Origin of the sequence: Pseudomonas sp. YJ42, assembly GCF_047225135.1 — a bacterium.
GTDB lineage: Bacteria > Pseudomonadota > Gammaproteobacteria > Pseudomonadales > Pseudomonadaceae > Stutzerimonas > Stutzerimonas stutzeri_E.
Map to the genome: position 1 here is coordinate 169,047 of NZ_CP178378.1, position 56,401 is coordinate 225,447.

The window sequence follows — 56,401 nt, forward strand, 5'->3', positions numbered from 1 at the left end:
GAGCACGCAAGCCGGCATTGGCAAGACGCTGGTGTCCTCCTCAATGATCGACCGGGTTGCCCAGGGTATCGAGCGCAAAGTGGTGGAAGTGCCAGTGGGCTTCAAATGGTTCGTCGATGGCTTGATGGACGGAAGCCTCGGCTTCGGTGGCGAAGAGTCTGCGGGCGCGTCGTTCCTGCGCAAGACCGGTAGCGCATGGTCGACAGACAAGGACGGTCTGATCCTCGGCCTGTTGGCCGCCGAGATCACCGCGGTGACCGGCAAGGATCCGGGCGAGCGCTACCAGACACTCACCGAGCGTTTCGGTGCGCCGGTCTACCAGCGTATCGATGCTCCGGCTGATCGCGAACAGAAGGCCAAGCTGGGTAAGCTCAGCGCCTCACAGGTCACGGCAGCTGAGCTGGCTGGCCAACCGATCAAACAGATTCTCACCAAGGCGCCGGGCAATGGCGCGGCGATCGGCGGGCTCAAGGTAGTCACCGACAATGGCTGGTTCGCTGCACGCCCGTCCGGCACTGAAGACGTCTACAAGATTTATGCGGAAAGCTTCGAAGGCGAGGCGCACCTCAAGCGCATCCAGGAAGAAGCCAAAGCCTTGGTCGATGGCGTGTTGGCCGGCTGAACCGACCTGGCCTCTCACTACGGTCGGCTTCCGCGCTTCGTGGAGCTGACCCTTTCTGGCGATGGCGTAGCCGCTTCATCGCCAGCTCCGCTTGCTCAATGACCGATGACTATTACCACGATGATGTCGGGGTAGTCTTCGCCGAGTGCCTTAGCTTCAGCTGCCATCGCCGCCTTCAAGCGCTCGAATCGCACCCCTGACACATTCCATAGCGACTACCACGGCGTGTCTCAGCGTCCAAAATTGCTTTTGGCTTTTAAGTAAGCGAAACATATGCTATTCATATACGAAACATATATGGAGAAGCCAATGGGTATTGTGAACATCGACGACGACCTACACGATCAATTGCGCCGGGCAACGAAGGTTTCCTGCCGTTCGATCAACGCGCAGGCGGCCTTCTGGATCAAGGTGGGGATGCTGTGTGAGACCAACCCTACGCTCAGTTTCAACGAGATCATCCAACGCGAGCTCAGCGGCGCCGGGGTCTCGGCTCAGCCATTGACCATGAACTACCTATGATCAAGCAACCGCGGGAACTGGCGCTGCTAGCTGAATCCGGCCGGCTGCTCGCGTCCGTATTCGAGCTGTTGGATCGAACCCCACTGATTGGCATGTCAACGCTTCAGATTGATGAAATGGTCGAGAACTTCATTGTCCGGGAACTGCAAGCCCGGCCGGCCAGCAAAGGTCAATATGGCTACGGCTTCGTGCTGAATTGCTCGATCAACGACGTGGTTTGTCACGGCGTTCCATCGCAATCGGAAGTGCTTCGAGATGGCGATATCGTCAACCTCGATATCACCCTGGAGAAAAATGGCTATATCGCCGATTCGAGCAAGACCTATCTTGTCGGAGAAGTCAGCCCAGCCGCCAAACGCTTGGTCCAGGTTACCTACGAAGCCATGTGGAAGGGTATTCGGGCGGTTCGTCCAGGTGCCCGGCTTGGTGATATAGGGGCGGCAATCGAGCATCATGCCAAGCGCAACGGTTATTCGGTGGTGCGCGAATATTGCGGCCACGGCATCGGCCGCGAGATGCATGAGGAACCTCAGGTGCTGCACTTCGGTAGGCCAGGCACCGGACTCGTCCTGCGAGAGGGCATGGTTTTTACCATCGAGCCGATGCTCAATCGAGGCGCGCGGAATGTCAGAACCAAGGCAGACGGATGGACCGTTGTCACCAAGGACGGATCGCTTTCTGCGCAGTTCGAGCACACCGTTGCCGTGACCGCTTCTGGCGTTTCGGTGCTGACTTTGCGACCTGATGAACTAGGTATAATCAGCCAGGCCAAAAGCGCCGGGTAGCGCACCTGTTTCTAGCCGGAACAAGCGAGCAGGAGCGCAACGATGTCGCGCGTCCTGACTTCACCGTGCCCAACGCACCGATGCCAGCCCCTCTGGGGCCTTGCCTAATCCTTTCAATCGACTCTTGTGGCGAGTTGGAGCCTGCTCCAGGCGGCACGCGGTAGGGCGCGAGTTGGCATATGGGCATTGAGAGCCGTAGCAAGCTTGACGTGTAAAGTGATCGTTTTACACTGAGCCCATGGACAAACGTGAAGAAATGATCGCGGGCGCGGCCCGCATGTTCGACTCAGAGGGGTTCCGAGGAATCGGGATCGATCGTGCGCTCGCGCCTTCCGGTGCCTCCACCCGCACGCTCTACAAGCACTTCGGCTCACGAGACGGACTGGTTATCGCGGTGCTCGAAGCGAGGCATCATGCATTCATGACGCAACTCGAAGCGCAGTCAGCGGACGTCAATCCGGTTGAGTCGCTTTTCGATACGCTGCGGCAGTGGATAGAAGAGCACGGCGCGCGAGGATGCATGCTGCTGCGCGCGCGCAGCGAATACGCCGAAGCCAGCGGCGCAATCGTGTCACTGGTTCTTCAGCAGAAGGGTGAGTTCCGTAACGAAGTTGAAAAACGCGTTCAAAGCGCCCTTGGGTATGAGAGCCCGGCGCTTTCCACCCAAGTCTGGTTACTGTTCGAAGGCGCCACTGCTGCGGCCAGTGTGACAAGTGTTTCGGTCATTGACGACGCCAAGGCTGCCGCGTTGTCGCTTCTCGAACATGCCCGAGTAGAGCACTCATGAGCCGCGGCCTGAATCTCATCGCCGCAGCCTTCGCCCTGACAGCGCTTTCCTATGGTCTCGCACGTTTTGCCTATGGGCTCCTTCTGCCGCAAATCCGCGAGGAACTGACGCTCGATGTAGCCGTAGCCGGGTGGATTGGTGGCAGTGCTTTTGCCGCTTACTGCGTCGGTATCGTCTTCGCATTTCTAAGCGCTGCCAAACTCGGTCCGCGCACTATCGCTTGCTTGGCCGGACTGGCTGCTACCGTTGGCATGGGGCTCGTATTTTTTGCATGGTCGGGTTGGGCGCTGGGCCTAGGCATTACGCTTGGAGGCGTGAGTACTGGCCTGACATCGCCTCCGCTCGCGTCCGCGGTTGCAGCCCGGTTCGGTGACCAAGACCGCCCTAAAGCCAATGGAGCGATCAACGCCGGAACGGCCGCAGGCATCGTATTTTCAGGCACGGCAGCCTTGACGGCCGCTGGTGCGTGGCGCGAGCTTTACGCCATGTTCGCGCTGTGTGGTGCAGGCGTAACGGTGTGGCTCTGGTTCGCCGTCCCGCCGCGCGCCAATGGCGACGCCCCACAGCGTTTTTCCCTCGCGATCTTCGGTCGGCCAGGTCTTTGCGCGCTGAGCGTGAGCGCCTTTTTGATGGGCTTGGCCAGCACTGCCATCTGGACGTTCGGGGCGGATATCTTGCGCAATGAATTCGGCTTTACCGACGCCCGTATTGCATGGGCCTGGATAGCGCTGGGCGTGGCAGGCATCAGCGGATCGCTGACTGGTGTTCTGGTCAACCGCTTCGGTACGGGACGAGTCCATGGATTTGCGCTGCTGGGAATGGCGCTTGGCACCGTAGGACTGGCAACAGCTTCCATGTCGGCCATCTCCGGCGTTGTAGCTATGGGCGTATTTGGCGCTGCCTATATCGTCTCGACGGGAGCCTATCTGATCCAAGGCATCAACCTGCTTCCGGACCGTCCCGACCTGGGTTTAGGCATTCCCTTTCTTGTCCTTGCGATTGGCCAGGCTATCGGCACGCCGCTATTTGGCGCCACGCTGACCGCTACAAGTTCCCTTAATGCACTGATTGCGTCGGCGGTGGTGGCTTGTCTTGCGATAGCCATTCGGCCGCGGGGGAGCGGCGCGGGCATATCACTCCAGCAGATTGGAAGTTCCTGAGCGAGACATAGCAACGCCTCGGCGGTGCATCCCGGTTCGCTATGGCATATCTCTACACGCTCCGATGGCGCAGAGTTGGTCCATATCGCGGCGTTGTTCGAAGGAAGAAGGTGAGCTGATAAGAAGCGGGCGCTTAGAGGCGCCCATTGCAGATCAGGGCTCGCCGAAAGCCCCAATGGCATCGAATACTCGAGCGCTGTAGGTCAGGGCAGCGCCCGCGTTCAGTGCGATGGCCACGCCCAAGGCTTCGCCGATTTCCTCTCGGGTCGCACCATGCTTGAGCGCATCCTGAACATGAACCGCGATGCAGCCGTCGCAGCGGGTGGTAACGGCCACCGAAAGCGCGATCAGCTCGTGGGTTTTCGGATCAAGATGTTTGGCCGGTGCGCTACCCATGGTGTTCAGTCCGCGCATGGTTTGTGGCGCGAATTGGGCGAACTCACCGGCCCGGTTCATCAACCCGCCAAAATATTCATTCCAATCCTGCATCGAGCAAACTCCTTCAGTGACGGCCGGCGGTTACGCCGCCATCGACCGGCAGCACGATGCCAGTAATCCAGGCAGCCTCGCTTGAGGCGAGGAACAGGATGGCTGACGCAATGTCGCCCGGCTGGCCGTTACGCCCCAAAGGATGGAAGGCATTGAACGTCGGCAGTACTTCCTTGACCTGTTCAGCATTCATGAATGTACCGTATACCGGCGTCTCGACCACAGCCGGGGCCACGGTGTTGATGCGGATGTTCGAGCTGGCAAGCTCAATGGCCAGGTTGCGAGTCAGCGCATGCACACCGGCATTGGCTGCGGAGTAGGCTGCCGAAGGCGTCGCACCGATGGCCTGGATGGCCCACAACGAACCCGTTTGCACGATAGCGCCGCCGCCGCGTTGAAGCATGGCTTTGGCTGCCGCCTGTGCCATGAAGAATTTGCCCTTGAGGATGGTATCGAGGAACCAGTCATACTCGTCAGGATTCACCTCGAGGAACGGCTTGGGTTTGAACACGCCCGCATTGTTGACCAGGATGTCGACGCCGCCGAATTCGCGTACCGCCACGTCGACCAATGCTTGGGCAGTGCTGGGGTGGGCGATATCGCCGGTCAGGGTGTGTATCTGGCGACCGCTGGCATCGATTTCCCGGGCTGCCTGGGTCAGCTTGGCCGCATCGCGTCCGCCGATAACCACCGAAGCGCCGGATGTGACCAGACGCTTGGCGACTTCCTTACCGATACCCGAACCGCCGCCGGTGACGATGGCAACCTTGTTAGAAAAACTATTCATACTCTGATCTCCTCAGTGTTACTGAGCGCAAGGAATGGTGGCCGACAAAGGCTCTTCGCGTAACGTTAGTTTGCCGACCTGCTGCGAATTGTTGATTTGCCAGACACTGCCGACAACGCATAAGATTTCGCTTTCCGAGAAAGAAAAACTTTCAATGGCTACGCCTGCGTACCTAAATGCCTTGCGCGCCTTCGAAGCGGCTGCGCGACATCAGAGCTTTTCTGCCGCAGCAGCCGAGTTGAACGTCACCCCTGCAGCCGTAGGGCAGCAGGTGCGCAACCTCGAGTCATGGCTGGGGATCGCTCTGTTCACTCGCGCTGCAAGTGGGGGGGCACGCCTGGTGTTAACCGATGCAGCGCGTGCGGCACTGCCTGATATACGCGAGGGCTTCGAACGACTGGGGCTGGGTTTTGCTCGGTTGAAGGACGCCGGTGTGCACGCGGAACTCACCATCACGGTCAGTCCCGCCTTCGCTTCAAAATGGTTGTTGCCCCGTATCGAGCGGTTTCAGCAGGCCTATCCAGACCTGAATGTGTTGCTCGATACCAATTCGCGTTCAGTGGATTTTCAGGCTGAGCGTATCGATGTCGGCGTACGCTACGGTTCCGGCAGTTGGCCAGGTTTAAGCGCCGTTCGTTTGATGGACGAAGTCATATTTCCGGTTTGCTCGCCGAACTATCCATTGCTGAAGAGCGGACGATTGCCCGCCGACGCCTTGTCGCGTTGCACGCTGATCCACGACCTGTCGATGGCAAATTATGGCGACTACCCAACTTGGCGAATGTGGCTGGATGCATCGGGCTTCAACCATGTGAAGAGCGATCATGGCCTGCGCATCAACAACTCGGCGGCCGTCCTGCAGGCAGCGATGGAGGGGCAAGGGCTGGCACTGGCGCGCAGTGTGATGGTCAAGGAGGACTTGAATACCGGCCACCTCATCCGCCCCTTCGCTGACAAAGGCCTGGATTGCCCCCTGACGCAGGCGTACTACGTCGTCTATCGTCCAGAGAATGGCGAGCTGCCGAAGGTGCAGGCCTTCCGTGACTGGTTGCTTACCGAGGCCGGCTAGATGATTGGGGATTAGTGCGATCAATTTTCCGTACGCTGAACCATGTTTTTTCTTCGAGTCGAACTGTCGCCAAGCATGAAAACCAGGATGGCTGCTGCCTGAAGAACGGCTGCGAAACCGAACAGCAGCATCGCCGAGCCCGGCCCGTCGGTGAGCGATGTCAGGATTCCGAACAGGCCCGGGGCAAATGCATAGCAGCCTTGTGATGTCGCGACGATCAGTGCGATCACGCGTTGCGTTTGATGTTTGGGAAATTCGGCCTGTGCGATGAGCGGAGGCACGGACGTGGCGTTGCCTATACCTGCGCCGAACATGGCGATGCCTATCCACAACAAGATGGGATGGGTATGCAGTGCTGCCATGATCAGGCAACCCGCCAGCTGGCTCGCGTAGCTGATGCAAGCGACTGTTCGTCGGTTGGCATTCGCGGGCATGCACCAACCCACCAGGAATCTGCCTGCAATGGCGCTCGCGGTTGCCAATCCCATCGCAAGGCCGGACTGTTGCTCGGTGAGATAGGGAGCCAGCAGCAGAAACATATGGGCGATCAGCCCGATCTGCGCGAACAGGCCCAGAGACATTCCGGCCGCCAGGGTGACGAACTGGGGGTTGCTCCAGAGAGATATCGCCGATGCGATTGGCGGGGCATTCAGCTCGGCAAGTCTGACCTCGGCTCCGTCTGCATGTTGCCCGAGGTGCTCTGGGAGAACACCGAAGACCTTTAGCGAGAGGCATCCGATGGTGCTGATGGTCAGCACACCTATCAGCAATGCGGTCTGCGAAAAGCCCAGCTGGTTGATCAGATAGACCCAGGCAGACGAGAAAACCACGCCACCGATGCTGGCGCCGTTATAGGCCATTGCCAGAGCTGCGGGACGCTTGGTGACGAACCATGGCGCGATGATCGCGTTGATTGCCGCGGCGCCCAAGGTTACCCATCCCAGGCCGCTGAGGGTTGCCGCGATGAACAGTTCGTTGGGTTCGCGTGCAATTGACCAGCCGTACACGCCCAAGGAAAGCAGCAGGGAGCCCAAGGCAGTGATCCGAGGGATGCCAAAGCGTTTGTACAATCTAGGAAGGTTCACGACCACCAGGGTGCCAGCCAGAAAATGCACGGTGACGGCCGCGGAGCACAGTTGCACGGACCAGCCAGTTCTCTGGATGACGGAGTACAAAAATATCGGCGGGCCGTAGAAGCCTATTCCCCACCCGAGCAAGGCCGTTACAAAGGCTGCCGCTACGACTTTCCTGCCGAAAAAGGATTGGTTCATTCCTGCCGCCGCTCAAGTGGTTTGAACCTGAGTATGATGACGGCGACACGGAATACTTCGGGGGTAGCCGAACTATGGATGTAGATACCGCTGACGCATATCTCGCCGCGGTGGCAGGCGCCATTGCCGACCCAGCCCGGTCGCGAATGCTATGCAGCCTGCTCGATGGACACGCTCGCACTGCGACCGAACTGGCGGCCGTCGCCGACATAGGCGCTTCCACCGCCAGCAGCCATTTCGCGCGCCTTCGTGAACAGGGCCTGGTCGAGCTGCATGTGCAGGGCAGGCATCGGTATTACAGATTGGCCAGTACCCAGGTGGCTCGGGTTCTGGAGGCGCTGTTGTCTCTGGCCAATGGCTCCGCGGCGGCGTTCCGGCCCTCGACCCCCTCCGCTTTGAGGCACGCGCGAACCTGTTACGACCACTGCGCGGGTGAGGTCGCGGTCAAGCTGCACGACGCCTTGCTTGAAGCGAATTGGATACAGGTGCAAGGCAGGGACTACAAACTCACCGAGGTGGGAACCGAAGCGTTGGCGAGGCGGGGGATCGATATCGACGCAGTGCTCCGTCAGCGCAGACGCCTGGCGTATCCGTGCATGGACTGGAGCGAGAGATCGCCGCATGTCGGCGGTGCGTTGGGCGCGGCGTTGTTGGAGCTAATGCTTAAACGTGGCTGGGTCACTCGTCATCTGGACTCCAGGGCGCTGAGCGTGACGTCCAAAGGAGGTACCGAGTTGTCGAGAAGTTTTGGCTTTGGTGGTAAGGGGCCAGTCTGATCCCTCGTTGCTTCGAAGCCTGTCGAGCGACGTTTCATCCGGCATCCATGCTCCTGTCGCAATGGCTTTAGGGCTCGGCAGGCGGGGAGACTAATATCCATGACGATGATTTTTCGCACTGAGATGGCCGCAATACCTGCAGCTGCATGTCCGGCGATGCCTGGCCAATTCCTCATTTTCTAACGATGTCCCGTCAACCCACGGGTGGTGATATGTACGTTCCAGAGCACTTCGATCCCCCTTCGACTGACGCCATGTTCCAGCTCGTCAGACGGCATCCTTTAGGTGTCCTTTTTACACATGGCGAAAGCGGTTTGGACGCCAATCACATTCCCTTCGAATTGGTCGCGGAGGCAGGTGCGTTTGGGACGCTGCATGCCCATGTCGCGCGCAATAACCCGGTTTGGACAGGCGTCCGGAACGGTGATGAGGTGCTCGTCGTATTTCGGGGAGAGGAAGCCTATATCTCGCCTAACTGGTATCTGAGCAAGCAAGAACACCACAAGCAGGTACCCACCTGGAACTACAAGGTGGTACATGCGCACGGCCGTATCAGGATTCGGGATGACGAGCGTTATGTGCGAGGGCTCGTCGCCAAACTGACTCGTACGCATGAGGCCTCTGAACCCAAGCCATGGAAAATGACCGACGCACCGAAGGAATACATTGCCTCGATGATGCTGGCTATCGTCGGTCTGGAGATCGAGATCACTCGGCTCACTGGCAAGTTCAAGCTGAGCCAGAACAAGGAGCTAGGGGATATCCAAAGCGCTGCAACTATTCTGATAGAGCGGGGACGTGAGGCTCTAGGCGAATCAATGCTCGATTTAGCTCTCGATAGGAAAGACTCGTAGTGTGCATTCAGCCTATCCATACAGCGCAATGAGCCGAAATTCGCTTTCGGGACCTAACCCCTAAAGGCAGCAAGATGTGCACCATTGTCTGTTTGACGGATGCGGGCATCGCTTCACACGAGCGATGTTTGGCAAGTCCGCTTCGGCATAGAAGTGGCCATGCTCGTATAGGTTCGTAAGACGCAGTTTCCATCGCCTAAGCCGTGGCGCTCTCAGTCGTGAGGCGCGGGTCAGCCCGTCACCGCCACGTACACCGAACTCCTGGCGTATCTGTGAGGCTTCAGCATTTGGCCTTACGGAAGCGGCAATGTGGACATTGGTAGCGCGATATTCATTCAGAAATAGCTACCCCAACGGACATACCCCAAGAGCCAGCGACCGCTCAATCGTTGTTGAGTTGTAAGTGCTCTCGTTGCCAGCGTTTGGGCGTGGTGCCGACAAGCTTGCTGAACATCCGGCTAAAGTGAGATTGGTCAGCGAAGCCACACTCCAGGCTTATCCGGCTGAGCGGAAGTGAGCCATCGGCCAGCAGCTCCTGAGCGCGGCGAACCCGCCATTGCAAAGACCAATCTTGCGGCGACATTCCGGTGGCTTTCTTGAACGCACGGGAAAAATGACTTCGGGACATCGCGCACTGCTCAGCAACGTCAGAGATGAACAGCTTGGCATGCACACTACCCGCGAGGATTTCCTTGGCCTTGCGCTCTTGCCAAGGCGCGAGAGCGACGCGCGCTTGGCTAATCGAAGCTTGGGTTTGGTAGCGCTCCAGCAGGTGCTGGCATAGACGTCGGCCAACCTGACAGAGCGTGTCGGGGTCGGAGCGTTCGTCCGACTCGAGTACAGCGTGCAGGCTAAGCGCGAGGTGGTAGGTCTCGGTATCCAGCGTGGCGGTATTCATGACGTGTCTCCGTGAGAAGTGGAGACAGCTTGCGGCTGGCGCGATCGGCGAGTCCTTTGCTTTTCCTTAAACGACCTTAAGCGTTCAGGCAGGTCGGTAGAGGGGCAGGGTGAAGTAGAACAGGCTCCTGTCGTTGCGGCTTTGTGTAAAACCGAGCCTGCCGCCGTGAGCAGCGATGATCGACGAGCAGATCGAAAGGCCCATCCCCATCCCAGTCGCCTTGGTGCTAAAGAACGCCTCGAAGATCCGACCCTGTTTGTCGAGCGGTACTCCGGGGCCGGAGTCCTCGATCATCACCAGCATGTCCCCGGCTGCAACCTGCATCTGGATGCCCAGGTAACGGGTGCGCGGAGGCAGCGCCTGCATGGCTTCGACGGCATTGGTTATCAGATTGCGAATGACTTGCTGCAACTGAACCGTGTCGCCTTCAACGAGGCCTCTCGAGCTCCCAGAACCGATGTGCAACATGACGCTGATGTGGCGGTCATCCAGATCGGGGCGGGTTATCGCCACCACCTGGCGGATGACCCGGTCCAGGGCGATTGGCTTGCGCACCATCGGTGCCTGCCGGGCCAGCGCCCTCATGGCGCGCACGATGTCGGCCGCCCGCTGGCCTTCGGTGTGGATGTCGTGCAACCCCTCCAGCGCTTCGCCGAGCTCGGGCTGCGGTCGTTCCAGCCAGCGGATGCTGGCGCCGGCATTGGAGAGAATCGAGGCCAGGGGCTGGTTGATCTCGTGAGCGATCGAAGCGGCCATCTCGCCAAGCATAGTGGCCTGAGATGTGCGGTCCATTTCCGCCCGTGCGGTCCTCAATGCGGTTTCGGTCTGGCGCCGTTCGGTGATATCCAGCACCACGCCGATGAACGCATCGGTGCCGTCCGGCTCGGCGGCCAGCTCGAGGTGCCGCGGTGAGCCGTCGAGCGAGACCGTACGGAACTCCAGTCGAAAGGCTTCGAAGCGCACCGTCGCACCTTCCAGGACCTGGATGAACAGGGGGCGATCCTCGGCATGCACGAGCACCCCTGGATCGTGCCGGTAGAAATCGTCTTTCGGCACGACGAGCCCAAGTTCGTTGAGTAGTCGTTGAGTCCAGAACGAGCGATCACTTTGGTATTTCCAGACGAAAGTGCCGTAGCGACTGACTTGCTGACCAATAGCCAGCAGCGCTTGGGTACGTCGGAGGGTACCCTCGCTTTCGCGGCGTCGCTGGTTTTCCGCAAGCAGGTCGGTATACAGCCGTGCGGTGCTCAGCGATATCGCCGCCTGTGCCGCGAGCAGCTGCAGCACATCGACGCGTGTCGGATCGAAGGCTCCCGGTGTCAGGCGATTTTCGAGATAGAGCACGCCGATTACGGCGCTGCGTTGGAGCAACGGCAGACACAGCAACGAACCATTCTCGACATCGGCCAGGTAGCGATCCTCGCCGAACCGGCGCAGGGCCTCGGCACCATCGAAGACCATCGGCTCGCCACAACCCATGACCCTTAATACGAGGCTCAGCGGAACCGCTTCGACCGGAAGAATACTTGGGCGAAGGGCGATGCCGACACCATTGTCCCTGGCCTGGCCCACCGCTTCGACTCGCAGGATGTCGCCTTCCTGCAGCAGCAGCGCAGTGTAGGTGGCGCCGGCATGCACGGCGGCATTTTCAAGCAGGGTGCAAACCAGCGTGTCGGGCTCTATTTCCCGCGAAAGCGCCTGACACGCGCGCGTGATGGACAGCATGTCCAGTTGGGCTCCGCCCGGCAACGTGCGGCCTGCAATCGGCCCGAGGGAGGGCTGACAAAGAAATGGGTGTTCGGTTTCGAGCTGTTTGGCCAGCGCATGGGCGCCCCAGCGACGCCAGGCATCATGAGCCTGAAGCAGATGGCTGCGGGCGCTGGTCGTCAGGCCGAGGTCGGCATTGCAGCGCGCCGCGAATTCGTGACAGAGGCCCTGAAGATGAACCGCAGCGCACTGCTCGGCCATGCCAATAGCCTCGTCGAAACGCCGCAGAGCTTCCAGAGGGCGGCCTTGCAGGCGCAGGAGCTCGGCCTCCGCCAGCGCCAGGCGGTCGCCAAAATAGCGTGGGTTGAGTTCGGCCCACAGACGCAGCAAATGCATCGGTTGGTCGAACGACTGCGGCTGACCGGTCGAGGTCTGCAGCGCGGCACGGTTGAGGACGGTGAACATCGCCAGGTCGACAAGGTGAACATGCGCCGGTGCCGACCAGGCCAGTGTCCAGGCCTCGTCCAACTGCACCGCGGCCGCCTCGGCGTCGCCTTCCAGCAGCCGGATCAGCCCCTCGAACAGTAACCACCAGAAGCGCAGCGGCCCCATCTGGCTGGCAGCGACCCGCTGTGCCAGTTCCAGATCGGGCGGTATCGGCACGCCACCTGTTCCGTCGCCGGCCAGCCGGCGGATATAGCGTGCCTGGGTATGCAGGATGGTTTGCGCATCCTGAAATTCCAGGTCGCCAGCCAGCACCAGCCCCGTGTCGATGTGCCGGAGCATGCGCTCGATGGGCGCACCCATCACCAGCAGGTCGGAGACGATGTGGTTGTTCGCGTAGCAGGCGAAGGTTGGCGAGCCTTGGTCTAGGCTGGTGCGATAGGCTGCTTCGGCACATTCGAGGGCGAACGGCAGTGGCTGGGTCCAGACACTGACCTGGTCTAGCGCTACCAGAACCGCCGTCCGGTTGCAGGAATAGCCGGGCTTGCTCGCGATGGCATGCGCAGCGGTGGTGTATTCCAGGCCTTCACGATACCGCTCGAACCGATCGGCACTGATGACCCCCAGCCAGGCGAGGCCAAGCACACCTGCTGAGCTCATACCGTGATGCAGTGTGAGCAGGGCGATACGGCTGCTAGCCAGTAGCATCAGGTTCGGCTGCACGAACGAGCCGGGAATCATCAGTGCTGCGAGCAATTCGAGCACAGCCTGGGCGTGGGCGTCGGTAATAGGGGGCAATTCCGTGAACAGGGCGGCAGGGCGCCCGTCCAACGCTGCCTGCAAGGCCTGCCATGCTTCTTTTGCCTGTTGTGCGGTGGGTTCGTGCGGCACGGCGGCGTCGAACAGAGCCAGGCCTTCGATAACCGTGCCGATGGCGCTGCGATAATCGCCCCGCAGAGAGTGGATTTCACAGCGCAGACGATAGAACTCGGCACGCTCCAGCGGATCGTCGGTACTGACCAGAAGGCGTGCGATCTGCTGGTCGGCAGCGGCCAAGTCCGCACCCAGGATCAGGCCCTGTGCGAGCAGCAAGGCCACTTGGCGGCCCGCTGCGCTATCCGGTTCCACCATCCGTTCGGCCGTGGTCAGGTATTCGAGCGCTGTCTGGGCAGCCGCGGATGCCATGGCCAGACGTGCCGCGCGGATCAACAGTTCGAGAAACGCGACCTTCTGCGTTTCGCCCATCGGCAGGTTCGCAGCGCGCAGAACATGTGCGGCGACCCAGAACACTGTCTCCGAGTCGGAGTCAGCAGAAATTCGGTTCAGCAGCGCTTGTGCGAAGTCCACGCGCATTTGCGTCTCGCTGACGCAGGGGATACGAGCCAGTACCGACTCCCAGACAACATCATGGGTGAATGAAAGTCCCTCGCGCTGCTCGTTGACCAGACCGGCTTTAAGGGCGGGGCGCAGCAGAGCTAGCAGCTGCGGTACTCCGACTTGGCAGACGGTTGCGAGACTCTCCAGCGGGGTGGGATTGCCGAGGATCGCTAGGGCGCCAAGGGCCTCGCGCGTAGTTGAAGGAAGCTGCTCCAGTCGTGACTCCATCAGCGCTGCCACGTCGCTTAGCATCGGGACCTGGTTAGCGGCGACGCATGACGTCGCGGAATCGCGCAACATGGCTACGAACTGGGTCACATAGAGCGGGTTGCCATTGCCGCGCCGGCACAAGCGGCCGGCCAGCAGCTGATGCTCCTGCGGCTGCAGTTCCAGCGTGCGTTGCAGCAGTTCGTTAACGTGGCGTGGCGTCAGCGGCCGCAGCGCAATATTCAGCGTTCTCGGCCCCAGCGTGTACCAACGGGCATCGGATGCGATCGAATCGACGCCGCTCGTTTCGCAACGGTCGCGGTAGGCCAGGATCAGCAGCAGATGACTGAAATTAGGCGATGACAGTTCGCTGAGAAAACCCTGAGATTCACCGTCTATCCATTGAACGTCATCGAGAAACAGCACCATCGGCCGGCTATCAGTCGCGAGCACGGCGAGCACTCGCTGGATCATGCCGTGCAGGTGTCGGCGAGCTTCACTGACCGGGGGACAGTTACTACCGGGCGGCAGTCGACCGGTCAACCACTCGAGCTCGGGTATGACCCGCGCAAGCATGTCGCCGTGCTCGCCGACGGCTGCTCGTAGCTGCTCGCCCCATTGGCGTACGGCTTCCGACGTTCCGCCAGCCAAATGCGCAAACAAAGAGCCGAGCGCGGTAGAGAGGACCGCGTAGGGCAGGCGATGGCGTGACTGCTCGCATTTGCCACCAGCGAACGCAATAGCTTCCCTGTCCAGGCTGGCGCGCCATTGGCGCACCAGCGAGGTCTTGCCGATGCCTGCCTCGCCATGGATCAACACCACGCCGCCTTGCCCCCGGCTCAAGCGGGCCTGTGCCGCCTGTAGGCTGGTCAGCTCGACGCTGCGTCCGACCAGCGCGGCTCCACTTTCGGGCGTTCGGGGCAATGCCCGGCGCACGCTACCGGTTGCCTGCCATTCGCCCAGGCAACGCTGAAGCTCCGCCGCGACACTGTCCGCGCTAGCCGGCCGGCGGCTGGGCTGCTTGTCCAGCAGGGCCAGTAGCAGGTCGTCGATCGCTGCGGGCACGCCAGGACGCGACACCAAAATGGAGGGTGCCTGGACCGCACGGTGCTGGTGCAGCCATTGCACCGGATTCTGCGCACTGAACGGCTTTTGCCCAGCCAGCAATTCGAAAAGGCTGATGCCTAGGGCATACAAGTCGCCAAGCGGCGAGACGGCGTGCGATGAGTGGCCGGCCTGTTCCGGTGCGAGGTAGGGAAGGCTGTTCTCGGAGCGTGGCAGGCCTTCGTCCAGCGACTCGTCGCGCAGTGCGGCGAACGCGAAACCGGTCAACCTCACTGTGCCGTCATTTCTCAGTATCAGGTTATGCGGGCGGATATCCCGGTGAACCAGTCCATGCCGATGTGCCTGGGCTAGTGCGACGCACGCCTCGATGGCGAGCTGAAGAAAGCGATCGATCGGAAGCGTCGTGCTCGAGAGGGCCGACAGCGGAACGCCACCGTCGTCGTCGAAAACCAATACAGGCCCGTCCGGCATGCTCAGACGCGCCAGCGGTATCACGGCCCAGCTGGGCTGGAGACGTGGGCCGATTGCGTACTCTCGATCGAGCCGGGCCAGGCCCCAAAGGGATGACTGCTGGTTGGCACGCAGTACCAGCCAGCCTCGGCCGAGCGGCGCATCGTGCGCGCGCCAACGGGTCAGCTCGCAGCAACCGTCGATAGGGTGCCATTGCAGGCGGGCTAGCCAAGCGTCGTTGAAGCTTGGCATCGCCGTCGGCACTACCAGCGGTACGGCAGACGCAAGTTGTGTCGGCACGTTCATGGGCGCCCCTTCAAAACTGCGCCTAGCGCCTCGATCAGGGCGTCGGCGGTGAATGGCTTTTTCAGCAATTGCACGGCGCCGCCGGCCAAGGCCCGGCTGATCATCGCTTCGCTGGCATGCGCCGACATGCAGATCACCGGCACCCTGTCACCGGCTGCATGCAGCACAACCAGCACATCCTGGCCGTGCATACCGGGCATCCATAGATCGAGTAGCACGCAGGCGGCACGTTGCCTCCAGGGGGAAGCCAGAAACAGATCGGCAGACTCGAAGCAGACCGGCTCGTAACCGGCTGACTTAAGCAAATTGGCGACACTCTTGCGGATGGAGTGCGCGTCATCCACGACACAAACGACTGGCATGTTCGACCTTCGACAGGGAGCGGACAGGGGGCAAAGATCCGCATTGTGCGATCAGGCCGTCTGGACGTAGGGCGCGGGATCCGAGATTAACTCCAGGGCGCGCCCCACTCGCACCAGGTCTACCAGAGTGCGCGCCCCGAGTTTTGTCATGACGTGCTTTTTATGCACCTTGACCGTTACTTCCTGTAGGCCGAGTCGGACAGCGATCTCCTTGTTCAACTGGCCTGCAATGAGGCCCAGGAATACCTGTCTTTCCCGTTCGCTCAGGGTCGCAAAGCAGGATCGTAGCGATGCCAATTGCAGGCTTTGAGCATGGCGCAGACGTGCCCGTGACATGGCTTCACGTACTGCATCGAGCAGTTGCGCTTCGCCGATCGGTTTCGTGAGGAAGCCTTCGGCACCTGCCTTCATTGCACGAACTGAGAGTTCGATGGTGCCGTAGCCTGTCATGAACAGAATCGGGAACGGCGCGTCGCGCCGGGCGAGCTCTTGCTGCAAATCGAAACCGCTGCCTTCGCTTAAGCGCACATCGAGTAGCAAGCAGCCTGGCGCATCGAAGGTACAGGCCTGCATGAAGGCTTCTGCCGAGGCATAGCCGACCGCGGAAATGCCGGCGGCGCGCAACTGGCGCACCAGGGCGGCGCGCACCGCCGGTTCGTCATCGATCACATGCACGTCGGCCATGCCCGGCGCGGCGGTCGTTGCGGTTACGACTGCTGCCGGACCGCATGGCACCGAATGCACCAGATTCAATCGATAGCCACGGCGCGAGACGGTTTCCAGCAGATCGCGATCGAGACCGAGCGCTTTTCGCAGCGTCGAGATCTGCACCTGCAGATTGTTTTCCTCGACCACGGTATCGGGCCAGGCGGCGTCGATCAGCTCTTCCTTGGTCACTAGCCGATTGGGGGCTGCAAGCAGTGACTCGAGAATATCGAATGCGCGGCTACCAAGCCGTACGGGGGCACCGTCGCGGAACGCTTCGCGCCGCTCTACGGAGATCCATGCTTCACCTAGCTGAATCATGCCGTTACTCACCTTGTTTCACTCATATTCACGCTTATTCAACCGCTACTCATCGGCACCCTAGTAGAGAAATCTGACGGTCTCAACCGCGACCATGGGAGAGGGGAAATGAGCACAAATATTCAAGGACAGTCCGTGTCGGTGTGCTCGAATGGCAGGACCAGCCGCATACCTGGACGACCGATGAACAGAAGCGAACTGCGCCACCTGGACATGAGTCTGCTTGTGATTTTCGAAGCCCTGATGAACGAGCGAAACCTGACCCGGGTGGGTGAAAAACTGTTCATCACGCAATTGACCGTCAGTGCCGCATTGAGTCGCTTGCGTGACCCGTTCGATGATCCATTGTTGATTCGCAGCGGCCGGCAGATGGAGCCAACCGCGCGGGCGTAATACCGAGATGATCGCCACCGTGCCCGACTACGCGGCGTGCATCCTTGCCGACGATGGCAGTTTGCGTGCAGATGACGCGCCCTTCGAGATCAACAAGGCCGAGCTATCGATGGTTTGGGGGCGGCGCCTACGACAGCGACCCGGCTGAAACCTGGTTGCGCGAGCACATTCGTCAATCCATGGCCGCACCGATCTGACGGTTCGTCAGTACCCCATTTGAATCCGCACCTTGCGGCTGGGTCTGCTGCCCTGCCGCGTCTTTCCCACTGCTTTGACGCAATGTGCTCGCAAGCGTCGGCTTCGAGCCGACAATCGTCCGCTCGAAGCCGGCGGCCTGCCTGGCATCGGAGCGCTGCGGCAGGTACCGAAAGCAAAGCAGCACATGCGTGCAATCCCCGATTTGCCGTTGCGCCGATAGTGAGGACCTATTCCACACCGACCTGGAGGTTTCTCATGAGCACGTTCGTAACCCGCGATAGCGCCGAGATTTATTTCAAAGATTGGGGTACTGGCAAACCAGTGCTGTTCAGCCACGGTTGGCCGCTGGATGCCGATATGTGGGAATACCAGATGGAGTACCTGAGCAGCCGGGGCTACCGCACCATCGCGTTCGACCGTCGCGGGTTCGGCCGCTCCAGCCAGCCGTGGAACGGTTATGACTACGACACCTTCGCCGATGACATTGCCCAGCTGATCGAGCACCTCGACCTACGCGACGTTACGCTGGTGGGTTTCTCCATGGGCGGCGGCGACGTTACCCGCTACATCGGCCGTCACGGTACCGCACGCGTCGCCAAGCTGGCGCTGCTCGGCGCGGTGACGCCGATCTTCGGCCAGAGCGCCGACTTCCCGCAGGGCGTTGATGCGTCGGTCTTCACTGGCATCAAGGACGGGCTGCTGAAAGATCGGGCGCAGTTTATCGCCGATTTCGCACCGGCCTTCTATGGCATCAACCAGGGCCAGCAGGTGTCCGACGGCGTACTGACGCAGACACTGAACATCGCGCTGATGGCCTCGCTCAAGGGCACGCTGGACTGCGTGACGGCCTTCTCCGAGACCGACTTCCGTCCGGACATGGCCAAGGTCGATGTGCCGCTGCTGGTCATCCACGGCGATGCCGACCAGATCGTCCCGCTCGAAACCACCGGCAAGCTCGCCGCGGCCATGGTCGAGGGCGCGCAACTTAAAGTCTACGAAGGCGCCCCGCACGGCTTTGCCGTAACCCATGCGCAGCAATTGAACGAAGACCTGCTAGCGTTCGTCGCGAGCTGACTGGCCATGGACCAGATGCGCAGCGCGACGGCTTCGCCATGGCAGCCGTTGCGGGTCAAGGTGTTTCGCTGGCTATGGCTGGCGAGCATCGCCTCCAACATCGGCACCTGGATGCACGAGGTCGGTGCCGGCTGGCTGATGACCTCGCTGTCCGCCAGCCCGCTGGCCGTTGCGCTGGTGCAGGTCGCCGGCGCGCTGCCAGTCTTCATGCTGGCGTTGCCGGCTGGCGCCCTGGCCGATATTGTCGACAAGCGTCGGTATCTCCTCGCAGTCCAGCTGTGGATGGCAACCACCGCATTGCTGCTGGCCGTGCTGGCGCTGGGCGGGTTGATGAGCGTGACGCTGCTGCTGGTGCTGACCTTCTCGATGGGAATCGGCACCGCGCTGATGATGCCGGCCTGGTCCGCGCTGGCGCCGGAGATCGTGGATCGACAATCGCTGCCGGCGGCGGTCGCGCTGTCGAGTCTCGGTGTCAACGTCGCGAGGGCGATCGGCCCGGCGATTGCCGGTGTGCTGGTCAGTCTGAGCGGCCCCTGGCTGACCTTCGCGCTCAACGCGGTTTCCTTTTTCGCGGTGATCGGCGCACTGCTGGCCTGGCGGCGTACGCCGCAACAGTCGGTGCTGCCCGCCGAGCGGTTGTTCGGTGCGATGCGAGCCGGTATGCGCTATGCGCGCAGTTCCAGCGCGTTGCAGGCGGTGTTGGTGCGTACCGCCGCATTCTTCATCGGCGCCTCGGCCGGCATGGCGCTACTACCGGTTCTGGTTCGCCAGGCGCTTGGTGGCACGGCGCTGGATTACGGCGCACTGCTCGGCTGTGTAGGGCTCGGCGCGGTGATCGGTGCGGTGTTTCTTTCCAAGCTGCGGGTGCGCTACAGCGGCGACCAGATCGTGTTGTTCGCCAGCCTGGCCTACGCCTGCGTCTTGCTGGGCCTGGCCTGGATCCGCTCGCTGGTGGGTCTCGCCCCGCTGATGCTTATCAGCGGCATGGCCTGGATCGCTGTGCTGTCGAGCCTGCAATTGGCGGCGCAGACCTCGGTGCCAGCCTGGGTTCGCGCCCGAGCGCTGTCGGTTTATATCCTGGTGTTCTTCGGCAGCTCGGCTCTGGGCGGGATCGCCTGGGGTGCCGTGGCCAGCCATTTTTCACTGACCGCCGCCTTTGCCGGTGGTGGTGGGTTGCTGATCCTCGGCGTGCTTGCACGCTGGCGCTTTCCGCTACCTGCCACTGAAGCCGATGACCTGGCGCCCTCGCTGCACTGGCCAACGCCGCTGCTCGACGACGCGCTCGACCAGGAACGCGGCCCGGTGATGATTACTCTCGATTACTGCATCGCGCCCGCCGATGCCGGTGCCTTTCGCCACGCAATGCAGGAGGTTCGGCGTATGCGAACACGCAACGGCGCATTTTCCTGGGGCCTGGTGCAGGACAGCGAAGACCCGCGGCGCTGGCAGGAATTCTTCTTTGACGAGTCCTGGCTTGAGCACCTGCGTCACCACGGTCGGGTAACCCGCGCTGAACAACGTATCGAGGCTGAAGCACGTCGTTTTCAGGACCCGAACACATCCATTCAGATTCGCCACATGTTGGCCGCGCCGCGCGGTTGACCCATCCCAAAGTAAGGAGATACCCATGAGCAAACCCTACAATCGCTTGAACAAAGACGATGCCGTCGTACTGTTGGTCGATCATCAGGCCGGCTTGATCTCCCTTGTTCAGGACTTCACACCGAGCGACTTCAAGAACAACGTGCTGGCGCTGGCCGCTTGTGCCAAGTTCTTCGAGCTGCCGACCATCCTCACCACCAGCTTCGAGCAGGGCCCGAACGGTCCGATCGTGCCGGAGATCAAGGAAATGTTCCCGGATGCGCCCTATATCGCACGTCCTGGTCAGATCAATGCCTGGGACAACGAAGATTTCGTCAGGGCGATCAAGGCCACCGGTCGCAAGCAGCTGATCATCGCGGGTGTGGTGACCGACGTCTGTGTCGCCTTCCCGACGCTGTCGGCTATCGCTGAAGGCTTCGAGGTTTTCGTCGTCACCGACGCTTCCGGCACCTTCGACAAGACGGTGCAGCAGGCGGCGTGGGCGCGCATGAGCGCATCCGGTGCGCAGCTGATGAACTGGTTCTCGGTGGCCTGTGAGCTGCATCGCGACTGGCGCAACGACATCGAAGGGTTGGGTAACCTGCTGTCCAACCACATCCCCAACTACCGCAACCTGATGACCAGCTACTTCACTCTTATCGGTAAGTAACGCGGTAACGGTCTCCGGCCGGTGCGTCGATGGCGCGCTGGCCGGGCCGCTTGTTCGCCACCCGGTTGTCCTGCAGTACGGCTAGCCGCCACTGGCTGGGCGTGCTGCCAACCAGGCGGCGAAACACGCGAGAGAAGTGCGCTTGATCAGCGAACCCGCAATCCTGGGCAATCCGCGTGAGCAGGTTGTCGCCAAGTAACAGCTGTTGTGCTCGCTCGATACGTCTGCGGGTCAGCCATTGCTGCGGTGAAAGACCGGTGCTGCCGTGAAAGGCACGAGAAAAGTGACAACGGGATAGGGCGCATTCGCGGGCCAGTTGAGTAATCGACAGGCTGCGGCCCAGGCTGGCCTCGATCAATGCCTTGGCGCGTTCTTCCTGCCAGGCTGATAACCGATCACGGCGACCTGAAACTGATGCTAGATCAAGTGCGCGTACATGACTGCTCATCCGATGCGTCTCCCTTGTCCGAGATGGCGCTACGGGCCTTGCGCCTGGCGGCGGTGCGGCTCGCTCTCAACAGGGCGTTACAAGCCCACCGACTGACCGACTCGGCATTCCGAAGCGGGTCAATGATGGCGTCATCGTACGACTAGGCAAACGGTGGGATAGGGACGTCGACGGACTTGGTGGGGCCGGATACGGACAACTCAGCCGAACTGATGGCGATACTGCGCCGGGGTCAAGCCGAGACGCTCGCAGAACTGAATGCGCATGCAGCGTACGCTGCGAAATCCGCAGCGATAGGCAATCGTCTTGAGGGGCAGGTCGCTGCTTTCCAGCAACTGCCGGGCACGGTCGACGCGTGCGCTATGGACGAAATCCATCGGGGTCATCCTGGTCTCGCTGGAAAAGGTGCGAGCGAAATGGCGCGGGCTGAGTCCTGCGACTGAGGCCAGGCTATCGACGCTGAGCTCCTGCTCGAGATTGCCGAGCGCATATTGCTGCGCGCGCGCTACGGGTGAGTCCTCCCTGGCCACATCGGCCAACAACGGGCTGAACTGCGCCTGACCACCCTGGCGTTTCATCGCCACCAGCAACACCTTGGCCACGCTGACCGCTACGGGTTTGCCGTGATCCTCCTCGACGATAGCCAACGCCATATCGATACCCGCAGTGACACCACCTGAGCTAATCAGCTTGCCGTCGCGCACGTAGATCCGGTCGGTTTCCACGCGTGCGCGTGGGAAGCGCCGGGCAAGCCGCTCGCTGTAATTCCAATGGGTCGCGGTCTGGCAACCATCCAGCAGGCCCGCAGCGCCGAGAATGAACGCGCCGGTGCAAACCGAGCCATAGCTGCTGGCTGCATCGCAGGCCTGCTGCAGCCAGGGTAGCCACGCCGAATGATCACCGTCGTAGGCCCCCGGCCCGCCTGGCACGAGCAACAGATCTATCGGCTCTGAAATGTCGTCGGGCTTGTGATCTGCCAGCAGGCGAATGCCATTGGAAGCCCGAATCTCGGCCTCGGCTACCCCAATGGTGCAGAGCTGGTAGTGATCGGCGGGGGCAAGGTACCGGTTGGCAATCGAAAACACTTCGGCAGGGCCGAAGACGTCCAGCGATAGGACGTCATCAAAAAGGACGATGGCTACACGCTTCATAAGGCTGCGTTCGACGGCTGACGGGGACGCGCAAGCATAGCAAGCGCACCGGCCTGACGGACGGCAAAACGCTGCGCGCCGGATGGGTCCGACGCGCAGGGACACTAGCCCAAGGTCAGAAGGCGAAGCAGGAACAGCCGAAGGCGCCCCAGAATCCTTGGAAGTCACTGACCGGAACCTTCGACAAGCGTGCTCGCTCATGGCTGTGGCTGTGCACGGCGCAGGGGCCGCTGCACTGGTGGATGCTCGTCATCAACGGCGCCGAAGGCTTCCAGTGGCCCGGCACCATGGCCACAGGGGACCAGTCCGGAAGCACCGGCAGTGACGGCGGCGCCAGTCGATCAAACTCGCCGGAGCCGTAGACGACCTTGCCATCGACCACCGTCAGCACCGATTCGAGCCACTTGATCTGTTCTTCGTCGACACTGAAATAGTCTGCCGACAGTGCCACCAGGTCGGCCAGCTGCCCGACCCGGATCTGGCCTTTCTTGCCTTGCTCGCTCGAGAACCAGGCGCTGCCATGGGTGAAGAGCTGTAGGGCGACATCGCGCGAGAGACCTTGTGGGTAAAGCTCCATCCCGCCAACCGTCTTGCCGCTGACCAGCCAGTACAAGGAGGTCCAGGGGTTGTAGCTGGATACGCGGGTGGCGTCGGTGCCGGCGCCCACCGGTACGCCCTCGGCAAGCATGCGCTGGATCGGCGGGGTCTGCTCGGCCGCCTTGGCACCGTAGCGATCAACGAAATACTCACCCTGGAAAGCCATGCGGTCCTGGATCGCGATGCCGCCGCCGAGTGCCCGTACACGTTCGATGTTGCGCGGAGTTATGGTCTCGGCGTGATCGAAGAACCAGGGCAGACCATTGAAGGGGATTTCGCGGTCGACCTTTTCAAAGACGTCGAGCATGCGACTGATGGATTCGTCATAGGTGGCGTGCAGCCGGAACGGCCAGCGGTTCTCGACGAGCAGGCGCACTACTGGCTCCAGGTCAGCTTCCATGTTCCCTGGCAGGTCCGGACGCGGCTCGAGGAAGTCTTCGAAGTCGGCCGCGGAGAACACCAGCATTTCGCCCGCACCGTTGTGGCGGAAAAAATCGGTGCCCTGGCCGTAGGTGACCGAACCGGTCCAACGCTTGAAGTCCTCGATCTCTTCCTTGGGCTTCTGGGTGAACAGGTTGTAGGCGATGCGCACGCTGAGCTGACCTTCCTTGGCCAGTTGCTCGATCACTTCGTAATCGTCCGGGTAATTCTGGAAACCGCCCCCTGCATCGATGGCGCTGGTGACGCCCAGTCGGTTGAGCTCGCGCATGAACTGCCGGGTCGAGTTGACCTGGTATTCCAGCGGCAGCTTCGGCCCTTTGGCCAGCGTGGAGTAAAGCAGCATCGCGTTCGGTCGGGCGATCAGCATCCCGGTAGGGTTGCCGGCCGAATCGCGGACGATCTCGCCGCCCGGTGGGTTCGGCGTGTTGCGGTCGTAGCCGACCACGCGCAGCGCGGCCCGGTTGAGTAGGGCTCGATCGTAGAGGTGGAGGATGAATACCGGCGTGTCCGGCGCGGCCTGGTTGATCTCCTCGAGCGTCGGCATGCGCCGCTCGGCGAACTGGAATTCGTTCCAGCCGCCGACGACGCGCACCCACTGCGGTGAAGGCGTGCGCTCGGCTTGCGCCTTTAGCATGCGCAAGGCATCGGCCAACGAAGGCACGCCTTCCCAGCGCAGCTCGAGGTTGTAGTTAAGCCCGCCGCGAATCAAATGCAGGTGCGAGTCGATCAGCCCGGGAACAACCGTGCGCTTTTGCAGATCGACGATCTGAGTGCCGGCGCCACGCAGCGCCATAACCTCAGCATCGCTGCCAACGGCCACGAACTTGCCACCCCGAATCGCCACCGCGGTGGCTTGGGGTTTTTCGGGGTCGACCGTGTGGATGCGACCATTGTGGAGGATCAGATCTGCGTTCATATGCGCTCCTGAGGGAAAGGACTTGGAACCGCCAGCAGTGCCTGCAAACGGCAAGGTGGACCAGAGCGCACCGGCCGCACCAAGCAGCGAGCCGGTGGCAAGGAATCGGCGGCGGTCCGGGTCGAAGGGTCGTTGGGACATGATGTCTGGCTCTTCAATGCGCGTTCAGCCAGCCGGCGAACCAGCGAGTGACGCGTGGCATGAATAGGTAAACGACGAGCAACACGATGCTCAGCGTGATCACGACGTTGCTGGCCAGGTAACCGCCAAGCCAGGGCAGGGCAGCGAATGCCGGCTGCCACAGGTACGGAACCAGCAGGCTCAGCGGAAGGATGACCAGGAAAGTGATGCACGCCTGTTTCCAGCGTGGCGGCACGAAGCCGCTTTCGGTCGGGTTGAACCAGAACTCGCGGGCCTGGTTGATCTCCGTGACGTCACCATCGGCCAGTAGCGGGCCGACCTCGGCGATCAGCTGGCGACGATCATCCGACTCGAGCCAGGCCTGCAGTTGTGCTGGGTTGGCGAAGCGCAGCACCGAGGTGAACAGGTGGTTACCGTCGGCTTCGCTGCGAATCACGTCTACCCCGAGGTGACCGGGATAACCGGCTGCGGTGGTGACGGTGCGACGTAGCCAGCGTTCGTAGTCGCTGTGTCGGCCATGCTGGACGCGATGGCGTACCAGCAGCGTGACCAGGTCATGGGCCTGAGATGCACTCATATCGGACAGGCATTGTTCGCAAGCAGGCCCGCTGGAAACGCTTATGTTGGAATCACTCATGGCGAGATGCTCCAGCCAGTTCGAAGGGGCGGGCGAGTCGCGGCAGGCGGTCCGCCCGAATCGAAATCACTTCAGATGCTGGCGCAGGGCATCGCCGGCCTGACGCATGGCTGATTGCACTTCCGGTACTGTGGCCAGGACGTTGAGCAGGCCGAAGTCGTGAATCATCCCGTTGTATCGCACCGAGGTGACGGTCACGCCGGCGGCGTCCAGCTTGCGTGCATAGGCTTCGCCTTCATCGCGCAGAACGTCGAACTCAGCGGTCTGCACCAGCGCTGGCGGCAGGCCGCTCAGTTGCTCGGTGGTAGCTCGTAGCGGCGAGGCGTGAATTTGCGCGCGCTCCGTTGCGTCGGTGGTGTAGCTGTTCCAGAACCATTCCATCATCGGTTTGGTTAGGAAGTGGCCCTGGGCGAATTGATTGTAGGAAGCGTTGTTAAAGTTGGCGTCGGTGACCGGCCATAGCAGCAGCTGGAACTTCAGAGCAGGCGTGCCCTTTTCCTTGGCCATCAGCGCCACGACGGCGGTCATGTTGCCGCCGACGCTGTTACCGGCGACCGCTAGGCGCTTGCCGTCGACCTTGATTTCCTTGCCGTGCTCGGCCACCCAACGGGTCGCGGCGTATGCCTGGTTGATCGCGGTGGGGTAGTGCGCCTCGGGCGACGGGGTGTAGTCGACATAGACGGCCGCTGCACCGGAATTGACCACCAGATCGCGAATCAGTCGCGCATGAGTCGGGTAGTCGCCCAGCACCCAGCCGCCGCCGTGGAAGAACATGAACGCGGGCAGCGTGCCCGACGCGCCTTCCGGGCGGACGACGGTCAGCTTGATCGACTGGCCGTCAACCTTGATGGTCTTGTCCTCGACGGCGACGCCGGAGGTGTCGACCTGGATGCCTGCCTGTGCGCCGGTCAATACCGCTCGGGCATCCTTCGGCGAGAGGGTTTCCAGCGGCTGGCCGCCGCCTGCGGCGAGGGCGTCAAGAAAGGCTTGGGTCTGGTGTTCGACGCCGGGGCTTCCGGCGGCGAATGTGGCGAGTGAACTACTCATGACGAGGGCGCCAAGCAGGTGCGCGGTGGGTTTCATCGGTGGAACTCCATTTCGGTCAAGCGAACAAGGGGTGGCGCGCCGCCAATCGCAGGCGGACGGCGTAGCGTCCGGGGCCGGCGAGCAGCACGGTGGTGAACAGAATCAGCAGCAGCCAGCCGAACTGACCCTCGGCCAGGGTCCATTGCGGATGGACCAGCAGCAGCGAAATCAGCAACAGCACGAGAATCGGTACGCATGCCGCGCGGGTGAACAGCCCCACTGCGATTAGCAGCGGGCACAACACCTCGGCGAAGATGGCCAGACTCAGCGTCAGTGGTGCACCGAGCCCAAGCGGGTCCTCGATAAGCGTCAATTCATGTGCAAAATCGAGCAGCTTGGGCAGGCCGTGCACAAATAGCAGCAGGGCCGACCCGGTCAGACGCAGGAACAGCAGCGCCGCATCGGTCGAACGAAGGTTCATGCCGTGCTCCTAAGATCAATTGGTTGGGTGGAAGTAGCCCGACCCAGAGTGGGTCGGGCTGCCGCTCAATGGCCTTCGGAGGCGTTGAACATGCTCTTGGCGTAGATCAGGCCGAGGCCATAAGCGCCGCCGTTCGCGATAGCGGTCTTGACCGTTTCGTCATAGGTTTCGCCGCGGGCCCAGTCGCGCTGCAGTTCGAGCAGGTACTGGAGCGAGGTCATCGGCCGCGCGCCGAGCTGGATCATGCGCTGCATGGCCATGTCGTGGGCTTCGGTGGAGACATCGCCACAGGCGTCGGCGATCACGTACACCTCGAAGCCCTGGTCCAGTGCCGACAGCGCCGGTCCGACGATGCATACCGAGGTCCAGAGGCCGGCCAGGACGATCTTGGGCTTGCCGAACGCGTTGACTTCCTCGGAAATACGTCCGTCTTCCCAGGTGTTCATGGTGGTGCGGTCGATCACGTGCTGTTCCGGAAAGACCGATTTGATCTCGTCGAAGATCGGGCCGGAAAAGCTCTTCTCGGCAACCGTGGTGAGAATGGTCGACACCTTGAATTCGCGGGCGGCCTTGGCGACCAAAGCCGCGTTGTTGCGCAGCGACACGGCATCGATCGACTTGGTGGCGAAGGCCATCTGCGACTGATGGTCGATCATGATCAGGGTGTGGTTGCTAGCGTCCAGCAATGTCTTGCCAGGTTCAGCTTTAGCGAAGGCCATGACAGCGTCCTCGTGGTTGTTGGATTGAGTAAGGAGGAGTCTGAGCGGCAAGCCATGGCCGAGCTTGCAGGCACGTGCTGTTTTGGAACGGATGTGAGGATTAGTTGCGAGATGCTTGAATCACATCGAAGCCAGATATTTGGTGTCGTGCGTCATATGCTTCGCGTCGCTCGCCGATTTCGACAGCAGAGAATTGGTTTCCCATCGCGTGGCGCCGGCGCTCTGTCCAGCTTGCAGGACATTGCTTTCGACAAAAGTGTGCTGGCTGGTGAGCATGTTCAATTTTCTAGACATCTCGGCTTGGCGGATCCGGTGGACCAGGCCAGCGAGGGACTGACTCTGCCGCACCCAACCCGTGCAATTCGGGTGTTCGTCGGCGCTCGGTTAAGCTTGGCACGGCTTTCGCTCTTGGTTTCCCACTGTCCCGCTTGTTATCCCAGTCGCACCGCAACGCGGGGCCGACTGGAGTGCGGGTGATTAGAACAATAAGGAAAACTGCATGAATGCCTTACTCGAACGTTCTGGGGGAGCGACCGCCGGCCATATGCCGTCCCGCTTTGCCATAGCCCCGCACAGCGCCCTTCGTGGCAGCCGCTATTCTGATTGTCAGCAAGGTGCCTTCTGCACCAATGCCCTGACCGTCATTCGCCGTTATCGGAGACAGCCATGATCTTGAAAGGCAAAACCGCCCTGGTCACCGGTTCGACCAGTGGCATTGGCCTGGGCATCGCCTGCAAACTGGCGGAGGCGGGCGCCAGCGTGATGCTCAACGGCTTCGGCGATGTGGAGGCGGCTGTCGCCCAAGTGTCCAGGTACGGCACGCGCGTGCTGCACCACCCGGCCGATGTATCCGATGCTGAACAGATCGGCGACATGGTCAGCCAGACCGAGCGTGATTTCGGTTCCCTTGATGTGCTGGTCAACAATGCAGGCATCCAGCATGTCGCTCCGGTCGAGAAATTCCCGGTCGAGCGCTGGGACAGCATCATCGCCATCAATCTGTCCTCGGTGTTCCATACCATGCGCCTGGTATTACCGGGCATGCGTGAGCGCAACTGGGGGCGGATCATCAACATATCCTCTGTACATGGCCTGGTGGCCTCCGCGCAGAAAGCTGCTTACGTGGCGGCCAAGCATGGTGTGATCGGGCTGACCAAAACGGTTGCGCTGGAAACGGCAACCACTGGAATTACCTGCAACGCGCTTTGCCCCGGCTGGGTACTGACGCCACTTGTGCAACAGCAGATCGATAGCAAGGCGCAGGTCCATGGCGACCCGAGCCGAGCGACCCGTGAGCTGCTGATGGAGAAACAGCCCTCGCTGGATTTCGTCACGCCTGAAGAGCTGGGTGACCTGGCGCTGTTTCTCTGTAGCGATGCCGCTCGGCAGGTGCGCGGGGCGGCCTGGAACGTGGATGGCGGCTGGCTGGCGCAATGATCGACTAGCGCGGCGAAACCCATGGCTGCCGTCGGCACGGCCGGTCCGTGCCTGCGCTCCTGCATGGCCACGCCGCTGGAGTGCATCGCGCCAGCGATGCGTATCTGGCTCCGCAGAGGCCAAAGCAACCGAAAATAGCAGAAGGGCCGATAATCCATAAGTGATGGGGCGGTGAGATTCGAACTCACGGCTCGCATGCGACGCGGCTGGGTCCGCGTGGCTATCGCAGCGACCTACCGCTCGCTCAATCCATGCAGTTGAAGCTTGGAATACAAGCTCGCTCGAGAAATTCCCAGTTCGACAGCGGCACGGCGGCGATTGCCCTTGCAGGCGCGCAGCGCATGTTGCAGTGCGCGGCGCTCGGCCTGTGCAACGCTTTCGGCCAGCAGCTGCAAGGGCGAATCTTCCAGCGTGGGCAGTTCGACCGCGGACAATGCTCGCTCCGCCGGCGGTGCGACCCGGTGGGTCTGCTCGCCAAGCAGGGGCAGCAGATGCCTCGACTCCAGCGGCAGACCGTCGGCGTTCAGTTGTGCGCGCTCCAGCAGGTTGCTCAATTCGCGCACGTTGCCACGCCAGGGTTGCCCGCAGAGCAGCGCCACGGCGTCGGCGGTGAGCTCCATCGGCGCCTGGCCGGATCGATTAGCGATGTCATCGAGCAGGTGTTCGACCAGGGCCGGGATATCGCTGGCACGTTCGCGCAGTGACGGCACCTTGAGAGCGAGAACATTGAGCCGGTAGTAGAGGTCGTCGCGAAACTGCCCGGTGGCGACCTTGGCTTCCAGATCGATATGGGTGGCCGCGATCACCCGTACGTTGAGTGGTTTGACCTGGTTGGAACCGAGCGGCTCGATTTCCTGTTCCTGCAATACACGCAGCAGCTTTGCCTGCAGCGCCATGGGCAGATCGCCGATTTCGTCGAGGAACAAGGTACCGCCGTTGGCGACTTCGAACTTGCCGATCCGTGCCTTGCGATCGGCGCCGGTAAAGGCACCGGGTGCGGTGCCGAAAAGCTCCGCTTCCACCAGGGTTTCGGGAATGGCCGCGACGTTGACCGCGACGAAGGGGCCGTTAGCGCGCGGCGACAGGTTGTGGATGCCCTGGGCCAGCAATTCCTTACCGGTCCCGGTTTCGCCACGGATCAGCACCGTGGCATCGAGCTGTGCGGCGCGCCGGGCCTGGCGCTTGACCTCGCTGGCGGCGGGGCTGGTGCCGATGAAACCGGCAATGGTGTAGCGCGCGCGGCGGGCCTTGGCCAACTCGTTCTGGGTGGCGACCAGCTGAGTCTGCAGGATGTTGAATTTGGACATCAGCGGTTTGAGATGCTGCGCCCGGTCGAACAGGACGAACCCCAGCGCGCCCACGAGCGTGCCGTCCTCGTCACGCAGCGGGATACGGGTCACCACGAAATGTTCGTCACCGAATGCCATCAGGTCGAGCATGCTCGGCAGGCCGCTTTCCACCACCTCGCGCAGACGACTGGCCGGCAGCACTTCCTCGATCTCCTTGCCGAGCACGCTACGCGGATCGCTGATGCCGACCTTCTCGGCGTACTTGTCATTGATCCAGACGATGCGCGCCTGGCGGTTGACCGCGATGGTGCCTTCGCATTGCGCATTGAGGTGATCGAACAGCAACGGCATCGCCACCGCGCGAAAACGCTCCGGCGAAACGCCGATGATCAGGCCGTTGTGGTCGAGGTCGTTGCGCGCAATCGCCATGGGCAGAGAAATCCGTTTGGGTTCGGCCGATTATGGGAGGCCCCGGCTGCCTCAAGCAAGGTAGCCGGGCCGGAGCAGCTAGGCTGGAAAAACGTTAGCGAGGCAGGCAAGACAAGGCGCAACGACCAGCGGGAGTAACAGCCGAAGGCTGGCCCGAAGGGCGAGCGCAGCGAGTCAAACGGCCGAAGAAGCGGACCGAGCTCGCGTACGAGTTTACTTTATGTAAATGAGCATTACTCACGTCGTTCGCCCTCCGGGCCGCGCTAAAGCGCGTTAGCCGCAAGCGGCTTTCTGAGGCCGGTTTCAACGCAGTATTGCCAACGCAGGTAGTTTTTACTGGGCGTACACCTCGTTGGGCAGCCATGTGGCCAGAGGCGCATAGAAGAACACCAGTGCCAGACCGATCAACTGGATCAGGATGTAGGGCAGTACCCCAAAATACACGTCGCGGGTGGTCACTTCGGGCGGGCATACACCCTTGATGTAGAACAGCGCAAAACCCACCGGTGGCGTCAGGAACGAGGTCTGCAGGCACAGCGCGAACAGAATCGCGAACCACAGCGGGTCGACACCCATGGAAAACAGCACCGGTGCCACCAGCGGCAGAATGATCAGGGTGATCTCCACCCAGTCCAGGAAGAATCCCAGCAGGAAGGTGATCAACAGCACCGTCAGCAGCACCCCGGTCTGGCCGAAGGGCAGGCCGGTGAGTGCCGCGCGAATCACGTCGTCTCCACCTAGGCCGCGCAGCACGGCGGCGAACACCGTGGCACCGATGAATATGCCGAAAATGAAGGCTGAGGTGCGGCTGGTCTGATAGAGCGCCTCCTTGAACACGGCCATGTTCAGACGGCGACTGCAGGCCGCCATCAGCACCGCGCCGAACGCGCCGACGGCGGAGGCTTCGGTGGTAGTAGCGATACCGAAGAAAATCGACCCGAGCACGGCGAGGATCAGCACGAAGGGCGGCACCACGGCCCAGAACACGTCGAGCAGTGCGCGGGCGTCGAGCTTCGAGCGGTTGGCCGGTGCAGGCGCGAAATCCTTTTTCAGCCAGGATGCGATGACGATATAGAGGATGTACATCAGCGCCAGCATCATCCCGGGGATGAGCGCACCCATGAACAGTTTGCCCACCGAGGCTTCCGAAGTGCCGAGGCGGTCGGCCATCAACACCAGCATGATGCTCGGCGGGATCAGGATCCCCAGGGTGCCTACCGAGCAGGCGGTGCCGACGGCCAGGCTCTTGTTGTACTTGGCCTGTAGCATCGGGCCGATCGAGAGCATGCCCAAAAGTGCCACCGAAGCGCCGACGATGCCGGTGGAGGCGGCCAGGAGGATGCCCACCAGCACCACCGTGACTGCATAGCCACCGCGCAACGGACCGAGGACCCGTACCAGGCTGTGCATCAGACGCTCGGCGATGCCGGAACGGTCGAGCATGATGCCCATGAAGATGAACAGCGGCAGGGCGACCATCAGTTCATTGGCGACGATGCCGTAGATGCGCGCATCGAGCACGCCGATGGTGCCGTCCCAGGTGAACCAAAGGTCGGCATCGAAGTGTTCGATCAGCACATGGCCTAATACGGCGAACAGCAGTCCGGTGCCGGCCAACGACCAGGCCACCGGGAAACCAAGCAGCAGGAGCCCCATGAACGAGGCGAACATGCTGATGACGAGAATTTGTTCCAGACCCATGACTACGACTACTCCATCAGGGCTGCGAATGGCCGCGGTTGCGGTCATTCGTCGGGGCTGACAACGCCCGCGGGAAATTGAACAGCAAGGTGCTGCAACGCGTGGCCCGCGACAGCAGGGCCAGGGCGACCAGGGTCAGGCCCAGCGGCAACACGCTCTTGAAGATGAAACGGTGCGGCAGGCCGCTCGGCGCCTGCGAACGCTCGTTGTGGATGAAGGCCTGGTAGGCGAAGGGAATCAGCGCATCCACCATCAGCAGCACGATCGGCAGAGCCAGGAACAGGATGGATAGCAGCTCGATGATGGCCTGGCTGCGCAGGGTGAATTTTTCGCGTAGCACATCGACGCGTACATGGTCATCACGCACCACGGCATAGGCGAGCGCGAGCATCAAAGCCGCGCCGAACAGGTGCCAGGACAGCTCTTCCAGTGCGATCGAGCCGCGCGACAGCACGAAGCGACTGAAGACGTTGGTCAGCACCACCGCCAGCACCAGCAGCCAGATCCAGGCGCTGGCTTCGCCGATGGCGACCAGCGCCTTGTCCAGCCAATGGGAAAATTTGTTGTGCGGCAGTGCATCCGCATGGGCGGTGGGCACTGCATCGTCAGGGGAAACGGGAAGAACGGACACGGCCACCTCGGTAATCCGGCACTCATGAAGAAATGGCACGACCGAAGCCGTGCCGTCAGCGCCCTGGTTGGTTGGCTAGGTCAACGAGTTTCGCTGCCTGACGCCTCGATCGAAACGCCTGATCGGGGCTCGAGCATTCGAACCTGACTGACGCACCTACTTATCAGGGCACCGGAGTCAGTGCGCAGCGATCAGTCGTACTGGTAGTAATCGCGTGGCAGATAGCCCTTGCTGTGCCAGACCGAGTGATGCTTCATGAACGCGCGCTGGCTGGTCAGGACTCGATTGAATGTTTCGTCGTTGGCGGCGAGTTCGTCGAGCACCTCGTTGGTTACGCGTTCAAGCTCGCGCAACACTTCTTCGGGCAGCACCTGAGCCTCCACACCCTGCTTCTCGTAGTCGCCCAGTGCGGTCGGTTGGGCCCACTCGCTTTCGGCGAAGCCCTTGAGCGTGGCGGATTCACAGCCCATCTCGATCAGCGCACGGCTCTGCGGCTCCAGCTTGTCCCACACGCCCTTGTTCACCAGCAGGTGTGAGGTAGTCAACGTCTGGTGCCAGCCCGGCATGATGTAGTTCTTGATGATCTGATCCAGGCCCAGCATCTTGTCGATCGCCGGCTGCGAGAACTCGGTGGCATCAATGGTCTTGCGTTCCAATGCTTGATAGATCTCGCCACCTGGAATCATGGTGACCGAGGCGCCGAGCTTCTCCAGCACTTTGCCGCCGATACCGGCGAAGCGGATGCGCAGGCCGTCGATGTCTTCCAGCTTCTCGATCGGCTTGGCGAACCAACCGGCGCCTTCCGGGCCGATGATGCTGCACAGCATGGGGTGGATGTTGCGCTTGGCGTAGATCTCTTCGAGCAGTTTTTTGCCGTCACCCTCGTAGTACCAGGCCAGATATGCTGGCGGCTCCATATTGAAGGGCGCACCGGAGTAGAGCGGCAGCGCTGGGATGGTGCCTTGGTCGTAGCCGATCCAGGTGTAGCCGGCCGGATACTTGCCGTTGCTCACCGCATCCATGATCTCGAATGGCGGGACCAGTTCGCCGGGTTCGTAATAGCGCAGCTGAATATCGCCACCGGAAATCGCTTTGAGCGACTCGGACAGGTGCTTGACCGGCGTGGTCAGGCCGACGAGATGGGATGGAAAGGCCAACGGCACCTGCCAGCGAATCTTCTCGGCGGCCATCGCGTTTCCACTTAACAGGGTGGCGCTGAGAAGTGTGGTTGCGCCAATGGCACAGGCGAGGCGGGATAGCTTTTTCTTTACTGACATCGCAGGTTTCCTTGTTTTTGTTGTTTTGGATAACCAGAAGGTGCAGCCCGGTGTGGCGCTGCGCAGTGGAGGCGGGCGAGTGACATCCGGTCGCTCGTCCGCCAGATATTCTGGCCTCTAGCGCTTATCACCTAGCAGGTTCTGTGCCTGCCCCGATGAATACGTTGAAACGCGCGTCCCAGAGCCATTTCACCAACAACCTGGTGAAAGTGTTGTCCAGCAGGCTGGACATGCTGAGCGCGGATTATTTTGTATGTCCAATAATCTGGAAAAGTGTCTTTTGGTCTGGACGGCGAGTGCGTTGGACACGCCGAGACGGCGACCCCACCACGTGGTTGTGGCGAGTCGCTGCGGCTAAGAACGGGGGGACGGTTACCGAGACGGCGCTAGGCGCTCGCCGTGCGCTGGGCATTCAGCTCGCTTCTTTGCCCAGGGTCGCTTTCAATGCGGTGAGGCAGCGCTCTTCGGCAGTATCGAGCTCCAGCTGCATCTGCTGGATATCCAGTTGTTGCTGCTCAAGCTGCTGGCGGCGTTCGGCAATCATGCCGAGCATGATGTTGAGCTGCTTCTGGTTGCCCGCCTTGGGATCGTACAGCTCGATCAGCGTCTTGCATTCGGCGAGCGAGAAACCGAGGCGTTTTCCGCGCAGGATCAGCTTGAGCGCGACGCGGTCCTTGGGGGTGTAGATGCGTTCCTGGCCGCGCCGTGTCGGCGAGAGCATGCCCTGTTCTTCGTAGAAGCGTATGGCACGGGTGGTGATGTCGAGTTCGTTGGCTAAATCGGAAATGCTGTAGGTCTGCTTTGCCATGAATATATCCAGTCTTGCCTGTCCACCCGCGGCTCGCGACGAACCGGGCGCTTGTACTTATGTGAAACGAGCCAAGGCTACACGCTGCGCTGGCCCGATGCCCAGTGGCTTTTAGCCAGCGCTCGTTGCGTCAGCGTTGGATCGCGCAGCCGGTCGCTTCCTGAATCTGCTCGAAGGTGACCCCGTCAGCCAGTTCGACCAGCTTCAGTCCCTGTTCCGTGACGTCCAACACGCCCAGGTCGGTGATGATACGGTCGACCACGCCGACGCCGGTCAGCGGCAGATCGCACTGCTTGATGATCTTGTGCGCGCCCTTGGCCGTGTGCTCCATCAGCACCACCACGCGTTTGACCCCGGCGACAAGGTCCATTGCGCCGCCCATGCCCTTGACCATCTTGCCGGGGATCATCCAGTTGGCCAGATCACCTTTCTCCGACACTTGCATGGCGCCAAGAATCGCCAGGTTGATATGACCGCCGCGGATCATGCCGAAGCTCATGGCATTGTCGAAAAAGGCGCTGCCGGGGAGGGCGGTGACGGTCTGCTTGCCAGCGTTGATCAGGTCCGGATCGATCTCCTCCTCGGTGGGAAACGGACCGATGCCGAGCAGACCGTTCTCGCTCTGCAGCCAGACATCCATGCCGTCCGGAATATAGTTGGCCACCAACGTCGGCAGGCCGATCCCCAGGTTGACGTAGAAGCCATCCTGCAATTCCTGCGCGGCGCGTTGCGCCATCTGTTCACGTGTCCAGGCCATGATCAGCTCCTCACCGTACGTTTTTCGATGCGCTTCTCGGCGTTCGGGTTGTGGATGATGCGCTGCACATAGATGCCGGGCAGATGGACCTGGTCGGGGTCGATTTCGCCGGTTTCGACCAGTACATCGACTTCCACCACGCAGACCCTACCGGCCATGGCTGCGAGCGGGTTGAAATTGCGCGCGGTTTTGTTGAACACCAGATTGCCCGCCTTGTCGGCCTTGTGCGCCTTGACCAGGGTAATGTCGGCGGTGAGCGATTCTTCCATCACGTACCACTCGCCATTGAACTGGCGCGTTTCCTTGCCTTCGGCGATCAACGTGCCGTAGCCGGTGCGGGTGAAAAACGCGGGAATGCCGGAACCGCCTGCACGCAGCTTCTCGGCCAGGGTACCTTGCGGCGTGAATTCGAGTTCCAATTCGCCGGCCAGGTACTGGCGTTCGAATTCCTTGTTCTCGCCGACATAGGAGGAAATCATCTTGCGCACCTGGCGCGTTTCCAGCAGTACGCCCAGGCCGAAGCCGTCGACACCCGCATTGTTGCTGATCACCGTAAGATCCTTCTTGCCGGTGTCGCGTAGTGCTTCGATCAGCGCTTCAGGAATGCCACACAGACCGAAGCCGCCCACGGCGAGCGTCATGCCGTCTTCGATCAGGCCATCGAGCGCTTGCTGGGCGTTGGGATAGAGCTTGTTCATATGAACCTCGTGTTTTTCCGTGTGCCGCCACTCAAACCATAGGACCGGAACGCGCCGGTGCAAGCGGGCGTTTTGTCGTCATTGCGCCGCCTGGCGCGCACGAGCGACTCGTGAGCCGTTGGGTCGTCCCAGCACGTCACTGATGCGTTGTCCGGCGGCGATCAGGGCGTCGAGATCGACGCCGGTTTCGATGCCCAAGCCGTTCAGCATGTAGAGCACGTCCTCGCTGGCCACGTTGCCACTGGCGCCTTTGGCGTATGGGCAGCCGCCCAGGCCTGCAACCGAACTGTCGAACACGCAGATGCCTTCCAGCAGGCTGGCATAGATGTTTGCCAACGCCTGGCCGTAGGTGTCATGAAAGTGCCCGGCGAGCTTGTCGCGCGGGACCTCACGGCTGACCGTCTCGAACAGCTGCCGGGTCTTGCCCGGTGTGCCGGTGCCGATGGTGTCTCCCAGCGACACCTCGTAGCAGCCCATGGCGAACAGCTCATGAGCGACATGTGCGACGCGCTTGGGGTCCACTTCGCCTTCGTAGGGACAACCGAGCACGCAGGACACGTAGCCGCGCACCTGGATGCCGTTCTCTCGTGCGACTGCCATCAGCGGCGCGAAGCGCGCTAGGCTTTCTTCGATGGAGCAGTTGATATTCTTGTGCGAGAAAGCCTCGGAAGCGGCGCCGAACACCGCAACCTCGCTGACTCCGGCTTCGATGGCGGCCTCGAGCCCTTTCAGGTTGGGCGTCAGGGCGGCGTAAGTGACCCCGGTTTTCTGCCGGATCTGCGCGAATACCTCGGCCGAACCAGCCATCTGTGGGACCCACTTGGGCGACACGAAACTGCCGACCTCGATGTAATGCAGGCCGGCGGCACTCAGGTCGTCCACGAGGCGTACCTTATCGCCCACGCTGATCGGCTGCTTTTCGTTCTGCAGCCCGTCTCGGGGGCCCACTTCAACCAGGCGTACCCGGCGTGGCATTGCGGTGGTTGTAGTCATCGATTGTCCTCATGAACAAGTGCCGGTGCCGTCCCGGTAAGTTGGGGAGACCCATGGGTCATACGGCGACTCTGCTCCCTCAAGTTCCCAGCAGCATGGCAGATAACTTTGGAAGACCCGCTCCTTGGCGGGGCACCACGTTCGAGAACCGCCATGCTACGCAAACTGAAGATCTCCCACCGTACGCTGTTGTTCTTTGCGCTTGTCGCTGTACTGCTGACCGCGCTTGGGTTGTTTAGTCTGATGCAGATGGCGGCGATACGTGCCGCAGGCAGCGAAATCGACTCCGATTGGATGCCAAGCCAGGCGGCCGCTGACGATATGGCGCTGAACTTCGCTCACGTACGGATCGAATCCATGCGTCAGCTTGCTTTTCACGATGCCGAAACGCTTCGTAAGAGTGGTGAGGAGATCGCCGCGGCAATGACTGAAATCGGTCGCCTGATGGTTCGTTATGAGAATCACATCTCCAACCCCGACGAGGCTCGTACATTTAGCATCGTCAAGGAGGTATACGCGAATTATCCGCAGGCGCTTCAGGACCGGCAGCGCGTGCTTGATAGCAACCCGAGTGCCGAGCAGGCCGCCAGGGCTGAGGCGCGGGTTAGCGATCTTAGCCACCAGTTCGAGCAGGCCTTGTCGAAGCTCCGGTCCTTCAACGAAGAGGGCGCTCACCATGCAGTGGAGGCGGCTACTTCCGTTTACCAGAAGGCGCAGATGGTGATCGCCTCGGTGATCCTGATTGCGCTGGTCTCGACCGTTGCGTTGGCCCTGCTGTTGACCGCCAGTATCGTCCGGCCCATGCGTCGGGCTGTCGCCGTTTCGAATCAGATAGCCAAAGGCGACCTCACCCATGATGTGCATGTCGATGGCAATGACGAAGCGACCGAACTGTTGGCCTCGTTGAGCGAAATGCAGATCAACCTGCGTAACATCATCGGCCAGATCAACGATTCGGCCCATGTATTGACCGCCTCGGCCGAAGAGATGAGCGCTGTCATGCTGGACAGCACCCAGGGCCTGCAGCGGCAGAACGACCAGATCGAGCAGGCGGCCACTGCGGTGAACGAAATGACTTGCGCAGTCGAAGAGGTGGCCAGCAATGCCGTGTCCACTTCTGAAGCGTCGCGGGCCTCCAGCGAGTCGGCTCAGCAGGGGCGTAAGCAGCTCGAAGAGGCGATCGCGTCGATTCAGGCGTTGGCGGATGACGTCGTCAGCGCTTCGGCACGCGCCGGCGAACTGGCCGATCAGACCCATAACATCACCCGAGTACTGGATGTGATCCGTGCCGTTGCCGACCAGACCAATCTGCTGGCGCTGAATGCGGCCATCGAAGCTGCTCGCGCCGGCGATGCCGGGCGTGGTTTCGCTGTCGTGGCGGATGAAGTACGAGCGTTGGCCAAACGTACCGGCGAGTCGACCCGCGAAATCGAATCGATGATTGGTAGCATCCAGCAAGGCACGGGGCGGACGGTTGAAGCGCTGCAACAGGGTGCCGCTCGCGCCCAGGGCACACTCGATAAAGCCGAGGCGGCTGGCGTCGCCCTGGTGCGGATCGCCGAGACGGTGGCTGGGATCAACGAGCGCAATCTGGTAATTGCCAGTGCGTCGGAGGAGCAGGCGCAGGTCGCCCGTGAGATCGATCGCAACCTGGTCAGCATTCGCGATCTTTCGGTGCAAACATCCGCTGGCGCCCAGCAGACCAGCGTGGCGACTCAGGAGCTCTCGCGCCTGGCGGTGGGCCTGAATGGGCTTGTGCGTCGTTTCCGCATGTAGCCATTGAGCGGCGTTTGTACTTCTGTTGGAGCGAATTGGTCTGCTAGGGCGTTCTCGCGAGGGGCCTGGCTGGCGAGCGAGCTCGCTCCTGCAAAGGGTAGCACCGACGTTCCGCAGGCTATCACCGGGGGGCGCCACTGGCAGGTGCTCCCGGATCTGCCAGCCGTCGGTAACGGTCATCACTCAAGCTCCACCAACGTGGTGCCTTCGCTGATCATCTCGCCTTCGGCACAGTAAACGGCTTTCACCACGCCGGCTTCTGCCGCACGGATGCTGTGCTCCATCTTCATCGCTTCAAGCACGATCAGCGTGGCCCCGGCTTCGACGCTTTGCCCGGTCTCGACCAGGACGCGCACTATGCTGCCATTCATAGGGGCCGTCAGGCCGCCGTGGTGCTGATGGCTGGCTTCGGCTTCGGCGATGGGGTCGAATCCGGTTACCGCGTGCAGCTCGCCGTCCCACTCCAGGTAGAGCGTGTGGCCTTGGCGAATTGCCTTCGGCTTGCGTACCCCGCCAGCTGCAGGTTCGCGCTGAATGGCCGGTTCATCCATCCGCACCAGGCGGTTTTCACCGTTACACGTCAGGTGCACGCCAATCCGCGCCGGCATTCCGAAGCGCAGACCGGCGCGATCCGACCAGGGCGAGTGGACGTCATCACTGCGTACCTTGGCCGGTTCGGTTTCGATGTACAGCTCAGCGGCCAACTGCCAGAACGCATCCGCCAGTTCGCCTGGCTGGCGCATCAGTTCGGCTTCGTGCCGGGGAATGAAGCCGGTATCCAGTTCCGCCGCCGCGAAGGCAGGATGCCCAACCACCCGCCGCAAGAACGCCAGGTTAGTGCGCACACCGCCAACACAGGTTTCGCCGAGCATGGCCAGCAGCCGCAGACGCGCCTCTTCGCGGTTTTCGCCCCAGGCGATCAGCTTGCCAAGCATGGGGTCGTAGAACGGCGAAACCGTATCGCCTTCAGCCACGCCGCTGTCGACCCGACGACCCGGCCCCTCAGTGGATTCGCGATACAGGTCGAGGGTACCGGTGGCCGGCAAGAAGTCATTGTCAGGATCTTCGGCATACAGTCGCACCTCGATGGCGTGGCCGTTAAGCGGTACCTGATCCTGGCTGATCGGCAGGGGTTCACCGCGGGCGACGCGGATTTGCCAGGCGACCAGATCGAGACCGGTGATGGCTTCGGTGACTGGATGCTCGACCTGCAGGCGGGTGTTCATCTCCATGAAGAAGAACTCCCCGCGCGCATCGAGCAGAAACTCCACGGTGCCAGCACCGACATAACCGATGGCCTGCGCCGCCTTGACCGCCGCTTCGCCCATGGCTCGGCGCAATTCGGGGGAGAGGCCTGGCGCTGGTGCTTCTTCGACGACCTTCTGATGGCGCCGCTGGATCGAGCAGTCGCGTTCGTTGAGGTACAGGCAGTTGCCGTGCTGGTCGGCGAACACCTGAATCTCCACATGGCGTGGTTTGAGCACGTATTTTTCCACCAGCATCCGCGAATCGCCGAACGAGGATTGCGCCTCACGCTGGGCCGATTGCAGTGCTTCGGCGAGATCCACTTCGCGCTCCACGACCTTCATCCCTTTGCCGCCACCGCCGGCGGTGGCCTTGAGCAGCACCGGATAGCCGATCTTCTCGGCGGCAGCGCGGAAGGTTTCCACATCCTGGGCTTCACCGTGGTAGCCCGGTACCAGCGGAACACCAGCCTTTTCCATCAGCGCCTTGGCGGCTGACTTGCTACCCATGGCGTCGATGGCCGAGGCGGGCGGGCCGAGGAAAATCAGCCCGGCGCCTTCGATGGCACGGGCGAAATCAGCATTCTCGGACAGAAAGCCGTAGCCCGGGTGGATCGCCTGGGCGCCGCTGGCTTTGGCTGCGGCGATCAGCTTGTCGATCATCAGATAGCTTTCGGCGGGCTTGGCACCACCGAGCTCGACGCGGATGTCGGCTTCGCGCGCATGGCGTGCGTCACGGTCGATGGCGCTATGCACGGCGACGGTGGTCAGGCCCATGGCCTTGGCGGTGCGCATCACGCGGCAGGCGATTTCGCCGCGGTTGGCCACCAGAAGGGTGGTTATCATTGTTGTGGCTCCTGTATCCAATTCGGTTTGCGCTTCTCCAGAAAGGCATTCAAGCCTTCTTGCCCCTCAGGGCTGACGCGGATACGGGCGATGCTGTTTTCGGTATAGCGGCGAAGCGCCGGGTTGAGCGATCCGCTGCTGGCTTCGCGCATCAGATCCTTGCTGGCGCGCATGGCCTGCGGGCTGTTCAGCAGGAGCGTGTCGATCCAGCCGCAGAGGTTGTCGTCCAGCGCTTCAGCGGCATAGGTTTCCGACAGCAGGCCAAGATCGCGAGCGCGTTCGCCGCTGAAGCGTTCGCCGGTCATCGAATAGCGGCGCGCGGCCCGTTCGCCGATGGCCTTGGCCACGAAGGGGCTGATCACCGCTGGCGCGAGGCCGATGCGCACTTCCGAGAGCGACAGTTGTGCGTCCTGCGCGCCAATAGCCATGTCGCAGCAGGCGATCAGCCCGACTGCGCCGCCAAAGGCCGCGCCTTGCACGACCGCAAGCGTCGGCAGCTTCAAGTGGTAGAGGCTGTACATCATTTCAGCCAGTTCACGGGCATCGGTGAGGTTGGCATCGAAGTCCAGCTTCGCCGATTGCTGCATCCAGGCCAGATCGGCCCCCGCGCAGAAATGCTTGCCGCGCCCGCGCAGCAGCAGGAAGCGCAGGTTCTTGTCCGATTGCACCTGATCGATGGCGAGCACCAGTTCACGGATCATCTCGGCGTTGAAGGCGTTGTTTTTTTCCGGTCGATTGAGCCAGAGCGTGGCGAAGCCGCGCGGATCCATTTCCAGTTGTACGGTGGTGAAATCGGTCATGACGGCAAATCCTCGATCACTGGGGGCGTGAGCGCCGCTCACATCCGGAATACGCCAAAGCGGGTCGGCTCGATCGGCGCGTTGAGACTGGCCGAGAGTGCCAGGCCCAACAGATCGCGTGTCTGCGCCGGGTCAATAACCCCGTCGTCCCATAGCCGGGCGCTGGAATAGTAGGGGTGTCCCTGGCGTTCGTACTGTTCGAGAATCGGCTGCTTGAGGTGGGCTTCGTCCTGCTCGGAAAACTCCTGTCCGCTGCGTTCAGCCTGCTCACGCTTGACCTGTACCAGTACGCCTGCAGCCTGTTCGCCACCCATCACGCCGATGCGCGCGTTGGGCCACATCCACAGGAAGCGCGGATCATAGGCGCGTCCGCACATGCCGTAATTGCCGGCGCCGAAGCTGCCGCCGATGACCACGGTGAATTTCGGCACCTGAGCGCAGGCCACCGCGGTGACCAGCTTGGCGCCGTGCTTGGCGATGCCGCCGGTCTCGTACTTCTGCCCGACCATGAAGCCTGTGATGTTCTGCAGGAACAGCAGCGGGATGCCGCGTTGACAGGCCAGCTCAATGAAGTGCGCACCTTTCTGCGCCGCTTCGGCAAAGAGGATGCCGTTGTTCGCCAGGATAGCGATGGGGTAGCCGTGTAGCGTGGCAAAGCCGCAAACTAAAGTGGTGCCGAACAGGGCCTTGAATTCATCGAACTCGCTGCCATCGACCAGCCGTGCGATCACCTCGCGCACGTCATAAGGCTGCTTGGCCTGGGCCGGGATCACCCCGTACAGCTCGTCGGCGGCGTACAGCGGCGCGCGTGGTTCGCGACTCTGCAGCTGGCCGAGCTTGCGCCAGTTGAGGTTGGCCACGCAGCGACGGGCGATAGCCAGTGCATGCTCGTCATTCTCGGCGTAATGGTCGGCCACACCGGACGTCTTGCAGTGCACGTCGGCGCCGCCCAGGTCTTCGGCGGTGACCACTTCGCCGGTGGCGGCTTTCACGAGGGGCGGGCCAGCGAGAAAGATCGTCGCCTGGTTGCGCACCATGACGGTTTCATCGGCCATCGCCGGCACGTACGCGCCGCCGGCAGTGCAGGAGCCCATCACCACGGCAAGCTGCGGAATGCCCATCGAGCTCATGTTGGCCTGGTTGAAGAAAATGCGGCCGAAGTGCTCGCGGTCCGGGAAAACCTCGTCCTGACGCGGCAGGTTGGCACCGCCCGAGTCCACCAGGTAGATGCAAGGCAAGCGGTTCTGTTGAGCGATGGCCTGGGCGCGCAGGTGTTTCTTCACGGTCAATGGGTAGTAGCTGCCGCCTTTTACCGTGGCGTCGTTGGCGATGACCATGCATTCGACGCCTTCGACGCGCCCGATGCCGGCGACCACGCCAGCGGCGGCAACGTCCTCGCCGTAAACCTTGTAAGCCGCCAGCGGCGCGACTTCGAGAAACGCCGAACCGGGGTCGAGGAGGGCATTGATGCGGTCGCGTACCAGCAACTTGCCGCGGGCGATGTGACGCTGCTGGGCCTTCTCGCCACCGCCTTCACTGACACGGCCGAGCAGGGTGCGGAGGCTTTCCACCTGCTCGAGCATAGCGTCGCGATTGGCGGCGAATTCGGGGGAGCGGGTGTTGATCTGGGTATTCAGGATAGCCATGCGGCTCACTCCGAATTGAGTATCTTGCGTAGCGTGGGCCGAGCGACGTTCCGCTTCAGCCCACCGTTATTCGGCGAACTTATTTGGTTTCGTTGTACAGCTCGCGGCCGATCAGCATCCGGCGAATCTCACTGGTACCGGCGCCGATTTCGTAGAGTTTGGCGTCGCGCAGCAGTCGGCCAGTGGGAAATTCGTTGATGTAGCCGTTGCCGCCGAGGATCTGGATGGCCTGCAAGGCCATTTGCGTTGCCGCTTCGGCGGTGTAGAGGATCACTCCAGCGGCATCCTTACGGGTGGTTTCACCGCGGTCGCAGGCCTGCGCCACGGTGTAGAGATAGGCGCGGCTGGCATTGAGCTGGGTGTACATGTCGGCCACCTTGCCCTGGATGAACTGAAATTCGCCGATGCTCTGGCCGAATTGCTTGCGGTCGTGGATATAGGGCACGACCACATCAAGGCAGGCCTGCATGATTCCAACCGGGCCGCCGGCCAGTACCACGCGTTCGTAGTCCAGCCCACTCATCAGTACCTTCACGCCGCCGTTCTCGACGCCCAGCACGTTCTCTTCCGGCACCTCGACGTCATCGAAGAACAGCTCGCAGGTGTTGGAGCCGCGCATGCCGAGCTTGTCGAACTTGTTCCCACGCGAGAATCCCTTCCAGTCACGCTCGACGATGAACGCAGTGATGCCGTGGGCGCCTCTGTCCAGGTCGGTCTTGGCATAGATCACGTAGGTGTTGGCGTCCGGGCCGTTGGTGATCCAGGTCTTGCTGCCATTGAGCACGAAGCGATCGCCCTTGCGGTCTGCACGCAGCTTCATCGAGACCACGTCGGAGCCGGCATTCGGCTCGCTCATCGCCAGGGCGCCGACGTGTTCGCCTGAAACGAGCTTGGGCAGGTACTTGGCCTTCTGCTCGGGTGTGCCGTTGCGGTTGATCTGGTTGACGCAGAGGTTCGAATGCGCACCGTACGAGAGTCCAACCGAAGCCGAGCCGCGGCTGATCTCCTCGATGGCAATGACGTGCGCCAGATAACCCATGCCAGCGCCGCCGAATTCCTCGTCTATGGTGATACCGAGCAGACCCATGTCGCCGAACTTGCGCCACATGTCACTGGGGAAGAGGTTGTCACGGTCGATGGCTTCGGCGCGGGGCGCCAGCTCGTCAGCCACGAAACCGCGCACCTGGTCGCGGAGCATGTCGACGGTTTCACCGAGGGCGAAGTTGAGGCCGGAGTAGTTCATGTGCCACCTGTTCTGTTTTGTAGTTGTTCTGATTCGACTGCCGGACGTCGCGAAACGTTGATAACGCCTGTCGTCCGGCCTGTTCGCTCACCACGCTCCAACAGCGACTTTAGGTGTAGGGTGCGGTGGGTTGTCACGCTGTTACCTTTACGTTAACGTAATCAAACGCCGGGATAACTGTCAACTCATCGATATCCCCGGACGGCAAGGCCTCATAACAAACATAAGACTGAGGAGTCCGACATGAGTCTTCCGAGTTACACCTGCGGTCCGCAGACCAAACCTCTGTTGGCGATGACCATCGGTGCGGCGTTCGATCGGGCAGTCGAGCGGTTCGCCGAGCGTGAGGCCCTGGTCGTTCGCCATCAGAACTTGCGCTACACCTGGGCCCAGCTGTCCGATGAGGTAGACCGCTGCGCAAGGGGACTGCTGGCGCTCGGTCTGCAGCCGGGCGAACGGGTGGGCATCTGGTCGCCGAACAATGCTCAGTGGTGCATCACCCAGTTCGCGACCGCCAAGATTGGTGTGGTCCTGGTGAACATCAACCCGGCCTATCGCCTCAACGAACTCGAGTATGCGCTCAAGCAGTCCGGCTGCCGTTGGCTGATCTGCGCCGATGCCTTCAAAACCTCCGATTACCACGCCATGCTCAACGAGCTGCTGCCGGAGCTGGAGCGATCGGCCGTTGGCGCCCTGCAAAGTCACATGCTCCCGGAGCTGCGCGGCGTGATCAGCCTGTGCGACACACCGGTGGACGGCATGCTGTTGTGGAAAGGGCTGATGGACATGGCCGATCAGGTCGGACCCGAGCAGCTGCGACTGTGCAGCGAGCAGCTGCAATTCGACGACCCGATCAACATCCAGTACACCTCGGGCACCACCGGTTTTCCGAAGGGCGCGACGCTCAGCCACTACAACATCCTCAACAACGGCTACATGGTCGGGGAGAGCCTCAAGCTGACCGAGCACGACCGGCTGGTGATTCCGGTGCCGCTGTATCACTGCTTCGGCATGGTCATGGGCAACCTGGGCTGCGTCACCCACGGTACCACCATGATCTATCCGAGCGCGGCATTCGAACCGCTAGCGGCGCTGCAGGCCGCGGCCGAAGAAAAAGCCACGGGGATGTACGGTGTGCCGACCATGTTCATCGCCATGCTTGACCACCCGGAACGCCCCTCACTGGATCTGAGCAGCTTGCGCACCGGCATCATGGCTGGCTCGACCTGCCCGATCGAAGTGATGAAACGGGTCATCGACGACATGCACCTGGCCGAAATGCAGATCGCCTACGGCATGACCGAGACCAGCCCGGTGTCCACTCAAACCAGTGCCGACGATGACCTCGAGCGCCGCGTGACCAGCGTCGGGCGTACCCAGCCGCATCTGGAGAGCAAGGTGGTCGACGAGCACAACCGCATCGTCCCGCGCGGGCAGATCGGCGAGCTCTGCACCCGTGGCTACAGCGTGATGCTGGGCTACTGGAACAACCCGGAAGCCACCGCCGGTGCCATCGACGGCGCGCGCTGGATGCACACCGGCGACCTGGCGATCATGGACGACGAGGGCTATCTGAAGATCGTTGGGCGCAACAAGGACATGATCATTCGCGGCGGTGAGAACGTGTATCCGCGCGAGATCGAGGAGTTTCTCTTCACCCATCCGGCCGTGGCTGACGTGCAGGTGATCGGGGTGCCGGACAAGACCTACGGCGAAGAGATCGTCGCCTGGGTCAAGCTGCATCCCGGCCATGAGGCTACGGCGGACGATCTGCGCGCGTTCTGCAAGGGGCGCATCGCCCACTTCAAGACGCCGCGCCACATCAAGTTCGTCGACGAATTTCCCATGACCATCAGCGGCAAAGTCCAGAAATTCAAGATGCGCGAAGTCAGCGTCGCTGAGCTGGGCCTTGCTGAGTAACCAAGCAGCGGCGTGCCGGTCAGCAGCACCGGCCGCTCGCATTGTCGATCGCAACGATACGGAGCGCCACATGACTCAATCGATCAGTCGTTTCCCGCTCGTCGAGGATCTCGCCGCGCTGCCTGCGGATGTACGCGAGCGTATTCTCGCCGTGCAGGAGAAGGCAGGCTTCGTTCCTAACGTTTTCCTGATGCTGGCTCATCGGCCTGCTGAATTTCGCGCGTTCTTCGCGTACCACGATGCGCTGATGGAGCGCGAGTCCACCAGCCTGACCAAGGCCGAGAAAGAGATGATCGTGGTCGCGGTGAGCGCCGATCATGGCTGTCTGTATTGCGTGGTGGCCCATGGCGCGATCCTGCGCATCCTGGCCAAGGATCCTCTGATCGCCGATCAGGTCGCCGTCAACTATCGCACCGCGCCGATCAGCCAACGCCAGCGGGGCATGCTCGATTTCGCCCTGCACCTGGCTGCCAAGCGTGGCGTATTGGATGACGCTTGGCAGACACGACTGGAGAGTCTGGGCTTCACGCTGGACGACATCTGGGACATCGGCGCGATTGCCGCGCTGTTCGGTCTATCCAACCGTCTGGTGTCGATGGCGCGCACACCGCCCAACGACGAATTCTATTTGCTGGGCCGCGTGCCCAAGCCTGCCGCGAGCTGAGCGACAGCCCTGGATTTGCCGCATATGCGGTAGATACGAGCCCCGGCTGGAGCAGGTCGGGCTCACAGCTGCATCAACCAAGACAATAACAAGAGAGATGACTATGCAACTGAAACCCCTGAGCCGTTTTTTCATCCTAAGCAGCCTGACGGCATCCGCCCTGGGCGCCTCGACGATGGCTTCAGCCGCGTTTTTCGACGACAGCAAGGCGGCCGTCGAGCTTCGCAACTTCTATATGAACCGTGATTTCCGCGAAAGCGGTGCGAGCCAGTCCAAGGCCGACGAATGGGCTCAGGGCTTCATCATGAAAATCGAATCAGGCTACACGGACGGGCCGGTCGGCTTCGGCCTCGACGCCATCGGCCTGTTGGGCGTCAAGCTCGACTCCAGCCCTGATCGTTCCGGCACCGGCATTCTGCAGCGCGACCTGGAGACCAAGCGCGCCCAGGATGACTACGGCACCGCGGGGCTGACCGCCAAGGCGAAACTATCAAACACCACGCTGCACGTTGGCACCCTGCAGCCGATCATTCCGGTGCTGATGCGCAACGACAGCCGCCTGCTCCCCAACGTCTACCGCGGTGCCTGGCTGCAGAGCAAAGAAGTCCAAGGGCTGACCCTGGATGCGGGGCGGCTCGATCGCACCAGTTATCGCGACTCGTCCGATTACGAGGAGATGGCAGTATTCAATGGCGGCGCACGGAATATCCAGCTGGGTAGCACCAAGACCAGCGACGAGTTCCTGTTTGCTGGGGGCAAATATCAGTTCAGCCCCGAACTGACCGGCAGCTACTACTACGGCGGACTGGACGGCATCTACGACCAGCACAACATGCAGTTGGTCCATATCATGCCGCTGGGTGAGAACCAGAGCTTCAAAACCGATCTGCGCTACGTGCGCTCCACCGACGACGGCGGCAGCAACGTCGACAACAACGCGTTCGGCGCGCTGTTCACCTACCGGCTCGGCGGCCATGGCTTTACCGGTGGCTATCAGAAGATGAGCGGCGACACCGGCTTTGCATATGTCAGCGGTGGCGACAACATGCTGATCAACCTTTTGCAGATCAATGACTTCGGTAACGAAGATGAGAAGTCATGGCAGGTTCGCTACGACTATGACTTCGCTGCTGTGGGCGTGCCAGGGTTGAGCCTGATGACTCGTTACGTGTCCGGTGACAACGTCAACCTGGCCGCCGGTGGGGAAGGCGAGGAGTGGGAGCGTGACACCGATATCGCCTACGTGGTGCAGAGTGGACCGCTGAAGAACTTTGGCATGAAAGTGCGCAACGCGACCGTGCGCAGCAACTTCGGCTCCGACCTGAACGAAACCCGTCTGATCCTCAGCTACACCCTGGCGCTCTGGTAACCGGAGAGCGCAACACCGCAACCCCTCCTCGTTGATCTTTGCCGGGCCGTTGTGGCCCGGTTTTTTAGGCTACCTTCAATGAGGAATTCCGTTCGGGCGGCCTCGAATCATTGACTCCAGAAGTCAATCGGCCGTTTGAAATTGCAGCTTGCCTCGAGTCGTAAGTGGTTGTTATCGTTTACGTAAAGGTCACGCAGCGACCTGCGCCATAACCAACAACAATAATCAAGGTTAGAGGGCATCCAATGGAACCAGAGTTCGTGCTGGAAACGCGCGGCCTGACCAAGGAATTTCGCGGCTTCACCGCAGTGGATTCCGTTGATCTGCGCGTACAGAAGGGACACATCCATGCACTGATCGGCCCCAACGGCGCCGGTAAGACCACGGTATTCAACCTCCTCACCAAATTTCTCACGCCCACTCGCGGCGACATTCTCTACCGCGGCAAACCGATCACCTCGATGAAAGCCAACGAGATTGCCCGGCTGGGCCTCGTGCGCTCATTTCAGATATCGGCGGTGTTCGGTCACATGACCGTGCTGGAGAACGTCCGTGTCGCGCTGCAGCAAAAGCTGGGCAATTCCTATCATTTCTGGAAATCCGAACGGATTCTGCGTGAACTGGACGACCGTGCTATGCAGCTGTTGGCGGACGTGGATCTGGAAACCTTTGCCCAGACGCTCGCCATCGAACTGCCTTACGGCCGCAAGCGGGCGCTCGAACTTGCAACCACGCTGGCGCTGGATCCGGTTGTGCTGCTACTCGACGAACCCACCCAGGGTATGGGGGGCGAAGACGTCGACATGGTCGTGGCGCTGGTACGGCGAGCCGCAGTGAATCGCACGGTGCTGATGGTCGAGCACAACCTCAGCGTGGTGAGTCGGCTTTGCGACCGCATCACGGTGCTGGCGCGCGGCGCGGTGCTGGCCGAGGGTGACTATGACACCGTCTCGGCCAATCCCCAGGTGCGCGAGGCCTACATGGGCAGCGAAGCCGCCGCAGAAGAGGTGCACCCATGACGCCCATGGCCGACCGCGACCAGCTGCGACTGGATGATCTGCATGCTTTCTATGGCGAGTCCCATATTCTTCACGGTGTCGATCTGGTCGTCGGGCGGGGCGAGCTCGTCACGCTGCTCGGCCGCAACGGTTCCGGTCGCAGCACGACGTTGCGCGCAATCATGAACATGGTCGGGCGACGCACCGGCTCCATCGTGATCAACGGCAACGAAACCATCGGCATGCCTGCCCACCAGGTTCCAAGGCTCGGCGTTGGCTACTGTCCCGAAGAACGAGGCATCTTCTCCAGCCTCAGTGTCGAGGAAAACCTGCTGCTGCCGCCCACTGTCCGCAGCGGTGGCATGGGGCTGGACGAACTCTACGAGATGTTCCCCAACCTGTATGAGCGCCGTTTCAGCCAGGGCACGCGATTGTCCGGCGGCGAGCAGCAGATGCTCGCCATGGCGCGCATTCTACGTACCGGCGCCAACCTGCTGCTGCTCGATGAGATTACCGAAGGCCTGGCCCCGGTGATCGTGCAGAAGCTCGGCGAAGTGCTGATCAAACTGAAGAAACGCGGGCTGACCATCGTGCTGGTGGAGCAGAACTTCCGCTTTGCCGCCCCTCTGGCCGATCGTCATTACGTGATGGAGCACGGCCGGATCATCGAAGAGATCAGTGCTGCAGAACTGGATTCGAAAAAGGAGTTTTTGAATAGCTGTCTGGGGGTCTGACGGCCTTTTCGTCAGGAAGTCCCGCCGGTTCGAAGTGCACGCCGGCCAATACACCAAGAGCCACAACAACAAAAACAAACACAGTGGGTGAATATGAAAACCATCAAGAAGACCGCAGCTGCCGTTCTGGTTTCCAGCATGATCGCCGGTGCCGCGCAGGCCGAAATTAGCAACGACGAAGTCCGCATCGGCTATCTCGCCGATATGTCCGGAACCTACCGTGATCTGTCCGGCCCGGGCGGCCTCGAAGCACTGCAAATGGCGATCGAAGACTTCGGCGGCACGGTCAATGGCAAGAAGATCGTGACCTTTAACGCTGATGACCTGAACAAGCCCGACGTGGGCGCCAACACCGTGCGGCAGTGGATCGACGAGCGCAATGTGGACATGGTGACCGGCATGGTGGCCAGCTCCGTAGTGCTGGCGGCGGCCAAGGTCGTGGAGCAGGGCGGCAAGCTGGCGCTGATTTCCGGCGCGGCCGCATCGAGCATTACCAACGAGTACTGCTCGCCCAGCCATATTCACTGGACCTACGATACCTTCGCGTTGGCCAACGGCACCGCTAATGCAGTGCTCAAGGATGGCGGCAAGAGCTGGTTCATCCTCACCGCCGACTATGCCTTCGGTCACGCCATGGAGGCCGATATCACCAAAGTCGTTGAGGCTCAGGGCGGGAGCGTGGTCGGCACCGTTCGCCATCCGTTCCCGAGCAGTGACTTCTCGTCCTACATCCTGCAGGCACAAGGGTCCGGCGCTGACGTGGTCGCCCTGGCAAACGCCGGCGCCGACACGGTGAACTCGCTCAAGACCGCCAGCGAGTTCGGTGTGACCCAGTCCGGTCAGAAACTTGCCGGGATGGTGGTGTTCCTTAACGACATCCACGCGATGGGGTTGGACGTAACCCAAGGCCTGATGCTGACCACCGGTTGGTACTGGGACATGAACGAGGAATCCCGCGCCTGGGCCAAGCGTTATTTCGATCGCGTCGGCCGCATGCCGGGCATGGTGCCGGCCGGCATCTACTCGGCGACCATGCACTATCTCAACGCCGTGAAAGAAACCGGCAGTGATGATGCTCAAGTGGTTCGTGCGCAGATGGCCAAGACGCCGATCAACGACATGTTCGCCAAAAACGGCAGCATCCGCGAGGACGGGCGCATGGTGCATGACATGTATCTGGTCAAGGTGAAAACCCCAGCCGAATCCAAGGGCGAGTGGGACCTTTACAAAATGGTCAGCACCATCCCTGGCGATGAAGCGTTCCGGCCTATAGGCGAAAGCCAGTGCCAGAAGATGGCGGCGAAGAACTGACTCGCCCGATCCGTGCCTTTACCTGGCCGGCTCTCGCCAGAGCGGCTGGGTACCCCGGAAAATTCCTTGGGTAGTGAATCATGACTCTCGTTTTCGGCGTCCCCCTGAGCGTTCTGTTCGGGCAGCTACTGCTCGGCCTGATCAACGGGTCGTTCTATGCGCTGCTGAGCCTTGGTCTGGCGATCATCTTCGGCCTGCTGCGCATCATCAACTTTGCCCACGGCGCGCAGTACATGCTCGGCGCCTTTGCGGCGTTTCTCGGGCTGAACTACCTGGGCATCAATTACTGGGCGGCACTGTTGCTATCGCCCTTGCTGGTCGGGCTGCTTGGCATCGGAATCGAGCGCGGCCTGCTGCGCCGCATCGCTGGGGAAGATCATCTGTACGGCCTGCTGCTGACCTTCGGCCTGGCGCTGATCGTCGAAGGCAGCTTCGTCAAACTGTTCGGCGTCTCGGGTTCATCCTATCCAATGCCGGACATGCTCAAGGGCGGGCATAACCTGGGCTTCATGTTCCTGCCGACCTACCGTGGCTGGGTCATTGTTGCAGCGCTGACGGTGTGCTTCGCCACTTGGTACATGATCGAGCGAACCCGGTTGGGCTCCTATCTGCGCGCTGGTACCGAAAACCCCAAGCTGATGCAGGCCTTCGGCATCAACGTACCGCTGTTGATCACCCTGACCTATGGGTACGGTGTGGCGCTTGCTGCCTTTGCCGGCGTGCTGGCTGCGCCGATCTACGCGGTGACGCCGGGCATGGGCTCGAATCTGTTGATTGTGGTGTTCGCCGTAGTAGTGATCGGTGGTATGGGTTCGATCATGGGCGCGATCATTACGGGGCTCGCCATGGGGCTGATCGAGGGACTGACCAAGGTGTTCTATCCCGAGGCGGCAAACACGGTGATTTTCGTGATCATGGTTCTGGTCCTGCTGGTTCGCCCCGCCGGCCTGTTTGGTAAGGAGACGTGAACATGTCGACTCAAGAAAGCGTTCAAGCGTCTCCGGTGGCCACGCGAGCCAACGCCGAACGCGAGCGCCGCCGTGCTGCGATGCGCCGCCAATACATGTTCTACGTGGTGCTGTTGGGGCTGGCGCTGGTGGCGCCGATGATGGTTTACCCCGTGTTTCTGATGAAGCTGCTGTGCTTCGCGTTGTTCGCCTGCGCCTTCAATCTGCTTTTGGGCTATGCGGGCTTGCTGTCCTTCGGGCACGCGGCGTTCTTCGCCTGTGGCGGGTATATCACCGGCTACATGCTCAGCAGCTACAGCGGCCTGAGCACCGAGCTGGGTATTCTCGCCGGCACGCTGGCATCGACAATATTGGGGCTGATCTTCGGACTGCTGGCGATCCGTAGGCAGGGCATCTATTTCGCGATGATCACCCTGGCGTTGGCGCAGATGGCCTTCTTCGTCTTCGTGCAGGCGCCGTTCACAGGCGGCGAAAACGGTATGCAGGGCGTGCCGCGCGGGTTCTTGCTGGGCCTGTTCGACATGCAGAACAACATGGCGCTGTACTACTTCGTGCTAACGGTGTTCGTGTTCGGTTTCGCCATCATTCAGCGCACCATTCACTCACCATACGGCCAGGTGCTCAAGGCGATTCGCGAAAACGAACCTCGGGCGATATCGCTCGGCTACAACGTCGATGCGCACAAGTTGCTGGCATTCGTCATCTCTGCGGCGTTGACCGGCCTGGCCGGCTCGACCAAGACTGTGGTGTTCCAGCTCGCCTCGTTGACCGATGCGCACTGGCACATGTCCGGCGAAGTGATCCTGATGACCTTGCTGGGCGGCGTCGGCACTATTCTCGGTCCGATCGTGGGTGCGACGGTGGTGGTGACTTTGCAGAGCTCGCTATCCAACGGGCCGCTGGGCGAGTGGGTGCATGTGATTCTGGGCGTGATTTTCGTGCTCTGCGTGCTGCTGTTCCGCTCCGGCATCGTGGGTTGGCTGGAGCGGCTGATCAAACGCAATTTCAAGTAAAAGGCGACCGGAAGCGGAGACAGGAGGCGTCCGGGTCCCCAGGCAGGACCGATCGCACAGCAGTAGCTCGCCAATGGTAGGAGAGTTACCCGGGTGAAGCGGCCAGGGTTGGGCGGTCCGGTGGGCATTCGCTGCGGGGCGCGCCTCTCACGAAAGCGGGCCGGTGTGGGTGCCAAATCCGCGGTGAGCAAGCGCACGCCAATCGGGGAGGTCCCGCATGCGACGTTCGGTAGATACGGTCTGTGGGGAGCCCCGCCCCCGGGGCGAAGCTGTCTAGCGGTGAGATAGCCCTGCAGCCGCGCAGGGCCTTGTTGCTCAGGCGTTTTTCCAGCTCGGGCGGCGTTTTTCCAGGAAGGCATTGACGCCTTCCTTCTGATCCTGGGTATCGAACAGTTCCGCGAACAGTTCACGCTCGGAGGCCCAGCCATCGGCGTGGGTCTCGTTGCGTGCATTCATCACCAGGCGCTTGCAGCGGCTGATGGAGGACGGGCTCTGTGCGCTGACGCCTGCTGCGAGCTTGAGCGCAGCCTCGAGCGATTGTCCGCGTGGGACGACTTCCTCGACCAGGCCAATCTTCTCGGCCCGCTGTGCATCGATGCGCTCGCCACAGAGAATCATGCGCTTGGCCCAGCCTTCGCCCACCAGCCAGGGCAGGTTCTGGGTGCCACCAGCGCAGGGCAGCAGGCCGACGCTCGCTTCGGGAAGGGCCATTTGCGCCTGTTCCTCTGCGATGCGGATGTCGCAGGCCAGCGCGCATTCCAGGCCGCCGCCCATGGCGTACCCGTTGATCGCCGCGATGGAAACGCCGCGAAAACGCGTCAGCGCATTGAAGGCATGGCCGAAGCGCTCGGCTACTTCGCGGGCGCTGGCCTTGTCGCCGTCGGCGAATTGCTTGAGGTCGGCACCGGCCGAGAAGAACTTTTCACCCTGGCCAGTGATGACCAGCGCATACACGTTCGGATTGTCGTTGAGCTGACCGATCAGTTGTTCCAGCAAGGCCAGCGACTCGCGGTCCCAAGTATTGGCCGGCGGGTTGGCGATGGTCAGCAGGGCGGTGTGGTCGCGTATCTCGAGCTGGATCTTCTGGCTCATGTCGGTTCCTTCTCGTTGGAATGATGTGCACGCCGTAAGGCGAGCAGGGTTCGATGAACGAGCCTAGCAGTGTAAAAATAGTAAACACATGCGACTAATATGCAGATGTATTCTGTTTTTTTGCACAGCCGGCCCTGTTGGCGTGCGCGATGACCTCACGGATCTGGAGCCTACGGTGGATTGGGACAACCTGCGTTTCTTTCTCGAACTGTCGCGCGCGGGCAAGTTGACGGTGGCGGCGCGGCGCCTGGCGGTCGATCACACCACGGTCGCGCGCCGGGTGCAGGCACTGGAAAAGGCGCTGGACAGGCAGCTGTTCATCCGCGCCAAGGCGGGCTATCGGTTGTCCGAAGCCGGTCGTGAATTACTCACCCAAGCCGAGGCGATGGAAAGCGCCATTACCTCCATCGAACAGCCGAGCCTGACGGCTGACAAACTCTCCGGTCAGGTCCGCATCGGCGCGACCGAGGGCTATGGCACGCTGATGCTGGCCGGACAACTGGCCACGCTCACCCGCGACTACCCGCACCTCGGCGTGGATCTGCTGGCCGTTCCGCGCTCGGTGCGTCTGGCGCGCCATGAAGCGGACATCGTCATCACGCTGGAACGGCCGGAACGTGGCCCCTACGTGATCACCAAGCTGACCGACTACGTGTTGCGGCTCTACGCGTCGGAGGCCTATCTCGCTCAACATCCGCCCATCCGCAGCCGTGAAGATCTGAGCCACCACGTGTTCGTCAGCTATATCGAGGACCTGCTTTACAGCAAGGAGCTGTTCTTCCTCGACGAGATCGTTCGCCCCCGTCAGCATTCGCTGCGCAGTACCAGCATTCTTGCGCAGCAGGAAGCCGTCGCCGCCGGGGCCGGGCTCGCGATACTGCCCGCATTCTCCGCACGCAAGGAGCCGTTGCTCAAGGAGGTGCTGGTCGACGAAATCGAGTTCACCCGTACGTTCTGGATGCTGATGCCCGTGGAAAACAAGGACCTGGCGAGGATGCGCGTGTGCTGGGATTTTCTCCGCGCCGTCGCCGCCAGCAGCCAGGATCAGATGATGGGGCGCGCATGATCCGCGAGGATAAGGGCACCATTTCGGTCCAGTTGGTGCACGAGGCACTGCTGGCCTTTACCACGCCGGTGCTGCCTGCTCAGGCCCTGCTGGATAACCTCGGACTTTCGCCAATCGCGCTCGACGACTCGGAGGCGCGGGTCGATGTGACTGAGTACAGCAAGCTCTGGCGGCGACTGGCACGGCATTTCGACGATGAATTCTTCGGCATGGATGCGCGGCGAATGCGAGTCGGCAGCTTTGCCTTCGTCTGC

Annotated in this window: 51 protein-coding genes and 2 pseudogenes (2 of these 53 only partly in view); 25 read left to right on the plus strand and 28 right to left on the minus strand. The window is 61.5% G+C overall.

Features of this window, described 5'->3' with window-relative positions; genetic code table 11:
- From pgm to ACL0K2_RS00820, 5 genes are all read left to right on the plus strand, one after another.
- Nucleotides 1–622, plus strand: partial view of a phosphoglucomutase (alpha-D-glucose-1,6-bisphosphate-dependent) gene (gene pgm / locus ACL0K2_RS00800; RefSeq protein WP_413043541.1) — the final stretch only. The gene continues 1,043 nt to the left of window position 1, outside the view; 622 of the gene's 1,665 nt are visible here — the last part of the coding sequence; its start codon lies beyond the left edge, outside the window; its stop codon occupies nt 620–622.
- A gap of 309 nt (nt 623–931) precedes the next feature.
- Nucleotides 932–1,144 (plus strand): ParD-like family protein, encoded by a 213-nt coding sequence (locus tag ACL0K2_RS00805; protein WP_045161908.1) that lies wholly within the window; start codon nt 932–934, stop codon nt 1,142–1,144.
- Nucleotides 1,141–1,929, plus strand: a complete 789-nt coding sequence (gene map, locus ACL0K2_RS00810) for a type I methionyl aminopeptidase (protein WP_413043542.1) — start codon at nt 1,141–1,143, stop codon at nt 1,927–1,929. Before ACL0K2_RS00805 ends, map begins: the two co-directional genes overlap by 4 nt.
- A 238-nt stretch (nt 1,930–2,167) precedes the next feature.
- Nucleotides 2,168–2,716 carry a TetR/AcrR family transcriptional regulator gene (locus tag ACL0K2_RS00815; protein ID WP_239609290.1) on the plus strand — a complete coding sequence of 183 codons (549 nt, stop codon included), beginning with the start codon at nt 2,168–2,170 and terminating at the stop codon, nt 2,714–2,716.
- A complete protein-coding gene (locus ACL0K2_RS00820; RefSeq protein ID WP_413043543.1) occupies nt 2,713–3,876 on the plus strand; it encodes an MFS transporter in 1,164 nt (387 codons plus the stop codon). Before ACL0K2_RS00815 ends, ACL0K2_RS00820 begins: the two co-directional genes overlap by 4 nt.
- Before the next feature lie 153 nt (nt 3,877–4,029).
- Here ACL0K2_RS00820 and ACL0K2_RS00825 read toward each other — a convergent pair whose 3' ends face one another.
- The gene (locus ACL0K2_RS00825; RefSeq protein ID WP_239609293.1) at nt 4,030–4,365 is read right to left on the minus strand and encodes a carboxymuconolactone decarboxylase family protein; all 336 of its coding nucleotides are present in this window, start codon (nt 4,363–4,365) and stop codon (nt 4,030–4,032) included.
- Between the two features lie 13 nt (nt 4,366–4,378).
- Nucleotides 4,379–5,152, minus strand: coding sequence for an SDR family NAD(P)-dependent oxidoreductase (locus ACL0K2_RS00830; protein WP_413043544.1), 774 nt, complete (start codon nt 5,150–5,152; stop codon nt 4,379–4,381).
- A gap of 154 nt (nt 5,153–5,306) precedes the next feature.
- On the opposite strand from ACL0K2_RS00830, the gene gcvA reads away from it, so the two are divergent.
- The gene (gene gcvA / locus ACL0K2_RS00835) at nt 5,307–6,221 is read left to right on the plus strand and encodes a transcriptional regulator GcvA (RefSeq protein ID WP_239609297.1); all 915 of its coding nucleotides are present in this window, start codon (nt 5,307–5,309) and stop codon (nt 6,219–6,221) included.
- Between the two features lie 20 nt (nt 6,222–6,241).
- Here the strand turns inward: gcvA and ACL0K2_RS00840 are convergent, their stop codons facing one another.
- Nucleotides 6,242–7,492 carry an MFS transporter gene (locus ACL0K2_RS00840; protein ID WP_413043545.1) on the minus strand — a complete coding sequence of 417 codons (1,251 nt, stop codon included), beginning with the start codon at nt 7,490–7,492 and terminating at the stop codon, nt 6,242–6,244.
- Nucleotides 7,493–7,566: 74 nt separating this feature from the next.
- On the opposite strand from ACL0K2_RS00840, the gene ACL0K2_RS00845 reads away from it, so the two are divergent.
- Both ACL0K2_RS00845 and ACL0K2_RS00850 read left to right on the plus strand, forming a co-directional pair.
- On the plus strand, nt 7,567–8,268 hold the full coding sequence (locus ACL0K2_RS00845) for an ArsR/SmtB family transcription factor (protein WP_045161915.1): 702 nt from the start codon (nt 7,567–7,569) through the stop codon (nt 8,266–8,268).
- Nucleotides 8,269–8,480: 212 nt separating this feature from the next.
- Nucleotides 8,481–9,122, plus strand: coding sequence for an FMN-binding negative transcriptional regulator (locus ACL0K2_RS00850; RefSeq protein ID WP_413044413.1), 642 nt, complete (start codon nt 8,481–8,483; stop codon nt 9,120–9,122).
- Nucleotides 9,123–9,504: 382 nt separating this feature from the next.
- Here ACL0K2_RS00850 and ACL0K2_RS00855 read toward each other — a convergent pair whose 3' ends face one another.
- The 4 genes from ACL0K2_RS00855 to ACL0K2_RS00870 form a co-directional block, all read right to left on the minus strand.
- Nucleotides 9,505–10,020, minus strand: a complete 516-nt coding sequence (locus ACL0K2_RS00855; protein ID WP_413043546.1) for a helix-turn-helix domain-containing protein — start codon at nt 10,018–10,020, stop codon at nt 9,505–9,507.
- 84 nt (nt 10,021–10,104) lie between these two features.
- The gene (locus ACL0K2_RS00860; RefSeq protein WP_413043547.1) at nt 10,105–15,576 is read right to left on the minus strand and encodes an AAA family ATPase; all 5,472 of its coding nucleotides are present in this window, start codon (nt 15,574–15,576) and stop codon (nt 10,105–10,107) included.
- Complete coding sequence (locus ACL0K2_RS00865) at nt 15,573–15,938, minus strand: response regulator transcription factor (protein ID WP_413043548.1); 366 nt, start codon at nt 15,936–15,938, stop codon at nt 15,573–15,575. The genes ACL0K2_RS00860 and ACL0K2_RS00865 overlap by 4 nt, the downstream gene beginning before the upstream one ends.
- A gap of 51 nt (nt 15,939–15,989) precedes the next feature.
- Nucleotides 15,990–16,964: a response regulator gene (locus ACL0K2_RS00870; protein ID WP_413043549.1), complete on the minus strand. Its 975-nt coding sequence runs from the start codon at nt 16,962–16,964 to the stop codon at nt 15,990–15,992.
- A gap of 183 nt (nt 16,965–17,147) precedes the next feature.
- On the opposite strand from ACL0K2_RS00870, the pseudogene ACL0K2_RS00875 reads away from it, so the two are divergent.
- The 4 genes and pseudogenes from ACL0K2_RS00875 to ycaC form a co-directional block, all read left to right on the plus strand.
- Nucleotides 17,148–17,354, plus strand: a pseudogene (locus tag ACL0K2_RS00875) (LysR family transcriptional regulator); the annotation flags it as partial.
- A gap of 456 nt (nt 17,355–17,810) precedes the next feature.
- A complete protein-coding gene (locus ACL0K2_RS00880; RefSeq protein WP_413043550.1) occupies nt 17,811–18,629 on the plus strand; it encodes an alpha/beta fold hydrolase in 819 nt (272 codons plus the stop codon).
- A gap of 15 nt (nt 18,630–18,644) precedes the next feature.
- Nucleotides 18,645–20,231: an MFS transporter gene (locus ACL0K2_RS00885; RefSeq protein WP_413044414.1), complete on the plus strand. Its 1,587-nt coding sequence runs from the start codon at nt 18,645–18,647 to the stop codon at nt 20,229–20,231.
- A 25-nt stretch (nt 20,232–20,256) separates the two neighbouring features.
- On the plus strand, nt 20,257–20,880 hold the full coding sequence (gene ycaC / locus ACL0K2_RS00890; protein WP_413043551.1) for an isochorismate family cysteine hydrolase YcaC: 624 nt from the start codon (nt 20,257–20,259) through the stop codon (nt 20,878–20,880).
- Here the strand turns inward: ycaC and ACL0K2_RS00895 are convergent.
- From ACL0K2_RS00895 to ACL0K2_RS00930, 8 genes are all read right to left on the minus strand, one after another.
- Nucleotides 20,867–21,328 carry a helix-turn-helix domain-containing protein gene (locus tag ACL0K2_RS00895; protein ID WP_413043552.1) on the minus strand — a complete coding sequence of 154 codons (462 nt, stop codon included), beginning with the start codon at nt 21,326–21,328 and terminating at the stop codon, nt 20,867–20,869. The genes ycaC and ACL0K2_RS00895 overlap by 14 nt on opposite strands.
- Nucleotides 21,329–21,528: 200 nt before the next feature.
- Entirely contained in the window at nt 21,529–22,479 is a 951-nt protein-coding gene (locus ACL0K2_RS00900; protein ID WP_413043553.1) for a GlxA family transcriptional regulator, read from the minus strand.
- 115 nt (nt 22,480–22,594) lie between these two features.
- The gene (locus tag ACL0K2_RS00905; RefSeq protein WP_413044415.1) at nt 22,595–24,433 is read right to left on the minus strand and encodes an amidohydrolase; all 1,839 of its coding nucleotides are present in this window, start codon (nt 24,431–24,433) and stop codon (nt 22,595–22,597) included.
- 154 nt (nt 24,434–24,587) lie between these two features.
- On the minus strand, nt 24,588–25,151 hold the full coding sequence (locus ACL0K2_RS00910; RefSeq protein WP_413044416.1) for an antibiotic biosynthesis monooxygenase: 564 nt from the start codon (nt 25,149–25,151) through the stop codon (nt 24,588–24,590).
- Between the two features lie 126 nt (nt 25,152–25,277).
- Nucleotides 25,278–26,294: an alpha/beta hydrolase gene (locus ACL0K2_RS00915; protein WP_413043554.1), complete on the minus strand. Its 1,017-nt coding sequence runs from the start codon at nt 26,292–26,294 to the stop codon at nt 25,278–25,280.
- Nucleotides 26,295–26,313: 19 nt separating this feature from the next.
- Nucleotides 26,314–26,718 carry a DoxX family protein gene (locus ACL0K2_RS00920; RefSeq protein ID WP_413043555.1) on the minus strand — a complete coding sequence of 135 codons (405 nt, stop codon included), beginning with the start codon at nt 26,716–26,718 and terminating at the stop codon, nt 26,314–26,316.
- A gap of 65 nt (nt 26,719–26,783) precedes the next feature.
- Entirely contained in the window at nt 26,784–27,437 is a 654-nt protein-coding gene (locus ACL0K2_RS00925) for a hydrolase (RefSeq protein WP_413043556.1), read from the minus strand.
- Nucleotides 27,438–27,557: 120 nt separating this feature from the next.
- Nucleotides 27,558–27,713 (minus strand): hypothetical protein, encoded by a 156-nt coding sequence (locus ACL0K2_RS00930; RefSeq protein WP_413043557.1) that lies wholly within the window; start codon nt 27,711–27,713, stop codon nt 27,558–27,560.
- A 390-nt stretch (nt 27,714–28,103) separates the two neighbouring features.
- Between ACL0K2_RS00930 and ACL0K2_RS00935 the strand changes: the two genes are divergently transcribed.
- The gene (locus tag ACL0K2_RS00935) at nt 28,104–28,874 is read left to right on the plus strand and encodes a 3-hydroxybutyrate dehydrogenase (RefSeq protein ID WP_045161917.1); all 771 of its coding nucleotides are present in this window, start codon (nt 28,104–28,106) and stop codon (nt 28,872–28,874) included.
- A 233-nt stretch (nt 28,875–29,107) separates the two neighbouring features.
- Here the strand turns inward: ACL0K2_RS00935 and ACL0K2_RS00940 are convergent, their stop codons facing one another.
- The 8 genes from ACL0K2_RS00940 to ACL0K2_RS00975 all read right to left on the minus strand — a co-directional run bounded on the left by ACL0K2_RS00940 (nt 29,108) and on the right by ACL0K2_RS00975 (nt 37,439).
- Nucleotides 29,108–30,592 (minus strand): sigma-54 interaction domain-containing protein, encoded by a 1,485-nt coding sequence (locus tag ACL0K2_RS00940; protein ID WP_413043558.1) that lies wholly within the window; start codon nt 30,590–30,592, stop codon nt 29,108–29,110.
- 333 nt (nt 30,593–30,925) lie between these two features.
- Nucleotides 30,926–32,293 carry a TRAP transporter large permease gene (locus ACL0K2_RS00945; RefSeq protein WP_413043559.1) on the minus strand — a complete coding sequence of 456 codons (1,368 nt, stop codon included), beginning with the start codon at nt 32,291–32,293 and terminating at the stop codon, nt 30,926–30,928.
- A 16-nt stretch (nt 32,294–32,309) separates the two neighbouring features.
- Nucleotides 32,310–32,924: a TRAP transporter small permease subunit gene (locus ACL0K2_RS00950; RefSeq protein WP_045162066.1), complete on the minus strand. Its 615-nt coding sequence runs from the start codon at nt 32,922–32,924 to the stop codon at nt 32,310–32,312.
- Nucleotides 32,925–33,115: 191 nt separating this feature from the next.
- A complete protein-coding gene (locus ACL0K2_RS00955; protein ID WP_413043560.1) occupies nt 33,116–34,201 on the minus strand; it encodes a TRAP transporter substrate-binding protein in 1,086 nt (361 codons plus the stop codon).
- Between the two features lie 412 nt (nt 34,202–34,613).
- Complete coding sequence (locus ACL0K2_RS00960; protein WP_045161921.1) at nt 34,614–35,009, minus strand: MerR family transcriptional regulator; 396 nt, start codon at nt 35,007–35,009, stop codon at nt 34,614–34,616.
- A gap of 130 nt (nt 35,010–35,139) precedes the next feature.
- The gene (locus tag ACL0K2_RS00965) at nt 35,140–35,766 is read right to left on the minus strand and encodes a CoA transferase subunit B (RefSeq protein ID WP_239609311.1); all 627 of its coding nucleotides are present in this window, start codon (nt 35,764–35,766) and stop codon (nt 35,140–35,142) included.
- Nucleotides 35,767–35,768: 2 nt separating this feature from the next.
- Nucleotides 35,769–36,464, minus strand: a complete 696-nt coding sequence (locus ACL0K2_RS00970; protein WP_413043561.1) for a CoA transferase subunit A — start codon at nt 36,462–36,464, stop codon at nt 35,769–35,771.
- Between the two features lie 78 nt (nt 36,465–36,542).
- On the minus strand, nt 36,543–37,439 hold the full coding sequence (locus tag ACL0K2_RS00975; RefSeq protein WP_196298655.1) for a hydroxymethylglutaryl-CoA lyase: 897 nt from the start codon (nt 37,437–37,439) through the stop codon (nt 36,543–36,545).
- A 171-nt stretch (nt 37,440–37,610) separates the two neighbouring features.
- On the opposite strand from ACL0K2_RS00975, the pseudogene ACL0K2_RS00980 reads away from it, so the two are divergent.
- Both ACL0K2_RS00980 and ACL0K2_RS00985 read left to right on the plus strand, forming a co-directional pair.
- A pseudogene (locus ACL0K2_RS00980) lies at nt 37,611–38,375 on the plus strand (MCP four helix bundle domain-containing protein); the annotation flags it as partial.
- Nucleotides 38,376–38,456: 81 nt separating this feature from the next.
- Nucleotides 38,457–39,233 carry a methyl-accepting chemotaxis protein gene (locus ACL0K2_RS00985; RefSeq protein WP_413044417.1) on the plus strand — a complete coding sequence of 259 codons (777 nt, stop codon included), beginning with the start codon at nt 38,457–38,459 and terminating at the stop codon, nt 39,231–39,233.
- Nucleotides 39,234–39,412: 179 nt separating this feature from the next.
- On the opposite strand, the gene ACL0K2_RS00990 is transcribed toward ACL0K2_RS00985, so the two are convergent.
- From ACL0K2_RS00990 to ACL0K2_RS01005, 4 genes are all read right to left on the minus strand, one after another.
- On the minus strand, nt 39,413–41,323 hold the full coding sequence (locus tag ACL0K2_RS00990; RefSeq protein ID WP_413043562.1) for an acetyl/propionyl/methylcrotonyl-CoA carboxylase subunit alpha: 1,911 nt from the start codon (nt 41,321–41,323) through the stop codon (nt 39,413–39,415).
- The gene (locus tag ACL0K2_RS00995) at nt 41,320–42,123 is read right to left on the minus strand and encodes a gamma-carboxygeranoyl-CoA hydratase (protein ID WP_413043563.1); all 804 of its coding nucleotides are present in this window, start codon (nt 42,121–42,123) and stop codon (nt 41,320–41,322) included. Before ACL0K2_RS00995 ends, ACL0K2_RS00990 begins: the two co-directional genes overlap by 4 nt.
- A 38-nt stretch (nt 42,124–42,161) precedes the next feature.
- A complete protein-coding gene (locus tag ACL0K2_RS01000; RefSeq protein ID WP_413043564.1) occupies nt 42,162–43,769 on the minus strand; it encodes a carboxyl transferase domain-containing protein in 1,608 nt (535 codons plus the stop codon).
- A 79-nt stretch (nt 43,770–43,848) separates the two neighbouring features.
- Nucleotides 43,849–45,012 carry an isovaleryl-CoA dehydrogenase gene (locus ACL0K2_RS01005; protein WP_045161932.1) on the minus strand — a complete coding sequence of 388 codons (1,164 nt, stop codon included), beginning with the start codon at nt 45,010–45,012 and terminating at the stop codon, nt 43,849–43,851.
- Between the two features lie 243 nt (nt 45,013–45,255).
- Here ACL0K2_RS01005 and ACL0K2_RS01010 point away from each other — a divergent pair, with 243 nt between their 5' ends.
- The 8 genes from ACL0K2_RS01010 to ACL0K2_RS01045 all read left to right on the plus strand — a co-directional run bounded on the left by ACL0K2_RS01010 (nt 45,256) and on the right by ACL0K2_RS01045 (nt 53,989).
- On the plus strand, nt 45,256–46,932 hold the full coding sequence (locus ACL0K2_RS01010) for an AMP-binding protein (protein WP_045161933.1): 1,677 nt from the start codon (nt 45,256–45,258) through the stop codon (nt 46,930–46,932).
- 70 nt (nt 46,933–47,002) lie between these two features.
- Nucleotides 47,003–47,596 (plus strand): peroxidase-related enzyme, encoded by a 594-nt coding sequence (locus ACL0K2_RS01015; RefSeq protein WP_045161934.1) that lies wholly within the window; start codon nt 47,003–47,005, stop codon nt 47,594–47,596.
- 103 nt (nt 47,597–47,699) lie between these two features.
- Nucleotides 47,700–48,965: an OprD family porin gene (locus ACL0K2_RS01020; protein ID WP_045161935.1), complete on the plus strand. Its 1,266-nt coding sequence runs from the start codon at nt 47,700–47,702 to the stop codon at nt 48,963–48,965.
- A 245-nt stretch (nt 48,966–49,210) separates the two neighbouring features.
- A complete protein-coding gene (locus ACL0K2_RS01025) occupies nt 49,211–49,984 on the plus strand; it encodes an ABC transporter ATP-binding protein (protein WP_239609321.1) in 774 nt (257 codons plus the stop codon).
- Entirely contained in the window at nt 49,981–50,697 is a 717-nt protein-coding gene (locus ACL0K2_RS01030) for an ABC transporter ATP-binding protein (protein ID WP_045161937.1), read from the plus strand. Before ACL0K2_RS01025 ends, ACL0K2_RS01030 begins: the two co-directional genes overlap by 4 nt.
- Nucleotides 50,698–50,790: 93 nt before the next feature.
- Nucleotides 50,791–52,008, plus strand: a complete 1,218-nt coding sequence (locus ACL0K2_RS01035) for an ABC transporter substrate-binding protein (protein ID WP_413043565.1) — start codon at nt 50,791–50,793, stop codon at nt 52,006–52,008.
- 80 nt (nt 52,009–52,088) lie between these two features.
- On the plus strand, nt 52,089–52,976 hold the full coding sequence (locus tag ACL0K2_RS01040) for a branched-chain amino acid ABC transporter permease (RefSeq protein WP_239609327.1): 888 nt from the start codon (nt 52,089–52,091) through the stop codon (nt 52,974–52,976).
- A gap of 2 nt (nt 52,977–52,978) precedes the next feature.
- Nucleotides 52,979–53,989: a branched-chain amino acid ABC transporter permease gene (locus tag ACL0K2_RS01045; RefSeq protein WP_413043566.1), complete on the plus strand. Its 1,011-nt coding sequence runs from the start codon at nt 52,979–52,981 to the stop codon at nt 53,987–53,989.
- A gap of 315 nt (nt 53,990–54,304) precedes the next feature.
- On the opposite strand, the gene ACL0K2_RS01050 is transcribed toward ACL0K2_RS01045, so the two are convergent.
- Nucleotides 54,305–55,081: an enoyl-CoA hydratase gene (locus ACL0K2_RS01050; RefSeq protein ID WP_413043567.1), complete on the minus strand. Its 777-nt coding sequence runs from the start codon at nt 55,079–55,081 to the stop codon at nt 54,305–54,307.
- A 175-nt stretch (nt 55,082–55,256) separates the two neighbouring features.
- Here ACL0K2_RS01050 and ACL0K2_RS01055 point away from each other — a divergent pair, with 175 nt between their 5' ends.
- Entirely contained in the window at nt 55,257–56,147 is an 891-nt protein-coding gene (locus ACL0K2_RS01055; protein WP_239609331.1) for a LysR family transcriptional regulator, read from the plus strand.
- On the plus strand, nt 56,144–56,401 hold the start of the coding sequence (locus ACL0K2_RS01060; RefSeq protein WP_413043568.1) for an AraC family transcriptional regulator. Its footprint extends 762 nt past the window's final position; only the first 258 of its 1,020 coding nucleotides appear in the window; the start codon lies at nt 56,144–56,146; its stop codon lies off the right edge, out of view. The genes ACL0K2_RS01055 and ACL0K2_RS01060 overlap by 4 nt, the downstream gene beginning before the upstream one ends.

Excerpts from the sequence above, each read along its gene's own strand:
- ACL0K2_RS00805 (WP_045161908.1), top strand. The coding sequence starts at position 932 with ATGGGTATTGTGAACATCGACGACGACCTACACGATCAATTGCGCCGG.
- map (WP_413043542.1), top strand. The coding sequence starts at position 1,141 with ATGATCAAGCAACCGCGGGAACTGGCGCTGCTAGCTGAATCCGGCCGG.
- ACL0K2_RS00815 (WP_239609290.1), top strand. The coding sequence starts at position 2,168 with ATGGACAAACGTGAAGAAATGATCGCGGGCGCGGCCCGCATGTTCGAC.
- ACL0K2_RS00820 (WP_413043543.1), top strand. The coding sequence starts at position 2,713 with ATGAGCCGCGGCCTGAATCTCATCGCCGCAGCCTTCGCCCTGACAGCG.
- ACL0K2_RS00825 (WP_239609293.1), bottom strand. The coding sequence starts at position 4,365 with ATGCAGGATTGGAATGAATATTTTGGCGGGTTGATGAACCGGGCCGGT.
- ACL0K2_RS00830 (WP_413043544.1), bottom strand. The coding sequence starts at position 5,152 with ATGAATAGTTTTTCTAACAAGGTTGCCATCGTCACCGGCGGCGGTTCG.
- gcvA (WP_239609297.1), top strand. The coding sequence starts at position 5,307 with ATGGCTACGCCTGCGTACCTAAATGCCTTGCGCGCCTTCGAAGCGGCT.
- ACL0K2_RS00840 (WP_413043545.1), bottom strand. The coding sequence starts at position 7,492 with ATGAACCAATCCTTTTTCGGCAGGAAAGTCGTAGCGGCAGCCTTTGTA.
- ACL0K2_RS00845 (WP_045161915.1), top strand. The coding sequence starts at position 7,567 with ATGGATGTAGATACCGCTGACGCATATCTCGCCGCGGTGGCAGGCGCC.
- ACL0K2_RS00850 (WP_413044413.1), top strand. The coding sequence starts at position 8,481 with ATGTACGTTCCAGAGCACTTCGATCCCCCTTCGACTGACGCCATGTTC.
- ACL0K2_RS00855 (WP_413043546.1), bottom strand. The coding sequence starts at position 10,020 with ATGAATACCGCCACGCTGGATACCGAGACCTACCACCTCGCGCTTAGC.
- ACL0K2_RS00860 (WP_413043547.1), bottom strand. The coding sequence starts at position 15,576 with ATGAACGTGCCGACACAACTTGCGTCTGCCGTACCGCTGGTAGTGCCG.
- ACL0K2_RS00865 (WP_413043548.1), bottom strand. The coding sequence starts at position 15,938 with ATGCCAGTCGTTTGTGTCGTGGATGACGCGCACTCCATCCGCAAGAGT.
- ACL0K2_RS00870 (WP_413043549.1), bottom strand. The coding sequence starts at position 16,964 with ATGATTCAGCTAGGTGAAGCATGGATCTCCGTAGAGCGGCGCGAAGCG.
- ACL0K2_RS00880 (WP_413043550.1), top strand. The coding sequence starts at position 17,811 with ATGAGCACGTTCGTAACCCGCGATAGCGCCGAGATTTATTTCAAAGAT.
- ACL0K2_RS00885 (WP_413044414.1), top strand. The coding sequence starts at position 18,645 with ATGCGCAGCGCGACGGCTTCGCCATGGCAGCCGTTGCGGGTCAAGGTG.
- ycaC (WP_413043551.1), top strand. The coding sequence starts at position 20,257 with ATGAGCAAACCCTACAATCGCTTGAACAAAGACGATGCCGTCGTACTG.
- ACL0K2_RS00895 (WP_413043552.1), bottom strand. The coding sequence starts at position 21,328 with ATGAGCAGTCATGTACGCGCACTTGATCTAGCATCAGTTTCAGGTCGC.
- ACL0K2_RS00900 (WP_413043553.1), bottom strand. The coding sequence starts at position 22,479 with ATGAAGCGTGTAGCCATCGTCCTTTTTGATGACGTCCTATCGCTGGAC.
- ACL0K2_RS00905 (WP_413044415.1), bottom strand. The coding sequence starts at position 24,433 with ATGAACGCAGATCTGATCCTCCACAATGGTCGCATCCACACGGTCGAC.
- ACL0K2_RS00910 (WP_413044416.1), bottom strand. The coding sequence starts at position 25,151 with ATGAGTGCATCTCAGGCCCATGACCTGGTCACGCTGCTGGTACGCCAT.
- ACL0K2_RS00915 (WP_413043554.1), bottom strand. The coding sequence starts at position 26,294 with ATGAAACCCACCGCGCACCTGCTTGGCGCCCTCGTCATGAGTAGTTCA.
- ACL0K2_RS00920 (WP_413043555.1), bottom strand. The coding sequence starts at position 26,718 with ATGAACCTTCGTTCGACCGATGCGGCGCTGCTGTTCCTGCGTCTGACC.
- ACL0K2_RS00925 (WP_413043556.1), bottom strand. The coding sequence starts at position 27,437 with ATGGCCTTCGCTAAAGCTGAACCTGGCAAGACATTGCTGGACGCTAGC.
- ACL0K2_RS00930 (WP_413043557.1), bottom strand. The coding sequence starts at position 27,713 with ATGCTCACCAGCCAGCACACTTTTGTCGAAAGCAATGTCCTGCAAGCT.
- ACL0K2_RS00935 (WP_045161917.1), top strand. The coding sequence starts at position 28,104 with ATGATCTTGAAAGGCAAAACCGCCCTGGTCACCGGTTCGACCAGTGGC.
- ACL0K2_RS00940 (WP_413043558.1), bottom strand. The coding sequence starts at position 30,592 with ATGGCGATTGCGCGCAACGACCTCGACCACAACGGCCTGATCATCGGC.
- ACL0K2_RS00945 (WP_413043559.1), bottom strand. The coding sequence starts at position 32,293 with ATGGGTCTGGAACAAATTCTCGTCATCAGCATGTTCGCCTCGTTCATG.
- ACL0K2_RS00955 (WP_413043560.1), bottom strand. The coding sequence starts at position 34,201 with ATGTCAGTAAAGAAAAAGCTATCCCGCCTCGCCTGTGCCATTGGCGCA.
- ACL0K2_RS00960 (WP_045161921.1), bottom strand. The coding sequence starts at position 35,009 with ATGGCAAAGCAGACCTACAGCATTTCCGATTTAGCCAACGAACTCGAC.
- ACL0K2_RS00965 (WP_239609311.1), bottom strand. The coding sequence starts at position 35,766 with ATGGCCTGGACACGTGAACAGATGGCGCAACGCGCCGCGCAGGAATTG.
- ACL0K2_RS00970 (WP_413043561.1), bottom strand. The coding sequence starts at position 36,464 with ATGAACAAGCTCTATCCCAACGCCCAGCAAGCGCTCGATGGCCTGATC.
- ACL0K2_RS00975 (WP_196298655.1), bottom strand. The coding sequence starts at position 37,439 with ATGCCACGCCGGGTACGCCTGGTTGAAGTGGGCCCCCGAGACGGGCTG.
- ACL0K2_RS00985 (WP_413044417.1), top strand. The coding sequence starts at position 38,457 with ATGCTGGACAGCACCCAGGGCCTGCAGCGGCAGAACGACCAGATCGAG.
- ACL0K2_RS00990 (WP_413043562.1), bottom strand. The coding sequence starts at position 41,323 with ATGATAACCACCCTTCTGGTGGCCAACCGCGGCGAAATCGCCTGCCGC.
- ACL0K2_RS00995 (WP_413043563.1), bottom strand. The coding sequence starts at position 42,123 with ATGACCGATTTCACCACCGTACAACTGGAAATGGATCCGCGCGGCTTC.
- ACL0K2_RS01000 (WP_413043564.1), bottom strand. The coding sequence starts at position 43,769 with ATGGCTATCCTGAATACCCAGATCAACACCCGCTCCCCCGAATTCGCC.
- ACL0K2_RS01005 (WP_045161932.1), bottom strand. The coding sequence starts at position 45,012 with ATGAACTACTCCGGCCTCAACTTCGCCCTCGGTGAAACCGTCGACATG.
- ACL0K2_RS01010 (WP_045161933.1), top strand. The coding sequence starts at position 45,256 with ATGAGTCTTCCGAGTTACACCTGCGGTCCGCAGACCAAACCTCTGTTG.
- ACL0K2_RS01015 (WP_045161934.1), top strand. The coding sequence starts at position 47,003 with ATGACTCAATCGATCAGTCGTTTCCCGCTCGTCGAGGATCTCGCCGCG.
- ACL0K2_RS01020 (WP_045161935.1), top strand. The coding sequence starts at position 47,700 with ATGCAACTGAAACCCCTGAGCCGTTTTTTCATCCTAAGCAGCCTGACG.
- ACL0K2_RS01025 (WP_239609321.1), top strand. The coding sequence starts at position 49,211 with ATGGAACCAGAGTTCGTGCTGGAAACGCGCGGCCTGACCAAGGAATTT.
- ACL0K2_RS01030 (WP_045161937.1), top strand. The coding sequence starts at position 49,981 with ATGACGCCCATGGCCGACCGCGACCAGCTGCGACTGGATGATCTGCAT.
- ACL0K2_RS01035 (WP_413043565.1), top strand. The coding sequence starts at position 50,791 with ATGAAAACCATCAAGAAGACCGCAGCTGCCGTTCTGGTTTCCAGCATG.
- ACL0K2_RS01040 (WP_239609327.1), top strand. The coding sequence starts at position 52,089 with ATGACTCTCGTTTTCGGCGTCCCCCTGAGCGTTCTGTTCGGGCAGCTA.
- ACL0K2_RS01045 (WP_413043566.1), top strand. The coding sequence starts at position 52,979 with ATGTCGACTCAAGAAAGCGTTCAAGCGTCTCCGGTGGCCACGCGAGCC.
- ACL0K2_RS01050 (WP_413043567.1), bottom strand. The coding sequence starts at position 55,081 with ATGAGCCAGAAGATCCAGCTCGAGATACGCGACCACACCGCCCTGCTG.